This is a genomic window from Enterococcus sp. DIV0970a (assembly GCF_051711265.1).
Lineage (GTDB): Bacteria > Bacillota > Bacilli > Lactobacillales > Enterococcaceae > Enterococcus_D > Enterococcus_D casseliflavus.
This window is the reverse complement of sequence record NZ_JBIOMF010000001.1, coordinates 3,313,014-3,370,684: the sequence shown is the minus strand read 5'-3', so window position 1 is coordinate 3,370,684 and position 57,671 is coordinate 3,313,014. Positions and strand designations below refer to the sequence as shown.

Below are 57,671 nucleotides of genomic sequence, written 5' to 3'. Positions count from 1 at the left end.
TGCTAATTCCTTTGATCGTGATTTTTTTGATGACAATTTTGATACTGACTTGGCTTATCGTGTGAAACGCTTGATCGAATTGGTCAGTGAGCAAACGGAAGTGGCGTTTTATGAAGATACGAACTTGTATAAAATGCTGCTGACCCATATCTCAGGAGTGATGACGCGGGCTATTTTAGAAGAAGATCATTTGAACAACCCTATCCTAGAAAAAATCATGAACCAGTATGTCGAGATCGCCAGCGGGATTCGCAATCATCTGCCGCAGATCTTTCCGCAGCAGCAGTTCTCGGAAGAAGAAATCGCCTATATGGTCCTGCATTTTGCCAATTCGTTGGAAAAAAATCCGAAAGTGTTAGAAGTCAATATTGCAGGGATCTCTCCTAGCGGATTAGCCTCCATCAGTTTATTAGAGATGCAGCTGCGGAAGCATTTTCCCTTTATCAATCAAATCACCTTCTTTCGAGTGGGGGATGTCAAACGGGAAAATATCGAGGAGACCTATGACTTGGTGATCTCGACTTCCTTGCTACCAGGGTATCAAGGAGAGTACAAACTCGTTTCACCGATCCTGCTCGAAGAAGACATTCAAGAGTTGAAGAAGGCCTTCCAAGCCATTAGTCAGAAAAAACGTTCCGCAAAAAAAGCGCCCTCTGCTTTGGTCAAAGAGGAATCCTATGAAGCGGTCTTGGCTTTTATCGAAGCCATTAACCAGCTATTGGCGCTGTTTCAAGTGCAGGCCATTGATAACCCAGCGGGCTTGGAAGAAACGTTGCAGCTGGTACTGACGTCTTTTGATGAACATGTTGTTTTGGATCGTGAGAAAGTCGTTGATCGTCTCTTACGGCGCTACTTCCAAGCGCCAGTGGGCATTCCTGACACTCACTTTGCCTTGTTTCACGCAGCGAGCTCGGCGATCTTGCAACCAGTTTTTCGTATTTTCGACTTGAAACAACCTTTGCCCCTTTTAGCGATGGATAAAAAAGAAATCGCTGTTACCCGTTTATTAGTCATGCTTGCGCCGTATCCTATCAATGAAACAAGCTCTCAGATGTTAGGAAAAATCAGTGGTTCGATCATTATGAATGATCTAAATACGGAGATTTTTAATTCGGGCAATGATTCGATTATTTATCAGTTGCTCTCTTCGCTCTTGATTGAAGAAGTAAAACAATAGGAGGGATCAGCGATGTATATTCCACAGGAGCGGATTTTGTTGGATCAACACTTTACCGATGCCACAGAGGCTCTGACAAAAATTGGCGAGTACTTAGTCAACCAGGAGATCGTTTCCTTGCCCTATGTCAAAAGCCTTTTGCGTCGCCATCAAAAAACAGGTGTTTACATCGGTAACTTTGTGGCATTGCCCCATGCGGAAGAAGAAGCCCAGCAATGGATCAAGGAAGAAGGACTCTTTTTGATCCAAGTGCCTGATGGCGTCGACTTCGGCACGAAGGAGCAGCCTAAAATCGCTACGATCCTTTTCGTAGTCGTCCTAAAAGAGCAGCAATTAGCTGTTTTGCAAGAAATCGCCTTTTTTTGTTCTGATATGCAGAATGTTCGGGTGCTTAGTGATACCGAATCGGTTGAAGAGATCCAACAGATTTTGCTGGCAGAAGAATAAGCGATCAGCAGCAGGCTGGCTTGCAACAAGAGCAGCGAACGAAATAAATGAATGAGCTGCCTCCGTGTACTTGCTCTTTCTACCTTGTGTAGAAGGAGCGGGTACACTTTTTTTTTTGCGTTTTGGCAAAATCCAAAAAAATGCTCCACGTGAAACATAACAAAAATAAGCGAGTGCAGGGGCTGCTCGCCTTTTTTTGTTCTATCCGTTTGGCTACAAGTTTTGGCACAGTTTTTTGTGCCAAAGTACGACTTTCGAGCTTTTTGGGAAGCGCCTACAATAAGGGTGTAAGCAGACGAGAGGAGAGAAAAAAATGGAACAGACACAAAAAGCAGCCAAATCATCAGTCAAAGCAAAAGTTCAAAAATTAGGCAGTACGTTGTCGAGTATGGTGATGCCGAATATCGGCGCATTGATTGCATGGGGTGTATTAACGGCATTATTTATTCCAGATGGGTATTTACCAAATGAAGCCTTTGCAACGATGGTCGGTCCAATGCTAACGTATTTGATCCCAATCTTGATCGGGTATACTGGCGGGAAAGTGATTGCTGGTGACCGCGGAGCCGTGGTTGGGGCGATCGCAACGATGGGGGTCATCGTCGGAACGGATATCCCAATGCTATTGGGTGCAATGATCATGGGTCCTTTAGGCGGTTGGGTCATCAAGAAATTTGACGAGATCTTCCAAGACAAAGTTCGCGCTGGCTTTGAAATGTTGGTCAACAACTTTTCATCAGGTTTGATCGGTTTTGCTTTAGCATTACTGGGCTTTGTAGCAATCGGGCCAGTTGTTAACACCTTGACAGAAGCAATGGCAGCAGGGGTCGAAGTAATCGTCAATGCCCACTTGATTCCATTAGCCAATATCTTTATTGAACCAGCAAAAATCTTATTCTTAAATAATGCTATCAACCATGGAATTTTGACACCACTAGGCACTGAGCAAGTCAGCGAATTTGGGAAATCGATTCTTTACTTGTTAGAAGCCAATCCTGGACCTGGTTTAGGAGTCTTGCTAGCCTTCACTTTCTTCGGAAAAGGAGCAGCGAAATCTTCGGCACCTGGAGCGATCATCATTCACTTTATCGGTGGGATCCATGAGATCTACTTCCCATACGTCATGATGAAACCATTGATGTTCTTAGCCGTGATTGCCGGCGGTGTATCAGGAAGCTTTACCTTCCAATTGCTAGGTGCAGGCTTACGGGCACCTGCTTCACCAGGTTCGATCATTGCGATCTTAGCAATGACGCCATTCAACTCAGTGATGAGTGTCGTTTCTGTCTTAGCGGGAATTGCCGTAGGAGCAGGCGTATCCTTTATCGTCGCTGCCGCGATCTTGAAAGCAGATGCGAAGGATACGGTGGATAATTTTGAAGAAAAAGTACAACAAACGCAAGCAGCAAAACTCAGCTCAAAAGGCTTGGCGGCTCAACCAATGACTGGCATCAATCGTATTATCTTCGCATGTGATGCAGGCATGGGCTCCAGTGCTATGGGGGCATCGATCTTACGGAAAAAAGTCAAAGAAGCGGGTCTTCCACAAAATGTTTCTAATTCCGCCATCAACAATTTAACGGACGATGCCAATACGCTGATCGTCACTCAAGAAGAATTGCAAGAACGTGCCAAACAAAAAGCGCCAAATGCGACCTTCGTCGCGGTTGAAAATTTCCTGAACTCTCCACGGTACGATGAAATCGTAGCCACATTGTCAGGGACTAAGACAACGGGGGAGTCAGCAAAAAAGTCTGAAGCAGGCAACCAGGTAGATGTTCCTTCCGCCAATGACCTTAAGCAAGTCAGCGAAATCATTTTGGCCCACGATGATCGCAAAGGTTCGGCAACGATGGCTCAGAAAGTCTTCCAAGATCTTTTAGCCAAAGAAGCTCTGACGATGCCGATCAGAAAAAGCCATATCAATGATCTCCATGCCAACGCCTCTTCACTGGTGATCACAAAAGAAGCCCTAACGCCGCAAGCGCAAACGTCAGCGCCAGAAGCGATCCACCTATCTGTCAATAATTTGATGGGAACGACGAACTATCAACGGATCGTAGCATCGATCAAAGCAGCAAATTAAGAAAGGATGAGCCGAATGCAAGTATTAGAAAAAGACATGATTGAATTGAACAAACAATTTGCGACCAAAGAAGAAGCCATTCGTTACTGCGGCGAAAAATTGCTGGCGGCAGGCTGTGTGGAAAAAGAATACGTCGAAGCCATGCTTGAGCGTGACGAGATGCTCTCAGTCTATATGGGGAACTTTATTGCGATTCCTCACGGCACGGATGAAGCCAAAAAATACGTCAAAAAATCTGGTATCTGTATCGTGCAAGTACCTGATGGCGTGAATTTCGGTACCGCGGACGAAGAAAAAATTGTCACCGTCCTTTTCGGCATCGCGGGCAAAGGGGAAGATCACCTGCAATTGGTCCAACAAATCGCCCTCTTTTGCAGCGATATCGATAACGTTGTCGAATTGGCGGATGCCTTAGATAAAGAAGAAATCGCCCAAAGTTTGACCGTAGCATAAGGATTTAAGGAGGAGACAAGACATGAAGGCAGTTCACTTTGGTGCAGGTAATATTGGTCGCGGCTTTATCGGCGAGATATTGGCTGCCAACAACTTTGAAATCACATTTATTGATGTCAATGAAACGATCATTGACGCCTTAAAAGCAAGACAAGGGTATACGATCGAATTAGCCGATGAGACCCAAGAACAGATCCACATCGAGCATGTGACGGGATTGAACAATGCCAAAGAACCAGAAGCGGTGATCCAAGCGATCGCCGAGGCAGACATCCTTACGACCGCCATTGGTCCCAACATTTTGCCGCATATCGCTGAGCTGATCGCCAAAGGCTTAGAAGCACGTCAGCAACACCCAGACAAGCCAGCCATTGATGTGATCGCCTGTGAGAACATGATCGGCGGATCGACCTTTTTAAAAAGCGAAGTGCAAAAATACGTTGCGGATTGGTCCGCGTTAGAAGCGACGGTTGGTTTTCCAGATGCAGCGGTGGACCGCATCGTACCGCTGCAGCACCATGAAGATCCTTTATTCGTTCAAGTAGAACCTTTTTGCGAATGGGTGATCCAAGAGTCAGGGATGAAATCCTCGATCCATCTGCAAGGGGTCCATTATGTGGCGGACCTGGAACCGTATATTGAACGGAAATTATTCAGTGTCAATACGGGTCATGCTACGGTAGCGTACACAGGCGCCCTCCAAGGCTATCAGACGATCGATGAAGCGATGCAGGACCATTTAGTGGTGATCCAATTAAAATCCGTTCTCGAAGAAACTGGGCGGCTTTTAATTGAGAAGTGGGCCTTTGATCCCGAAGAACATGAACGGTATATCGAAAAAATCATCCAACGCTTTAAAAACAAACACATTTCCGATGCTATCACTCGGGTGGCACGGACACCTGTCCGCAAATTAGGGACCGAAGAACGCTTTATCCGACCAGTCCTTGAGTTAGAAAAACGCAACATGCAGCCAGACCATCTCTATGAAACGATCGGCATGATCTTCAACTACAAAGATCCGGAAGATGAGCAAAGCCAACAGTTACAAGCACTTTTGGATGAAAAATCACTACCGGAAGTCATTGCAGAAATCACTGGCTTACAAGATGAAGACATGATTGAAACGATCCGACAAAACATTGAAAAATATGCGTATGTTGCCGCATAAAAACGAGTAACACACAGAACAAGCAGATAAATTGCCGCATCCGTAAAAGCTAGCCCAACAAGCGAGCTTTTGCGGATGTGTTAATTTCTTTCAACGCTTGTTTTGTGTTTTTTTGCTCACGGATTGACCTTTGCTGCTAACTTGACGATAATAAGAAAAGAAATGAGGGAGAGCGATGGAACGATGGTTTGAAGAAGCCCAGCTTCAAGTAATTGAGTTGCCGATCGAATGGCAGGAAAACCGCCCCGTCTATCGGGCCTTTATCCGTGAATTGCCGACGATCCAAGGGGAAGGAACTTCGCGGCAAGCTGTTTATCGGCAGTTGGCAGAAGCCTATGCGGCTTACCTTGCCCAACTTCGAGAGGCCAATGAGACACAGGAAGAAATGACGTCTTCCTTATTATCGACGGAAGAATTATTGCGCTACTATGATGGCGAGACTTTCGATGGTTTTGAGCTGCCCTCTGACGAGTAACGGGGAAAGAGCCATTCACTGAAAACTGAAAAGCTACGCAAGAAAAAACCGCTCAGCTGCAGCTCGATCGATACGAAGGATCGAACGCTGCAACTGGCGGCTTTTTTTCTCTAAGAAACCAAGTCTTATTCGTGGTTAATTCAATGCCTCGGTAATGGCTTGATTGAAGGCATCTAGATCATCTGGGTTTCGGCTGGTGATCAACCGATAGGTTTCGTCGATCACGACGGGCTCATCTTTGACGGTGGCACCTGCGTAGGCTAAATCTGGTCGCACAGAATCATAAGCCGTCAAGGTCAAATCTTTTGTCAGTCCTGTTTGGATAAACAGTTGTGGGCCGTGGCAAATGGCAAAGACGGGACGATCAGATGTCAAAAAGTCTTTCGTCAATGACACATAGCGCTCATCGGTCCGTAATTGGTCAGGGGAGAAACCGCCTGGGATCAACAAAGCATCAAAACTTGCAGGATCGATCGTATCGATGGTCGCATCGACGGTAAATGTTCCACCTTGTTTGCCTTCGACGGTCTCGGCGCCTTCATTACTAATAACGACTACTTCGTGTCCAGCCGCTTCCAGTGCTTCTTTTGGTGACGTCAACTCAACATCTTCAACTAGATCAGTGACAATAACAGCAACTTTACTCATTCGATCTCCTCCTTATTACTTGATGAACAATTTGTTCACCTGCTATTATTTATGCTAACGAAGATTTTCGCTGTTGACAAATCATCTGTTTGTCCGCAGCTTGAAAAAGAAAGAAGGCAACGCCATGGCAACGATCCAACTATTTATCTCTGATACCCCCCTTTGCTTTGAAAAAGCGGAATTCACTTTTATGGAAGAAACATTTGTCATCGAGAAACAGCAATTATTTGAAAAAGTTGATGCGGTGATGCATCAGGAGGTATCCTCGGCCTTGGTTTCATTGGTAGAAAAAGCCCTTTTGACGCTAGAAGCGATCGGGGAAGAAGAGGATTATTTCGACCTGCTTTATTTGACCTATGAGAATACCCGCCATTCCCTCAGCGGACAGCAATTACTCGCGCAGCCGTTTCCAGCTGTAGAAGCAGCCTTGCAGCCAGTCTTTGATGAGTTGGCAGAACCGATCGTAGAAAAGTTTTATGAGGAGCTGACCAATCAGCTAGAAGAAGTCGCTGATGATGAACTGTTTAGTTCTTATTATCTGGATGAGGAGGAAGCGGTGATCCAAATCGATGCCCCGATCCCACATGAAGAAGTGATCGCCTTGCCCGCCCTTTTACGGGATTACCATGGCACGTTGCGATTGACCTTTGAAAAGTTTTATGAATACCTTGTGTAGCGGCGGCAACTGCCGTCGTTGTTTTTTTGTGAAAACAGTTACATGTTTAGTTTTTTTTAAATCCTGCGACAGAAGCCTCTGGAATCTTGACCCTTTTGTCAGAAACGATTATAAAGGTAAGAAGAGGCTGAAGGAACCGAGGCTGCCAATGGGCAACATCGGGTAAGAAAAGGATGAGAATCATGCGAAAAGTCCCGCCTATTTTAAAACCAATTGCACTTTTAACGATATCAACGATTATTGCCACTGCCACCGGCGTGGTGAATTCAGGCAGCTACCGCCAACCAAGTCGTGCGACGGAAACGACAGAGACGACCGAACAAGCACCAAGTGAAAGCACACCCTCTTCGATGACAGAAGACAGTCAAAATCAGACACCTGCTAGCACGGACTCACAACCGACGAACGATGACCAGCAGACAACACCGTCATCCAGCAGTGAACCAGCATCGTCGGGAACGACACCGTCTTCTTCGACACCGGCCAGCACAACACCTTCAAGTGGAGCGACAGTTCCGTCAACGCCGGCAAACAATCAGGAAATACCTTCTTCAAGTGAAGAGACCACGCCAGATCCACAAGGGATCATGGATGAGAATCAAGGAAATGAGTAGGTGAGAAAATGACGCTTATTTTAGATTTAATCAACGGCATCCATAAATTTTTGGGCTATCTCGATATCAGTCCTAAATATTTGAACCGTGCCTATACCATCCTCAGTATCATTCCAACGGCGTATATTTTGCGGATCGTCTACGGGATGTTTGCGAACCAAAACTATTTTCAAGCGATCCTTTATACGGTCGGCTTTTTGGTCTTAGTCTACTTCTGGGTACTGAATATCTTCTATTATTTCTTAAACAAAAATATGAAGTTCGATGTCACACAGGCCTTTGTCAAAGTTTTACCAGACGAAGTCTTCAATATTGAAGGAGAAACCATCAGCACCACCGACATTGATCGTTTGACGACTGAAAAAGCGGTGATCCATTTTGAAGAAGACTATCAGCTGGTATTGGCGAATCATTTGCAGACCTTGATCGCTCAAGAAGAATTGGCGATCAAACCGTCATCCAACGGCTTTACGATCCCGAAAAACACCTTGTATCCTTACTATTTTGTTAAACAGCAAGGGGAAAATGAGTACGCATTGCAGATCGGTACTAGCTACACGGAGATGACGAAAGTCGGCACGATCCAATGGACAGGCAAACAACCTTTAGAGCCAGTGGGTTTATTTATCACTGGCGGTGATTTTATCAAAAATGATGTGAAATACCATGAACCATACAGTTTGAAATTGTACGTCAAAAAAGAGATTTCTGAAGAAGAACCACAGACCTCAAGACAGGCGTATCGACGACAAGCACGCAAATAAGAAAAGCAGTCCTCTCAGAGCGTTCTCTGAAGGGACTGCCTTTTTGGTATCTCGGTTATTCGATCGGGATGTTTTTTGCGGGTGCATCTTTGTAGCTGGCTTTTGGTAACGTCAGGGTCAAAACGCCGTCTTCAAACACTGCTTTAATGGACTCGTCATCAATGTCTGTGATGGTGAAGGTCCGTTGATAGGCACTGCTAGAGCGTTCTTTGCGCAAATAATGTCCGAAATCATCCTCGGTTTCCGTGGTCTCTGTTTGAGCCGCTGAAATCGTCAGGGTGTTGTTGACGTAACTGACGCGGATGTTTTCTTTCTTGATGCCGGGTAAATCTGCTTGAACGAGATACTTGTCTTCGTACTCTTTAATGTCCGTATTCATTTGCCGTTCTTGCCAAAAACTGTTCATTAATTTGCCTAATAGTTCTTCGCCGCCTGCGAAATCTCTTGGAATCAAATTTGCCATGTGGTTCCCCCGCTTTCTTTTATCTATTGAGTTGGTACTTCTATTTTACGAGGAACCAAGCCAAAGGGCAACCAAAATGGCAACAATCATAAAAACAAGAGAAATCACTCAACTATCTTATAAGAATCTGCTATGATAGAACTAAATAACTATCAGATGATTGGATGAATGAAGATGGAGATTATTGAAAAAGCGCCAGCTAAGATCAACCTCGGTCTCGATGTGTTAGAGAAAAGAACAGACGGCTACCATGAGTTGGAAATGGTGATGTCTAGTGTTGATCTAGCCGACCGTCTGATAATGGAAGAGATAGCAGAAGATAAGATCATTATAGAAACCAACAAAGCCTTTTTGCCGATCGACAAACGCAATAATGTCTATCAAGCCGCCAGTATCTTAAAAAAACGCTACGGCATAAAAAAAGGCATCCGTATCCGCATCACCAAGAATATCCCGGTGGCAGCTGGGTTAGGTGGTGGCAGTACGGATTGTGCGGCAGCGCTGCGGGGGATGGTTCGCCTTTGGGACTTGGATCTTTCCATGGCAGAGCTGATCGATATTGGTATGGAAGTTGGCACTGATGTTCCCTATTGTCTGTATGGGACCACTTCCCATATTGCAGGAAAAGGGGAGCTGGTGACGCCGCTGCGGCCGATGCCGCAATGTTGGGTCATCTTAGTCAAACCTCGTCTGAGTGTTTCAACGGGGAAAATCTTTCAAGAAGTTGAGCTGGATCAACTGCACCATCCAGATATCGCAGCATTGTCTGCCGCCGTCTTAGCCGAAGATTACCCAGCAATGATCGCTGCCATGGGCAATAGCCTAGAAGCCATCACGATCCCGAAGTATCCGATCGTCCAACAGATCAAAGATCGCATGATGAAATACGGCGCAGATGTTGCCTTGATGACCGGCAGCGGACCGACTGTCTTTGCTCTTTGTCAAAAATATTCGCGGGCACAGCGGGTTTATAATGCCTTAAAAGGATTCTGCGATGAGGTTTATCTTGTACGTACATTGAAATGAATGAGTCAAGGACACAGGCTGGATTCGCCTGTGTTTTTTTGCATTCCTTCTATAAAATCCAGTTCAATAGTAAAGAATAAGGCAGCTGAGGTAGGGAGGAAGCATCTAGAAGCTGCCTTACAGAAAAGACCCCGACGAAAAAAAGGCGTCAGGGTCTGATTCTTTACGTAAAGCAAAGGCTATTCTTTTTGGTGCTGCTTCTTTGCGGATTTTTTCTTTTTGTCTTCTTCGTACAATGGTTTGTCGATCGTTTTGCGGATTTCTTCGGTTTGCTGCGATGCAGGATCTTCCGGTAAATCGATTCGATTCAGCAGTTCGCTGTTGTTTACAGTTGGCGGCACAGTTACAAATTCGTTCATCTTCGTTTCCTCCAAGTGCTTTTAGATGATTATCCTACTTACTCTCTAATTTTTCAAGTTATCACAAAGGAATCGCATGGCCAACGGTGTAAAATAAGACGATGTTCCCGAGAGAAGAATCCGCTTCAAATGAACGTTTTCTCCTATGTTTTCCGATTTATCTCGAAATAAAAGTTTTAAATCGTAAAATGTACGATTTGTCTTGACGAACCGGAAATCATTTGATAGAGTAACTTTTGCTAACAAAACGGAGTTGTTCCGTTTTAAAATAAAAAGAAGAGCCAGCAAATGGAAGGGGAAATCCCGATGAAAAAAATCTTACTTACTACAGCACTCCTTTTAGGGGGCGTGCTTCTTGGCGCTTGTGGGCAGCAAGAAGCGACAAGTCAATCGAGTGACACAGAGAAGCTGTCGATCGTCACGACGTTTTATCCAATGTACGAATTTACGAAAGAAGTCGTAGGTGATGCAGCAGAGGTCTCCTTGTTGATCCCTGCAGGAACCGAACCCCATGACTATGAGCCAAGTGCCAAAGATATGACCAAAATCATGGATGCAGATGCCTTTGTCTACAATAGTCCTGAGCTAGAAACTTGGGTCGCTAGTTTGACGGATTCCGTCGATCCTGAGCAAACAGCCGTGATCGAAGCGGCCAAAAACATTCAGTTGGTGGAAGGCACAGAGGAGGAAGATCATGACGCGCATGATCACGAAAGCGAAGACAGCCATGAAGGCCATGATCATACGTACGATCCTCATGTTTGGACCGACCCAGTCTTAGCGATCCAAGAAGTAGAAACGATCCGCGATGACTTGATTGCGAAGTTTCCTGAGCAAAAGGCAACTTTCACGGAAAATGCAGCTGCCTATATCGAAAAGCTTTCTGCTTTAGATGAAGCCTACCAAGCGGCGTTAAAGGATGCGACCCAACGAACCTTCGTTACGCAGCACGCAGCCTTTGGCTATTTGGCACGGCAGTATGATTTAGTCGAAGAATCGATTTCGGGCATTTCACCCGATCAAGAACCAACGCCAAGTCGGTTGGCTGAGCTGAAAGAATATGTAGAAGAAAAACAAGTCAAAGTTATCTATTTTGAAGAAAACGCGTCATCGAAGGTGGCTGAGACCTTAGCGTCTGAAACAGGAGTGGAGCTGGCGGTCTTGAATCCATTAGAAAGCTTGACGCAAGAGCAGATGGATAACGGCGAAACATACCTGTCTGTAATGGAAGACAATTTGGCAGCATTACAAAAAAGTATTCACTAAGGAGGCGCCTGCGTGCGTTATATCGATGTAAAAGATTTGACCTTTTATTATGATGATGAGCCCGTCTTGGAAGACATTTCCTACTTTGTCGAAGACGGCGAATTCGTGATTTTGACTGGCGAAAATGGGGCGGCAAAATCTACTTTGATCAAAGCAACCCTTGGTTTGTTGAAACCTTCTAAAGGAGCAGTCACCTTGGCGACCAAAAATGCTGCTGGTGAAAAATTAAGCATCGGCTACATTCCTCAGCAGATTGCTTCCTTTAACGTCGGGTTCCCCAGCACCGTTTTGGAATTGGTCCAATCGGGCCGCTACCCAAGAGATCGCTGGTTCAAGCGCTTGACGAAACGAGACCATGAACATGTCCGCCGTGCATTAGATGCCGTCGGTATGTGGGACGTGCGTCATAAACGGATCGGCGAGTTGTCCGGTGGCCAAAAACAGCGGATCAGCTTGGCACGGGTCTTTGCCACGGACCCTGATTTATTTATTTTAGATGAACCGACTACGGGGATGGATGAACAATCCCGCAATCTGTTTTATGAACTGCTACGGCACAATGCTCATGACCACGGCAAGTCGATTTTGATGATCACCCATGATCACGAAGATATCAAAGAATATGCGGACCGTCAGATCCGTTTAGTGCGGAAGGAGGATTCACCATGGCGTTGCTTTCATATGAATTCATGAGAAGAGCTTTTCTTGCGGCGATTTTTATTGCTGGTATCGCACCGATGCTGGGGGTCTTTCTAGTGATTCGGCGACAGTCATTGATGGCTGATACGCTGTCCCATGTCTCTTTAGCAGGGGTGGCACTGGGCTTCTTTCTAAATCTAAATCCGAGTTTGACGACGCTATTGATCGTAGTCATTGCCGCAATCATTTTGGAATACTTGCGAACACTGTACCGCAGTTATTCAGAGATCTCGATCGCCATTTTGATGTCTGGCGGCTTAGCGTTAGCCCTCGTCTTGATGAACCTTAGCGGGGGGAACTCCGCAACGAGTATCCAATCGTATTTGTTTGGGTCGATCGTTACGATCACACAAGAACAAGTCTGGATCTTAGGCTTTTTGTTTTTAGTCGTTTTTGCTTTATTCTTCTTATTCAAACGGCCCATGTACATTTTGACCTTTGATGAAGATACCGCTCATGTCGATGGCTTGCCTGTGCGAGTGATGTCCATGCTCTTTAATGTCTTGACGGGGGTGGCAATCGCCATGATGATCCCGATTGCGGGTGCATTGTTGATCTCTGCGATCATGGTTTTACCAGCTGCCATCAGTATGCGTTTAGGCAAGAGCTTCAATGCCGTGATTTTGATCAGTGTCGTGATCGGCATGATTGGGATGATGTCTGGTTTGACCAGTTCCTTTTATTTGGACACACCACCGGGAGCGACGATCACGCTGGTTTTTATCGCTCTTTTCTTAGTGATCAATTTGATCAAACGCATCGTGATCCTCGTCCAACGAAAACAACGCCTAAAATAAAGGGCTTTATGAAAAAGAAACGAAGAATTTTCGTTTCTTTTTTTTAAACTCTAATCAAAACCGAACAATATAAGCAATATTTTAGATAATGCTCGCATTTATCCCGAAAAAGCCTTATAATAAGGCGAATAAACTAAAGGAGTTGTCCGGTGTGAAAATACGTCGAAGTGAACGACTGATCGATATGACACATTACTTGTTGAATCATCCCCATGAATTGATTTCATTGTCCTTCTTTTCTAAACGATATGCCTCTGCAAAATCATCGATTAGCGAAGATTTATCTATTATCAAAAAGACCTTTAAAGAACGAGGAACAGGCATTCTTGATACCGTGCCAGGCGCTGCTGGCGGTGTTTTTTTTGTGCCTGAAATTTCTGAAGAAGAAGCGTATGCGTACGTCGAAGGGCTGGCAGAACGCTTGTCTGAGCAAGACCGTTTGTTGCCTGGCGGCTACGTCTATCTATCTGACTTATTAGGCGAACCGGAATTGCTGCGCCAAGTCGGCCGCATCATCGCTTCCAAATATTTAGGCGAACAAATCGATGCGGTGATGACCGTTGCTACTAAAGGAGTGCCGATCGCTCAAGCAGTCTCTTACTACTTGAATGTTCCCTTCGTGATCGTGCGTCGTGATTCCAAGATCACTGAAGGCTCGACCGTGAGTGTCAATTATGTCTCTGGTTCTTCAGAGCGCATCGAAAAAATGGAATTATCCAAACGCAGCTTAAAGCGCGGCTCTAGAGTATTGGTGGTCGATGACTTTATGAAAGGCGGCGGCACGGTCAATGGGATGAAGAGCTTGATTGAAGAATTTGAAGCCGAATTAGTCGGTATTACGGTTTTTGCCGAAACGAAATTCAAAGGCAAGCGGGCCATCAGCGATTACAGTTCTCTGCTGTATGTTGAAGATGTCGATACCCAGACCAAAACGATCTCGGTAGTACCGGGAAATTACTTTGAGAAAAAAGCCTGATTTTTTGTGGCTCTTAGACTGGCGCAAGCAGCTGTTTTTTAAACGGCGGCCGCCAGTCTTTTTTTTGATTGGTCTAGGTGGGGATTCCTTAAATCGTTGAAATTTACAAGTACTTGGGCTAAACTGTTTATAGGAAATTCAATGAACAAAAATCGTTCAGATTGATAGGAGTGGAATACGTGGACGCACGTTTTGCAATAATTTTAGCGGCTGGAAAAGGCACGCGCATGAAATCGAAGTTATATAAAGTGTTACATCCCGTTTGTGGCAAACCAATGGTGGAGCACATCATGAATCGAGTGGTGGAAACAAATCCTGAAGAGATCGTGACGATCGTCGGTCACGGGGCAGAAATGGTCAAAGAGCAGCTGGGGGATCGCACCAACTATGCCTTACAAGCCGAACAATTGGGTACTGGCCATGCTGTCGTTCAAGCCGAATCATTTTTAAAAGGCAAAAAAGGGACGACCTTAGTGATCAGTGGGGATACACCGTTATTGACGACGGAAACCTTGAATAACTTGTTCGATTACCACCAAGGGAAAAATGCGTCGGCGACGATCTTAACGGCGCAAGCGGCAGACCCAACAGGCTATGGCCGAATCGTGCGGGATCGTGTCGGTATCGTGGAGAAAATCGTTGAGCAAAAAGATGCGTCGATCGAAGAAGCGTTGATTCAAGAAATCAATACAGGGACGTATTGCTTCGACAATGAATTGTTATTTGACGCCTTGGCAAAATTAGATACGGACAATGCCCAAGGGGAGTACTACTTGACTGATATCATCGAGATCTTAAAGGAAGACGGCAAAATCATCGCTGCTTATCAAACCGAAGATTTTCATGAATCATTAGGAGTCAATGACCGCATCGCCTTAGCCGAAGCCAATCGCTTGATGCGTCAGCGGATCAATCGTCAGCACATGCAAAATGGCGTGACCTTGATCGATCCTGCAACGACTTATATCGACGAAGGTGTTGTGATCGGCTCAGATACCTTGATCGAAGCCTGTGTCACCATCAAAGGGAAGACGACGATCGGAGAAGATTGTGTCATTACGGCAGCTTCTGAAATTGAAGACAGCAAGATCGGCAACCAAGTGACGATCAAGGCATCGACGATCGAGGAGAGCATCATTCATGATGGCGCCGATGTCGGTCCCAATGCCCATCTTCGTCCTAATGCGGAAATTTTGGCCCATGCCCATATCGGGAACTTTGTGGAGGTCAAAAATGCGACGATTGGTGAAGGCACCAAAGTCGGACACTTGTCTTATGTTGGCGATGCGACCTTAGGCAAAAACATCAATGTCGGTTGCGGCGTAGTCTTTGTTAATTATGACGGCAAGAGTAAATTCAAAACGACTGTCGGCGACAATTGCTTTATCGGCTCTGGCTCCAATCTAGTTGCGCCATTGACCATCGAAGAGGAAACGATGATCGCTGCTGGCTCAACGATCACCAAAGATATTCCTAAACACAGTATGGCGATTGCCCGCGCCCGTCAGGAAAATAAAGCGGATTACGCGAAAAAGTTGCCTTATCTAAATTAGAAATAGCGAAATGACTTGATTTCTTAAGGAAAAATGACTACTATTTATTAGGAAGAAGATTCTAGTAAAAGGAGTCATTTTTTTCTAGATGAACGCAAAGAAAGTGGAGGTTCTCATGTCAAATCATTATTTTGATCCAAGATTGAAGATTTTTTCTCTGAACTCAAATCGTCCTTTGGCGGAAAAAATCGCAGCTGCAGTAGGTGTTGAATTAGGTAAGTGTTCAGTCAAACAATTTAGCGATGGTGAAATCCAAGTGAATATTGAAGAAAGTATTCGTGGTGCCCACGTCTACGTGATTCAATCAACCAGCAGCCCTGTAAACGATAACTTAATGGAATTGCTGATCATGATCGATGCTTTGAAGCGCGCCAGTGCGAAGACGATCAATGTAGTAATGCCTTATTATGGTTATGCAAGACAAGACCGCAAAGCGCGATCAAGAGAACCAATCACCGCAAAACTTGTAGCAAACATGATCGAAAAAGCCGGTGCGAACCGCATGGTTACACTGGATTTGCATGCCTCACAGATTCAAGGGTTCTTTGATATCCCAGTTGACCACTTGATGGGTGCACCATTGATCGCCAACTACTTCTTGGAAAGAGGCATTCAAGGCGATGACGTCGTCGTCGTTTCACCAGACCACGGGGGCGTGACTCGTGCCCGTAAATTAGCTGAGTTTCTTAAATCACCAATCGCGATCATCGACAAACGTCGTCCGAAAGCCAACGTAGCAGAAGTCATGAATATCATTGGTCATGTTGAAGGCAAAACTTGTGTCTTGATCGACGATATGATCGATACTGCGGGTACCATCACATTGGCTGCGAATGCGTTGAAACAAGCAGGTGCTAAAAGTGTCTACGCCTCATGTACCCACCCTGTCTTGTCAGGACCTGCCTTGGAACGGATCGAAGATTCTGCCATTGAGCATCTAGTTGTGACAGATTCGATTCACTTGCCAGAAGACCGCAAGTCGAAAAAAATCGATGAGATCAGTGTCGGTGCCTTGATGGGCGAAGCGATCAAACGAATCCATGAGAACAAACCAGTCAGTCCACTGTTTGAATCAAAATTATCAATTTAATCGTGTCTCATAAGCATGAGAACAACAGCCAATGGTCGGTCTTTAGCCCCTCATTGGCTGTTTTTTTCTGAGGAGTTTCAGGATGTTTTTAGAAAAAACGATCGCAGTCATGTTTCTTTTCACCAATTTATGGTATTCTTGAAAGTGACTTGCGAAATGCAAGCAAAAAATAAAATAGAATCTAATCACAAAGGGGAGTCTGCAAAGGCTGAGAATGAGAGTACTCTAAACCCTTCGTACCTGTTTCGATCATGCGAACGTAGGAATTGTGACGAGTTGAAGTGTCCAACACTTCTCCTTTGTGAATTGTGATGATTCTAAAGGAGGAGTTTTTTTTTGAAACGAAAAATGTCGCTGCAGGTGTGGACGGAAGGAACGATGATCGCTGCGATTGGGGTCGTCTTGTCGTATATCCCGATCCAGACAGCCAATTCCAGTATCGACTTGTCTCTAGGTCTCGGGCCCTTGGTCTTGTATTCGTATCGTCGCGGAGTGCTGCCGGGAATGACGGCTGGATTTATGTGGGGCTTGCTGAATATTTTGATTGGTAGTGCGATGCGTAACTTTATCACCGTTCCACAGATCATCTTTGAATACCCCTTTGCCTTTGCTTTTGGCGGGATGGGCGGCTTGTTTGCTAATAAAATCCAGCAAGCGATCCGTCAAAACAGCAAAACCGTTACGTGGTATGTCGTCTTAGGGGGCATCGTGGCGGTGATCAGCCGTTGGTTTTGGCATTATTGGGCTGGGGTCTTTGTCTGGGGAATGTACGCACCGCCAGGACAAAGTCCGTATCTGTATTCCTTGATCTTTAATGGATCATCGGTCATTATCAATATCGTTTATGTAGGGGTCGTCCTAGGTCTCTTAGTCAAGGCAGCCCCGAAATTATTTGTCCCGAAAGTTTAGTTTTAGAAATGGAACCATCAAAAAATGTCTTGATGCTCTTTGAGAAAGAGAAGCATCAAGACATTTTTTTGTCGATAAAGCCAAACGCTAGATCTTCTTGGTCGATTTCCAACGACCAGCTTTTTTTGCTGGCTGAATAGCGTAAAACAGCGATTTGATCCAGCTCTTTTTGATTGACCAGCGTGTTTTTTAAGCCAGCATCTTCTGACAGATAGATCGGGATCGTATAGGTTCTGTCGATCAATTGTTCTTGTGTCAGACAAAAGACGATGCCTTCTTGCATGATTCCCCGCAATTCTTTCAGCAAATTAAAATCGAGCTTTTCCACCGGTGTTGCTTTTTTAAAAAAGGAGAGGCGATCATTGATTTTTTCTAAGACGATGCGGGTGATCCGATCCGCCAAGATCCGATAATATTCATCTAAATAGCGATAATAAACGCGGGAACGTGCATCTTTTAAGTCAAAGAAAACAAAGTTATTTTGCAGTTTGTAAAAGAAAGGGGAGTGGAGGTGTGTCTTCATGTGGCCAAAATATAACAACTCGGAGATCTCTAAAGGCGTCAATTCTTTGACCATCTCGTAATCATTAAAATCGATCCACTTCATTTCTTCGGCAACACGACCTTTGTTGACCTGCTGAAAAAACAGTTGGACGTCTTCCATTCCGCGTATCACTTTTAAGCCCGTATGACCGTCGAATTCGCCGAAATCACTGGAAGGATCAAGCAAGAGCAAATTCTTGGGCTGATGGACGATGCTCTTGTTAAAATCTTGGGGGGCAAGCCCGCGGGTCAAGACGGCATTGCTGGTTGTATCAATATGTACGTAAATCGTGTTAGACATGCCGATCGATCCCTCCTATATACTAAGTTCATTCTACAACAAAGCGCTGAAAATTGCTTGTATCTTTTCGTTTAAAGTTATATTACAAAATAACAGAAAAAACAATTTTTAAGTTCCCTTTTTCGACAAAAAAAGGCAAATCTTGTCTTTTCGTAAAAAAACTGGCCAAAATTGGCGTCTTTATGAGGATTTTGGTATGATAAAAGAAGAAACTAATGGAGACGAAAACCTATGAGAAAAAAGAAACGCAGACTTTCGAATTGGCTGAGCAATCTCTTTTTGCTTTTGCTGTTATTGATTGGTTTAGCATTGATTTTTAATAATCAAATCAAAAATTATTTTATTAAACAAACAGGTGAAGCATACGCAGTCGGCACCATTGATCGCAGTGATGTGGAAAAAAATATGGAAGCGGAAGCGACCTTTGATTTTGATGCCGTGGAGCCGGCAAGTTCAGAAGCAGTCTTACGGGCGCAACTGAGCAACAAAGCCTTGCCAGTGATCGGCGGCGTGGCGGTTCCTAGCGTGGGGATCAATCTGCCGATTTTTAAAGGCTTGGCCAACGAGGCCTTGCTGTATGGTGCTGGTACGTTAAGTCCCACCCAAAAAATGGGGGAAGGCAATTACGCACTAGCCAGCCATCGCGCTCAATCGCCAGAGCTTTTGTTTACACCATTGGATGATGTCGCCATCGGGGCGGCTATCTATGTGACCGATCTGGAAAATATTTACACGTATACCGCGACTTCTTCTGTGCGGGTCGATCCGACCGATGTCTATTTGCTTGACGAAGTAGAAGGCCGCAAGATGATCACGCTGATCACTTGTGGCGAAATGGGCGGTGTCACCCGTCGTGTGATCCAAGGTGATCTGGAATCTGTAACGCCTGTCGACGAAGCAACGGATGAGATGCTGGCGGCATTCAACATGGCACAACGAACATTTTAATCAAAAGAATAGCTCGAGTGGTACGGCAGCTGGCGTGTCATTCGTCTATTCTTTTTTGCTTGAGGAGGCGTCTTGATGAAAGTGAAAAAACTGACTTCGATCGATTTTCTTGCACAAAGGGCAGCGTTTCAAGAAAGCCGACTCGTCTTTTCCTTTTTTGAGTCGCATTCAAAAGCGCGACGAGCCTTTCTAGCCGATATAGCGCAGCAGGGCTGGCAGATCGACAGCCGTTACGGACGTTTTTACCTTGCTGGGCAGTTTGATTTTGACCAAAAGACACTGACTATCACCAATCTGCTGGTGGAAGCGGCCGCCGATTTTACTTGGAAACAACTGCTAGCCGTGACAGAAAGCTTTGCTCGCAGTCGTTTTGTAGCAGCTGTCTCGTGGCAACTTCCTCATCGAACCCCCTTGGCTGAGTGGTTTATCCAGCAAGGGTATCAGGTGGTCCCTCAAGGGTATCAAAGAGCGCTAGCTTATCAGACGGCGCTGGTTTTAGGCGGTGGCGGTGCTCACGGGGCGTATCAAATTGGTGTTTGGCAAGCGCTGCAAGAACGGGGCACCACCTTTGAATGGATCACGGGAACTTCCGTCGGTGCCTTGAATGGCGCCTTGATTTTAATGAACGATGTGGAAGCGGCCGTCGATTTATGGGCAAATATCTCTAACGAGCAAGTATTGCACTATCCGCTTGCTTCGGTACGTGCCCAAACACTGCGGGATTTGATGAATCAAGCCAATTCGCTGGTCCGCGAAGCGGTCAAAAGCAACGGTGCCAGTACCGAACCCTTGGCAAAGCTTTTGCAAAAGACCTTTGATCAAGAAAAATTCAGCCAAACCGCTTGTCGTTTGCTGATCTGTACGACTCGTCTGCCCGATTTCAAGGAGACGGTTTATGCCTTTGATCCATCCGCAGTAGAGGAAAATCTGCATTGGTTGTTGGCATCCGCTTCATTTTATCCAGCGATGCAGGCGCAAAAAATTAACGACGCTTATTACATCGATGGCGGCTATCGCAACAACCTGCCCATCGATGTCGCTGTCCAGCAAGGGGCAACGGAATGTATCACCGTGGATGTCCAAGGACCTGGCATCAATAAAAGGACGGTTGTGACGGAAGAAACTGCGCAGCTTTCGTTGGGGTCTCCTTGGTCCTTAGGCAGCTTTTTGGTTTTTGATGCCCAGCGTTCGCTGGATAATATGACTTTAGGCTATTTGGAAACCTTGAAAGTGTTCGGCAAATACCAAGGCCATTGGTATACCTTTGAAAGGACGGTTGATTTTCAGCCGTTATGGCGGGGCTTTTTGAAAGAGCTGCGCCAGACAGACCCGCTGCTTTATCAGGAACTAAAGAAAAAAGAATTTTGGAAAAAAATGCGTAAATTCTATCAACAGGATGTGCCATTTGAGCAGTGGGGGCGTATACTGATAGAGTGTACCGCGAAAGTATTGTATCTAGCGCCTACAGTGATTTATGAGCAGGAAACGATTCTAACGGCTTTAGCTGAAAAAATTGCGCTAAAGGCAGTGGAAGAAGCCGATGCCTGGTCGATCACCGAGTGGCTGAGCTATTATCGCGACCGTTTTTTTGTCTTGTCCGAGCAAAACCGCTTTTTCTTTTTTTATCGGACGCAGCAATTGAATCTGCCCGCCCTTCAGCAGATTCGTCGGCGTTACCCACTGACTGCTTTAATGGCAGCGTATAGTCACTATCTTTTGAAAGGAGCAGAAAATGGATAAATTTTCGTATGAAATCGTTGAAGAGATCGCCGTGCTTTCGGAAAATCAAAGAGGCTGGCGCAAAGAATTGAATTTGGTGAGCTGGAATGGGCGCCCGCCAAAATTTGATCTGAGAGATTGGGGCCCAGAGCACGAGAAGATGGGCAAAGGCGTGACCTTATCCAATGAAGAATTTGCAGAACTTAAAAAAGCCCTGCTTTCCATGTAAGAAAGCAAAACGGTGAGGAGTGATCAAATGAAAAGTATGACTGGTTTTGGCAAAGGCAGTGCAGAAACGCCAGATGTGCAGATCGAAATTGAGATCAAAAGTGTCAATCAGCGCTTTTTGGACCTGCAGCTGCGAATGCCCAAACAATTGAATCCTCTAGAAGGTGCTTTACGGCAGTCGATCAAGCAGACCCTCCAGCGAGGACGAATCGAATTGTATGTGACGTTAAAAGAAAAAACCACAAATACGAAACAGATCGAGATCCAATGGGACTTGCTGGAACGTTTCATGCAGGAGATCGATACCGAAGCCAAAGACCGTTTTGACCTAGCAGAGCTGCCAAAAGCAGCATTGCTGGAACAATTCCTGCTCCATGAGGCCTTTCTAACGATCTCTGATCAAGAGCCAGAAGAAAGCACCTTGGCCGATGGCGTGATGGAAGCATTAGATCAAGCGCTGGCAGCGATCGATCAAAGCCGCTGGGTGGAAGGGCAAGGTATTCTGCAGATCTTGCAAGAAAACCAGCGACAGCTGCAGGAAAAGCTGACAGAACTCAAACAATTCGTGGCCCTCTATGAGGCGGACTACCAAGAACGCTTTGAAAAGAAACTGACTGCTTATTTAGGGGAAGAAGTCGATCGCGATCGTTTACTGACAGAGTTGGCGATTTTATTAGAACGCGGCGATATCCACGAAGAACTGGATCGTTTAAGTATCCATTTAACGACGATGACGGAGCTGCTGGCAGCTGAGACACCGATAGGTCGAGAGCTGGATTTCTTGATCCAAGAGATGAACCGAGAAGTCAATACGATTGGCTCAAAATCAAGTCCGATCCAAATCAAAAACAGTGTCGTCCAAATGAAGACGATCATTGAAAAAATCAGAGAACAAGTTCAAAACATCGAGTAGGAGGAATGAACCAATGAAATATTACGATATCACCTTTCACGAACTAAGCGGAAAAAATGTCATTAAGCGCAGTATTCCTTCTGACAAAGAGAATTTCTCTGCGTGGGAAGATGCTTGCGTAGCCATCGAGCCAGATTTTCTCCATCTATTAGTTGATGGCGTAGCTGTTTCTTTAAATCGTCGGTACATCGTACGTATCGATTGCCAAGAAGTGACGGATCCTACTGAAAAAGCGATCACCGCTAAAGACGAATTGGCAGGGGTCATCAATACCTTAAGCAACATGGGCTTTTAAGAAAGCGGCCGAAGTGTAGACTAGCAATTTCATGAAATTCCCATTATAATAAAGTAGTTCTTGAAAGTTGCTGAAAAAAAGTGCAAAATAGACGTTAAGCAAATGTCAGTGAAAGGACGTCATTATGTCAGAGCGAGGATTACTTATAGTTTTATCAGGACCTTCCGGAGTAGGGAAAGGGACCGTGCGCAAAGCAATTTTTGAGAGTGACGACAACGATTTTCAATATTCCGTTTCAATGACCACTCGTCAAAAACGCGAGGGGGAAGTGGAAGGGGTCGATTACTATTTCCGCACGCGTGAAGAATTTGAAGCCTTGATCGAAGCCGGTGAAATGCTGGAATACGCCGAATATGTCGGCAATTATTATGGAACCCCATTATCTTATGTCCAACAGACACTGGATCAAGGAAAAGATGTGTTTTTAGAGATCGAAGTGCAAGGGGCAAAACAAGTAAAAGACAAAGTTCCCGATGGTGTGTTTATTTTTCTGACGCCACCTGATCTGGCAGAATTACGCTCTCGTATTACAGGAAGAGGAACCGACTCTGCCGAAGTGATCGATGAACGGATGCGTGTCGCCCGTGAAGAAATCGAAATGATGGCTTTGTATGATTATGCCGTTGTCAATGATGAAGTACCTAAGGCAGTCCAACGAATTCGCGAAATTATTTCGAGTGAACATTTTCGCGTTGACCGAGTGATCGGAACCTATATCAAAATGTTAGAGGAGCTGTAAGAAATATGATGTTAAAACCTTCAATCGATTCTTTGTTGGATCGTGTCAATTCAAAATATTCATTAGTGATCTTAGCAAGCAAACGGGCGCATGAACTTGACGCCGGTGCGCAAGCAACACTAGAAAACTTTGATTCAGTGAAAAGCGTGGGTCAAGCACTTGAAGAAATCGAAGCGGAATTAGTCGTTAATGATCCGCATCCAGAAATCAAGCGCGCCCGCTTGAAAATGGAACAAGAAGAGCGCAAAGCGCAAAAAGACCAAGAACAAAAAGAATTAGAAGCGCGTATCCGCGACGAACAAAAGCTATAGACAAAAGCAAGCTAGAGCACGCCTGTGTTCTGGCTTTTTCTTTTGAATGATGATGGTTAAATTTTTGTAAGGGGTACAGACAAACCCCCACCCATTTAGTAAAATAGAACCTAAAAGGAGGAGAAGAAATGGCGTACATAGCAGAAGTGATCGTGGATGTTCCCACGATGCAGACCGATCAGCCTTTTACCTATCTGATCCCATCAGAATTACAAGCCGCCATTGAGACAGGGATGCGGGTCGAAGTGCCATTTGGCAAGGGCGACCGCCATATTCAAGGGTTCGTCGTCGGCCTTTCAGAAATTGCCGAACCGCAGCAGACCTTAAAACCAATCGTTCGTTTGTTGGATTTGTCGCCTGTCGTCAATGAAGAACTTCTCCAATTAGCCGACTACATGAAGGAAACGACCTTTGCCTTTAAGATCACTTGCTTGCAGACGATGCTGCCTAGTGTGATGAAAGCCGAGTACCAAAAGCAGATCGTTTTGCTGGAAGGAAATCATCCCATCAAAGAATATTTTCCCGAAAACGGCATCCTCAGCTGGCAAGACGCCGAAAGTGCTGGGCTGCTGCCGCAGTTGAAGCCTTTGCGAGAAGCCGCAGTAGTTGAACTGCAGTATCTCGTGAAAAATAAAAACAAAGCGAAAATGACCCGTTACATTGAACGCAAGATCGATCCAGCAGAAATCCCCGCCGTCCAGCAACAGCTGCGCAAAGGGGCCAAACGCAAGCTGGAAATCTTACAGATTTTGACAGAGGAAGCCCGCTTGCCGGTTTCCTTTTTTACCGAACAAGGGATTTCCACCGCGGCTTTGAACCAAGCGCAAGAAGCTGGTTGGCTGACCTTTACGGAAGTTGAAGCCTACCGCGATCCTTACAAAGACCGTCAATTTCAAAAAACGGTCCCGCTTGAATTAAATGAAGAACAGGCAGCTGCAGTAGCGCAAATCACTGCTTGTGCGGATAACCAAGAGGCACAGACTTTTTTACTGGAAGGGATCACCGGCAGTGGAAAAACAGAAGTCTACCTGCAAGCGATCGCCCAATTGCTGAAACAAGGCAAAACCGCGATCATGCTCGTGCCAGAGATCGCGTTGACTCCGCAAATGGTCGAACGCTTTAAAAGTCGTCTCGGCGACGCAGTGGCTGTTTTACACAGCGGCTTGTCCCAAGGTGAAAAATACGATGAATGGCGTAAGATCGAACGTGGGGAGGCGCAGGTGGTGGTTGGCGCCCGCTCGGCGATTTTTGCTCCGTTGAAAAACATCGGGGTCATCATCGTCGATGAGGAGCACGAAGCCTCCTACAAGCAAGATGAAGCCCCTCGTTACCATGCGAGAGATTTAGCGATTTGGCGCAGCCAGTACCATCACTGTCCAGTGGTGTTAGGCAGTGCGACGCCGTCATTGGAATCTCGTGCTCGGGCGCAAAAAGAAGTCTACCGCTTATTGAAATTGAATCAGCGGGCAAAAACCAGTGCGCAATTACCGCAGATCGAAGTCGTGGATATGCGTACCGAATTTGCCAACAAAAAGTATCAAACCTTTTCTCGTCCGTTACAGGAAAAAATCACAGACCGCTTGGCCCGCAAAGAACAGATCGTCTTGCTGCTGAATCGGCGCGGCTACTCTTCCTTCGTGATGTGCCGCGATTGCGGGTATGTTTTGCCTTGCCCAAATTGCGACATCTCCTTGACGCTGCATATGGATACCAAAACGATGCGTTGTCATTATTGCGGACATGAAGAACACATCCCCCATCGTTGCCCCAACTGCAATGCAGACAAGATTCGGTATTACGGAACGGGTACGCAAAAAGTGGAAGAAGAGTTGAAGGAACTGTTTCCCGAAGCGCGGGTCTTACGGATGGATGTCGATACCACCCGCAAAAAAGGCGCCCATGAAAAAATCTTGACCTTGTTTGGGGAGAAAAAAGCGGATATTTTGTTAGGGACTCAAATGATCGCCAAAGGCTTGGATTTCCCTGATATCACACTGGTAGGGGTCTTGAATGCCGATACCGCCTTGAATTTGCCAGATTTTCGTTCGAGTGAACGGACGTTCCAGCTGTTGACTCAGGTCAGTGGTCGGGCAGGTCGGGCAGAAAAAACCGGCGAAGTGGTGATCCAAACATTCAACCCTGAGCACTACGCCATCCAATTGGCGCAGTCGCAAGATTACGAAGATTTCTATCAAAAAGAAATGTGGATGCGGCACCAAAGCGGCTATCCACCGTATTATTTCACCGTCAAAATCACCTGCAGTCATCCCGAAGAGCAAGTCGCAGCTCAGAAGATGTTTGCGATCGCGCGGGATCTGCAGCAGGAGCTGTCACCGCAAAGTATTTTGTTGGGTCCGGCACCCAGTGCGATTTTGCGGGTGAAAAACCGTTATTACTACCAATTGATCATTAAATACAAAAATGAACCGCAGCTACCTGCTTTGTTGACCCGTCTGTTGGATCAAAGTCAAATCGATCAGCGCAAAGGATTGTACGTGTCGATTGACCAAGAGCCGTTGAATTTTATTTAGAGGAGAAAATATGCGTTATCCTATTATTATCACCCCCGATGAACGTCTTCGTCGGCAAGCAAAACCCGTCAAAGTTATTACCGATGAGCTCGTTCAGCTACTAGACGACCTTTATGAAACGATGGTCGCCCACGACGGGATCGGTATTGCCGCACCGCAAGTCGGCAAAAACCTGCAAGTGGCGATCGTTGAAGTCGAAGAAGACGACCGCTTTGAAATGATCAACCCTGAGATCATCGCTTCTTCTGGTGAATCCCTCGATGTGGAAGGCTGCTTGAGTATTCCCCACACCTTTGGGACCGTCAAACGAGCAGACGAGATCACTGTCCGCTATTTCGACCGAGAAGGAGAGGAAATGGAAGTGGAAGCATTCGGCTACTTGGCGCGTGCGATGCAGCATGAGATCGATCATTTAAATGGCGTGCTGTTTGTCGACAAGCTCGTCGAACGCATTCCTGAAGAAGACTTAGAAAAGTATATGGAGGAACATGAAAATGACTAAAATCGTCTTTATGGGTACCCCGGCGTTTTCCGTCCCAATTTTAGAAGGCTTGCTTGAAGCCGGCTATGAAGTGGCAGCAGTCGTGACCCAGCCGGATCGTCCCGTCGGTCGCAAAAAAACCATCACTCCGACCCCCGTCAAAGAAGCGGCGATGAAGCATGGCTTGTTGGTTTTACAACCAGAAAAAATCAGTGGGTCACCAGAAATGGAGCAGATCCAAGCTTTGGCACCTGATCTGCTGATCACGGCAGCTTTCGGCCAATTTTTACCTAGTGCTTTACTAGAAGTACCAAAGCATGGCGCTATCAACGTTCATGCGTCCCTACTGCCGAAATACCGTGGCGGAGCACCTGTGCATTATGCCATCATGGAAGGTGAGCAAGAAACGGGTGTAACCATCATGGAAATGATCAAAAAAATGGATGCTGGCGGTATTTTTGCTCAAGCTCGTTTGCCGATCACGGCCCAAGATGATGTGGGGACGATGTTTGATAAGTTGAGCCTATTAGGCAAAGACTTGCTGCTGGAAACTGTGCCGAAAATCTTGTCGGGAGAGCTGCAGCCTGTCCCGCAAGAAGAAGCAAAAGTCACCTTTTCACCAAATATCAGCCGTGAACAAGAAGCCATCGACTGGCAGAAAACGGCGGTGCAAATCGATGCCCAAGTCCGAGGCATGCGACCATGGCCGATCGCCTTTACGACACAAAATGGCAACCGCTGGAAACTTTGGCAAGTAACACCGCTGGAGCAAACGACGACAGCCCAGCCAGGAACGATCATTGAACGGACGAAAAAAACGTTGCTGATCGCTTGTGGGGAAGGCACGGTATTGGCTATCGATGAATTGCAGCCAGCTGGAAAAGGCCGACAAGACATTGCTGCATTCTTAAACGGCAGTGGACAACAGATTCAAAAAGGGGATCAGGTAGGTACCTATGAAGCGTAATCTTGGAGACATACAATATACAGTGCGCTTTGTGGCACTAGAAGCGTTGTTGCGAATCGAAAAAGGCGGCGCTTATTCCAATCTACTGCTGCGGGAATTGATGAATCAAGGGCGTTTAAATGACAAAGACGGTCGCTTGCTGACTGAATTGGTGTACGGCACCATCAGTCGTCAGCTTTTATTGGATTATTATTTGGATCGGTTTATTAAAAATGCCCGCAAAGTCGACCCGTGGGTCAAAACGCTGCTGCGGCTTTCCTTGTATCAGATGCTGTATCTCGATAAAGTACCCGCCCATGCCATCATTCATGAAGCCGTGGATATTGCGAAAGCCAAAGGCAATCCGGGAACTGGAAAATTCGTCAATGGCGTCCTGCGCACGATCCAACGACAAGGAGTGCCAGACTTGGCATTGATCAAAGACCCAATGGAACGTTTAGCAACGGAAATCAGTTTGCCCCTGTGGCTAACGAAGAAACTAGTCAAACAAATTGGGATCGAAGAAACCAGTGAGCTGGGCTATGCCCTATTTGAACCCAATCATGCCAGTGGTCGTATCGATCTGCAGCGCATCTCGCAAGCAGCAGCGATCGAACGGCTACAAGAAGAAGGCATCGACGCACGACCAAGTGAGCTTTCCCCCTATGGGGTTGTGGCTGACAAAGGCTTTATGGCGGGCTCGTCCCTCTACAAAGAAGGTTTACTGACGATCCAAGATGAAAGCTCGATGCTGGTTGCCCCCGTTTTACAAGTAGCCCGAGACCATCAAGTACTGGATGCCTGCGCAGCACCAGGAGGCAAAACGACCCATATCGCTGCCTTCTTGTCTGCCGCAGAGGGCGGCAAAGTGACAGCATTGGATATCCATGCCCATAAGGTTAAGCTGATTCAGCAAAATGCCCAACGTTTAGGCGTCGAAGCAGTTGTGGAGACCCGCGTGATGGATGCGCGGGAGACGGCTCAAACCTTTGCACCCGAACAATTTGATCGCATCTTAGTGGATGCCCCTTGTTCTGGATTAGGGTTGATGCGCCGTAAACCGGACATCAAATACAGCAAGACGGAAGCCGATTTCCAACGCTTGCCGCAGATTCAGCGAGAGATTTTGGAAAGTGCCGCCCCAACCCTGAAAAAATCGGGTATAATGGTCTACAGCACATGCACGATTCTAGCGGAAGAAAATCAACAAGTCGTGGCAACGTTTCTCGCTGACCATCCTGAATTTGAGCAAATGCCTCTTGCGGTAGGACCGCTGGCAGCCGAAGCGGTTCAAGAGGATATGTTGACGATCTATCCGCAAGATTTTATGACAGATGGCTTTTTTATCAGTTGTCTACGCAAAAAGTAACGAGGTGAAAGAAATTGGAGATTCGTTTTCAAACAGATGTCGGCAAACGTCGCAACACAAACCAAGATTTTGCAGCAACCTATGTAAATAAAGCCAATGTGACATTGGCCTTGCTTGCCGATGGCATGGGGGGCCACCGGGCCGGAGATGTCGCTAGCCGTCAAGCAGTCAGTGAGATCGGCACCGCTTGGGAACAGACAGAGCTGACAGACAGTGAAAAAACTGCCCAATGGCTGATCCAAAAAATCCAAGCGGAAAGCCAAGTGATTTTCCAAAAAGGACAAGAACAAGAAGAACTTAGCGGCATGGGCACCACGATCATTGCTGTGGCCTTATTAGGCGACCAGTTTACGATCGCCAATGTCGGGGACAGCCGTGCCTATCTTTTACGCAATCAAGTGCTGACCCAAATCACAGAGGACCATTCACTGGTCAATGAATTGGTGAAGTCAGGACAAATCACAGCAGAAATGGCCTTGAATCATCCTCGCAAAAACGTTTTGACCCGCTCGATCGGTATGCCAAGCGAAGTCGAAGTCGATGTGGCGATCCACTTTATTGCAGACGGGGATTATTTGCTGCTGTGTTCAGACGGATTGACCAACATGGTCTCAGATGAAGAGATCACAGCAACGATCCAAGAAACTCCTATGCTGGAAGAAGCAGTGCAATCATTGATCGATCAAGCCAACGAACGCGGCGGTGTCGACAATATCACGGTATTATTGATTAAAGTTGGAGGAGAGCGCCCATGATCGAAATTGGGAAGAAGATAAACGGCCGATACAAAATCATCGGCAATATCGGCAGCGGCGGAATGGCAAATGTGTTTTTGGCGCATGACTTGATCTTAGACCGTGAAGTGGCAATCAAAGTGCTTCGTTTTGACTTCCAAAACGACCAAAGTGCGATTCGGCGCTTTCAACGAGAAGCCTTGGCGGCGACTGAGCTGGTTCATCCAAACATCGTAACCGTTTATGATGTCGGCGAAGAAGACGGCATGCAGTTTTTGGTGATGGAATATGTCAAAGGGATGGATCTCAAGCGCTATATCCAAACGCACTATCCCGTACCTTATTTGCAGATCGTTGATATCATCCAACAAATTTTATCAGCGGTGGCATTGGCCCATCAGCACCGCATCATTCACCGGGACCTAAAGCCCCAGAATGTGCTGATCAATGAAGACGGCGTGGTGAAAATCACCGATTTTGGGATCGCGATCGCCCTATCAGAAACATCGATCACCCAAACCAACTCGATGCTAGGCTCGGTGCATTATCTTTCACCAGAACAAGCACGAGGCAGTATGGCGACCAATCAATCAGATATTTATGCGATTGGGATTATCCTCTATGAAATATTAACAGGCAAAGTACCCTTTGATGGCGAATCAGCCGTAACGATCGCCTTGAAACATTTCCAAGATGAGATCCCTTCGATTCGGATCTATGACAAAAATGTTCCGCAATCGCTGGAAAACGTCGTATTGAAGGCGACCGCCAAAGAACCGGCGGATCGGTACAAAACTGCCGATGAAATGCGAGCGGACCTTGATACCGTGTTGTCTCCTGACCGACTCAATGAACCGAGATGGGAACCTCATGCCCTGATGGATGAAACGAGAGTGCTGACTCCTGTGGAAGCAGCCCAAGTCGAAACGCCGCCAGTAGAAGAACCTGTAGAAGATAAGGTTGCGGATCAAGCTGAAGAACCAGCGCAGCCGAAAAAGAAAAAACGCAAACGGTGGCTGCTGCTGCCCATCATTATGGTGATCGCACTGCTTGGGATAGGCAGTTACTTCCTATTCGGCGGTGGTCGAGGAGATGTGGCAATTCCTGAAGTCAGTGGTCAGACAGAAGCAGCTGCCCGTGCCGAGCTGGAAGCTGCTGGTTTGCAAGTGGCAGACGAGGTAGAAGAAATCGAAGACGATGAAGTCGAAGCAGGCAATGTCGTCAAGACCGATCCGCCAGCAGGCAATGAAGTCAAAAAGAATTCCGTCGTGACTCTTTATATCAGCAGCGGAGCCAAGAAAATCACTCTTGATGATTATGAAGGTCGCTCCTTTGATGATGTCAAAAAAGAGTTGATCGATTTAGGCTTTGATGAAGACAGGATCAAAGAAGAGCTAGAGTCGTCAGATGATGTCGATGAAGGGGATATTATCAGTCAATCACCAGCAGCAGGGCGGGAAGTTTCCCCAGCAGAAGACGAGATCACCTTTAAGGTCAGCTCCGGACCAGATAGCTTCGCAATGGACAACTATTATGGCATGACAGAGGCAGATGCACGAGCAGCATTAACTTCTCGCGGGGTAAGCCTTTCACAAATCAATGTCACTTACGAATCCAGTAGCCAACCGGAAGGTACGATCATTGGTCAAGCACCAGCGAGTGGCGAGTCCGTTGTGACTTCCAGAACCATCATTACATTAACTGTCAGCAGCGGGCAAGAAATGGTCAATGTACCAAGAATCGTTGGCAAAAGCCAAGCCGATGCAGAAGCAGATTTGAATGAAGCAGGATTGCAGTATACGATAGAACAAGAATCTGATTATAACGACTCTGTGCCTGCTGGAGAAGTAGTGCGCGTTACGCCCGGAGCAGGTACCTCTGTAGCAGTAGGAAGTTCTGTTACCGTGACGGTTTCAAGAGGTCCTCGACCACAGGATTCTTCTTCGTCAAGCAGCTCATCCTCCTCAAGCAGCAGCTCGTCAACGAGTGAAAGTAGTTCAGAAAGTACGCAATAAGACGAACGTTTATGTTAGAAGAACAAGCAGCCTTCGGGGACCAAAGAATTCTCTTTTTGTTCCCCGACGAGCTGCTTGTTTCTTTTTGTAGCTAAAAAGCTGAAGCGAGGGATAAGTGTCTTTAAAATTTCCTTTAGACCTTCCTTTTGTGCAAGCGTACATCTTTCCAAGGATTCAAAAATTGGGTATAATGAAGGTCAGAATTAGTCAAGGGAGGGAATGAATTGAGTCATCACAACACTTCCGATTTGATTGAAGCATATTTGAAGAAAATTCTTGAAGACAGTGAAACCATTGAGATTCGTCGCGCAGAAATGGCAAATTTGTTCAACTGCGTGCCCTCACAAATAAATTACGTGATCAATACCCGCTTTACCGTTCAAAGAGGCTATGCGGTTGAAAGTAAACGCGGCGGGGGCGGCTATATTCGGATCGAGAAAGTCAAAATTACTGACAGCCACCACTACTTAAAAGAAATGAATCAATTATTCGATGAAACCATCTCGGAAAAAGATGCGTATGCAATAATCCAGAAACTTTATGAGGAAGGAATCCTGTCCAAGCGAGAAGGCAATTTATTGTTGACCGTCATCGCGAAAGCAGTTCTAGGACGTTCTCCTTATGAAAATAGAACACGAGCAGATTTGCTCCATGCAATTCTAGAACGATTAAGTTACGAAGACAGGAAGTGAAAGAGATGGATGAATTATTCACCCAACGCGCGAAAGCCGTTTTGGCTATCGCCCAAGAAGAAGCAAAATACTTTAAGCACCAAGCGGTAGGTTCTGAACATATTCTATTGGCACTGGTCATTGAACAAAACGGGATCGCTGGCAAAACGTTACGGGAAATGAATATCACAGAAAACGATATTCGTGAAGAAATCGAACATTTAACAGGGTACGGCACCGTTCGTCAATACCCAGAAAACGCCTATCTCGCGTATTCACCACGAGCAAAACATACATTTGCTTATGCAGGGGATGAAGCCAAGCGTTTAGGGGCTCCACAAATCGGTACCGAACATCTATTATTAGGCTTATTAAGAGACGAAGACATTTTGGCTTCACGAATCATGCTGAATCTCGGCTTGAGTCTCGCGAAAATGCGTCAGCTTTTGAAGAAAAAAATGGGTTTCAATGAAAGCAAAACCAACGGAAGTGCTGGTCGTCGTCGTCCAGCCCAAGCCAAAGCGCAGCAAGGAACACCGACCTTGGATTCCTTAGCCCGTGATTTGACCAAATTAGCCCGTGAAAAACGACTAGATCCTGTTGTCGGTCGTGCCAAAGAAGTCAAACGGCTGATCCAGATCCTTAGCCGTCGGACTAAAAACAACCCTGTTCTCGTTGGGGAACCTGGTGTTGGGAAAACCGCGATCGCCGAAGGCTTAGCCCAAAAAATCATCAATGGGGAAGTCCCAGAAGACATGCAAAACAAACGTTTGATGATGCTGGACATGGGGGCTTTAGTTGCTGGAACGAAATACCGTGGAGAATTTGAGGACCGAATGAAAAAAATCATCGATGAGATCTATCAAGATGGTCAAATCATCTTATTCATTGATGAATTGCATACACTGATTGGGGCCGGCGGAGCCGAAGGGGCGATTGATGCCTCGAATATCCTGAAACCAGCCTTAGCCCGTGGAGAATTGCAAACTATCGGTGCCACGACATTAGATGAGTACCAAAAATACATTGAAAAAGATTCTGCGTTAGAACGCCGTTTTGCCCGAGTGCAAGTCGACGAACCAACACCAGAAGAAGCGGAAGAAATTTTGCGGGGCTTGCGTCCTCGTTATGAAGAACATCATGGGGTGGAAATTTCTGATGATGCGTTACACGCCGCTGTGCAATTGTCCGTACGTTACATCAATTCGCGCCAATTACCAGATAAAGCCATCGATTTGATGGATGAATCAGCAGCCAAAGTGCGTCTAGACAAAACCGATGAAAGTTCGGAATTGGCAGATCTACAAAACGAGATCGCTAACTTGATCGAAGAAAAAGAAGCAGCCATTCGCCAGCAAGATTTTGAAGCAGCAGCTCGTCTGCGGATCAAGGAAAAGAAATTGACCCAACAACTGACGGAAGTGGCGTTTATGGAAGTCAAAGAAGCGTCAGGCTATGCCGATAGTGTTACTGCAGAAGATGTTGCTACGGTCGTTTCCCAATGGACTGGTGTACCTTTGCAACAGATGGAGAAAAAAGAAAGCGAACGCTTGTTGGATCTTGAAAAGATCTTGCATCAACGGGTAGTTGGCCAAGAAGAAGCGGTCAAAGCAGTCGCTCGTTCGATCCGCCGCGCCCGCAGTGGGTTGAAAGACCCCAACCGCCCAATTGGTTCCTTCATGTTCTTAGGCCCGACTGGTGTCGGGAAAACCGAGCTTGCTAAAGCCTTAGCGGAAGCGATGTTTGGTAGTGAAGATGCCTTGGTTCGTGTCGATATGTCCGAATTTATGGAAAAATACAGCACGAGCCGTTTGATCGGTTCACCGCCAGGCTATGTCGGCTATGACGAAGGTGGGCAATTGACGGAAAAAATCCGTTCAAAACCTTACTCCGTCATCTTATTGGACGAGGTAGAAAAAGCCCATCCCGATGTCTTCAATATCCTCTTGCAAGTGCTAGATGATGGACATTTGACGGATGCCAAAGGTCGGAAGGTCGATTTCCGCAACACGATTTTGATCATGACTTCTAATATCGGTGCCCAACAAATCCGCGAAGAAAAAAGCGTTGGATTCAATGTCACTGATTTAACGAAAGATCACCAAGCGATGCAAAAACGGATCTTAGAAGAGCTGAAAAAAGCCTTCCGTCCAGAGTTCTTGAACCGTGTGGATGAAACAGTGGTCTTCCAATCCTTAGGTGAAGGGGAGATCCACGAGATCGTGAAGATTATGAGCAAAGCGATCATCAAACGGTTAAGCAACCAAGACATCCAATTGAAGATCACGCCATCTGCCATCGATGTGATCGGTAAAGCTGGTTTTGATCCAGAATATGGGGCACGGCCGATTCGTCGAGCATTGCAAAAAGAAGTCGAAGACCGTTTAAGTGAAGCACTCCTATCAGGACAAATTCATTTAGGTGACAAAGTGACGATTGGTGCTTCCAAAGGATCGATCACTCTCAATGTCAAAGAGGGACAAGCACGGGTCTTGCAACAAGTTTAAGTCGAGCCAATAACGGCAGCGGCGTTTCTATGGTCGAGTAATCGGTATCCATAGAAACGTCGCTTTTTTGTCTTGCTATGTCTAGTAGTGATCAAGTGATTTCTATTGATTATGATTGATGATTCACAAAAAAATATCCTTATAAATGGCTTTATGACAACGGTTGATTAACGGAAAATGCTCTATTCGTGAAAAAAAGAGTAACGAGACCTCTTGGAAAGAATCCTGCTGTGTGATACTATGAATGAGTTGAAAAAAGGAGGAGTATTATGGTTGAGATTATCGCCACGGTGGAATCGATCGAGCAAGCACAGCAGCTCATCCCTTATGTTGATACATTGTTTTTTGGAGAAGAGACATTCGGGCTGCGCCTACCGGCCTCTTTTTCTCGTGAAGAGCAAATCAGACTGATCGACATGGCCCACGAAGCTGGAAAGAAAGTGACGATCGCGGTCAATGGCATCATGCATCCAGAAAAAATGAAGCGGATTCCAGAATACCTAGCATTTCTGAAGACCAATCAAGCCGATCAAATCGCTCTCGGAGATCCTGGGATCATTTACCGCATGAAGCAAAATCCAGAATGTGCCTTGCCATTTATCTATGCAGGGGAAACCTTAGTAACGAGCGCTCGTCAAATCAATTTTTGGGGAAAAAAAGGAGCAAAGGCAGCCGTTTTAGCGCGAGAAGTTCCTTTCGAGGAAATGAAAATCATGGCACCGCAACTAAATATTCCTGTGGAAGTATTGGTTTATGGTGCGACCTGCATTCACCAATCGAAGCGTCCGCTTTTACAAAATTATTATAACTATACCCAACAATCGGAAGAAAAGAACCACGACCGTGGGTTGTTTTTATCTGAACCGAAAAAAGAAGAAACTCACTATTCCATTTATGAAGATAGCCACGGCACGCACATTTTTGCCAATAACGACATCAATCTGATGCTGCAGCTGGCGGAATTAGCCGCAACAGGCTTTCAAACCTGGAAGCTGGACGGAATCTATACACGAGGGGCAGCTTTTGTGGCAATTGCTAAGCTGTTTGCCCAAGCCAAGAGCCTTGTGGAAAGTGGGAAGTGGCAAGCAGAGCAAGCAGCTGTGCTCAGTGAACAAGTTGCCCAACTTCATCCAGCAGAACGTGGGTTAGATACTGGATTTTATGCCATCGATCCTGACGATATCAAGTAAGGAGCAAGAACAAATGACCGTTAAACAAGCATTGAAACGACCAGAAGTGTTAGCACCAGCTGGTACGTTAGAAAAATTAAAAACAGCGATCCACTATGGCGCTGACGCTGTCTATATCGGCGGCAATGCCTATGGTCTACGGAGTCGCGCGGGAAACTTTACCTATGAAGAAATGGCGGAAGGGGTGGCTTTTGCCAAAGCCCACAACGCAAAAGTCTATGTAGCAGCCAACATGGTGACCCATGAGGGCAATCAAGAAGGTGCAGGGGAATTCTTTCGGGAATTGCGAGATGTCGGTATTTCGGCAGTGATCGTTTCTGATCCCGCTTTGATCCAGATCTGCGCAACAGAAGCGCCAGGTCTACCGATCCATTTGTCCACCCAAGCCAGTGCCACGAACTATGAAACATTGGAATTTTGGAGGGAAGAAGGTCTAGAACGGGTCGTTCTCGCCCGAGAAGTGTCCATGGAGGAAGTCGCTGAGATCCGCAAAAATACTAGCGTGGAGATCGAAGCCTTTATTCATGGCGCCATGTGTATTTCTTATTCTGGCCGTTGTACTTTGTCCAATCATATGTCGATGCGAGACGCCAATCGCGGCGGCTGTTCGCAATCTTGCCGCTGGAAATATGATCTGTTTGACATGCCCTTTGCAACGGAACGAAACAGTTTGACTAAAAACGGGACAGTGGAAGAAGAGTTTTCCATGAGTGCTGTGGATATGTCGATGATCGAACATATCCCTGATTTGATTGAAAACGGCGTGGATAGTTTCAAAATCGAAGGCCGCATGAAATCGATCCACTATGTTTCAACCGTGGCGAACGTTTATAAAGCAGCCGTGGACAGTTACATGGCCGATCCAGAGAACTATGTCTGCAAACAAGAATGGATCGATGAACTGTGGAAAGTTGCGCAGCGAGAGCTTGCCTCAGGCTTTTACTACGATACCCCAAGTGAAAATGAGCAGTTGTTTGGTCCGCGTCGGAAAATTCCGCAATACAAATTTATTGGGGAAGTCATGGCGTATGATCCGGCAACGAAAACAGCTACGATTCGGCAACGGAACCACTTTTCCGTCGGTGATGAAATCGAATTTTACGGTCCCGGATTCCATCACTTTCACCAAACCGTCGAAGTCATGTATAATGAAGACGGTGAATCCATCGATCGTGCACCAAATCCTATGATGCTGTTGACGATGCCGGTCAAAGAACCGGTGGAAGTCGGAGACATGATTCGGAAGAAAAAATAAGGTCGAGAGTTTCTCTCGGCTTTTTTGTTGAATCAATCCAGCCAAAAAGGATCGATGAGAACATAGACAATCTTAAGGAGGAAACAACAAATATGGAAACATACGACTACATAGTAATTGGTGGCGGCAGCGGCGGAATTGCCTCAGCCAATCGGGCAGGGATGCACGGCGCCAAAGTATTATTGATCGAAGGCAATGAATTAGGTGGCACCTGTGTCAATGTCGGTTGTGTACCGAAAAAAGTCATGTGGCAAGCTAGTGAGATGTTAGAAATGATCAAACGGGACGCAACTAGCTACGGCATTTATCCACATGTGGATAAATTTGATTTTACCGAGCTTGTGGATAACCGTGAAAAATACATTGATTTTTTACACACAGCCTATCAAAAAGGCTTAGATAGTAACAATGTAGAAGTTATCCACGGTTATGCACAGTTTGTGGATAACCACACAGTTACCGTCAATGGGGAAAACTACCATGCAGCAAACATTTTGATTGCCACCGGTGGAAAACCTAGCGCGATGAATATTCCCGGCGGTGAGTACGCTATTGACTCGAATGGTTTTTTTGCGTTGCGAGAAGCACCAAAGCGTATGGTCGTCTTAGGGGCAGGCTACATCGCAGCCGAAATCAGCGGTGTCAGCCAACAGCTGGGCAGCCAAGTGGCTTGGGCGTACCGCAAAGAGCGGCCATTACGAACCTTTGACAAGATGCTTGCGGATAACCTCGTGGAGATGTACCAAGAATCAGGAATCGAAACTTATGCAGGCTACGTGGCCTCTCGTATCATTAAAGAAGGTGACGAGTATCTCGTTCACTTTGAAAATGGCGAAACCTTGACCGGCGATTGCGTCCTTTTTGCTGGTGGTCGCGTGCCGAATACGGATAAGTTAGGTCTGGAAAGCACCGATGTCCAATTGGATGAAAAAGGGTTTATCATTGTGGACAAATATCAAAATACCACAGCTGACTCGATTTTTGCGGTGGGCGATGTCATTGGAAAATTGGATTTAACCCCGGTTGCGATCGCCGCCGGTCGTCGCTTGTCTGAACGCTTGTTCAACGGTCAAAGCGATGCGTACTTGGATTATCACTTAGTACCGACGGTCATCTTTACGCATCCACCGATTGCCACGATTGGTTTATCCGAAGAAGCAGCCTTGGCAAAATACGGCCAAGAGCAGATAAAGGTGTATCGTTCGCGCTTTACACCGATGTACTTTGCTTTAAATGAGTATCGCCAAAAATGTGAGATGAAACTGGTGTGCTTAGGAGAAGAAGAAAAAATCATCGGTCTGCACGGCATCGGGATCGGTGTCGATGAAATGCTGCAAGGCTTCGCTGTAGCCATCAAAATGGGTGCTACAAAAGCAGACTTTGATCAAACCGTTGCCATTCATCCGACGGGGTCAGAAGAATTTGTGACGATGCGTTAAAAGAAAAAAACCTCAACTGACAGATGATTTGTCAGTTGAGGCTTTTTTTGCGTATAAAATTCTATCTATCAACTAAAAAGCCCCCAAAGGTAGATCAAAAATCTAATCTTGGGGACTTATTTCAGTATGATTCCAGCTGCTAGGCTTTTGCTAGATCCTTGATCAGTTCTGACGCCCAAGGATCTGAGCAGTGATCTGATAAAGATATGTTTTGGTTTCATCTTTGGTCTCAGGCAATTTCTGGATCGCCTGCAAAGCTTTTTTCGTATAGTCGGCTGCGAGTTTCTTGGCTTCCTCGATCCCAGCACTTTCTTGGACGATCCGATAGACTTCGTGGGTGTCGGTGTCCGTCATGGCGTCTTGTTTTTCCAGCAATGGGAGCAGCTGTTGGCGGTCACTTTTCAGTGCCATTAACAGCGGCAGGGAATAGACGCCTTGCCGAACATCTTCCAATACTGGTTTTCCTAAAGCAGCCGCATCTTGGCTGTAATCCAAGACGTCATCCATGATTTGAAAGGCAAGTCCAATGGCTTCACCGATCTCACGGGCTTGATTGGCAAAGCGCAAGGAGGTGCCGCTTTCGTAAGCTCCGATGAAGCAGCTTAAAGCAAACAATTCAGCGGTTTTGCCGCGAATGTTTTCTAAGTAATCTTCGACAGTGACGGACAAATCGTATCGTTTGCTCATTTGTCCTAATTCGCCGGCCAGGATTTTTTCCATACTACGGGAATTCATCTGCAAGCTTTTCATGGAGCTGGCATAATCCGCCATCAATTTAAAGCAACAGACGAAGAGGTAATCACCAGCATAGACAGCGACATCATTGCCAAATTCGGAACGAATGGTTGGCAGCTTGCGGCGGGTGTCCGCATGATCGACGATATCGTCGTGGATCAACGAGGCAGTGTGGAGCATTTCGATCGAGGCCGCCAATGCGACGGCTTTTTCGCGATCTTTGTCGCTGCCATAAGCAGAAAAGAGCAGCTGATAAGCAGGACGCAGCAGTTTCCCACCTGAATGGATCATGGACAGGATCGCTTGTTCGACCTCTTTGTTTTTTAGTTTTAATGATTTTTCCATCAATTGCAAGGAGGCAGATAAGTCAGCTTGCAGTGCTGGATACTCTTGCCACATGGAATGAAGTTTCATAATTAACTCCTTTATTCTGAATCCGAGCGCCATTTGACTTTGGTCTGGCGTTCATAATCAATTTGAAAACGGCGCAGTGTTTCGACACGGCGCAGCAAGTAGTTGGCGGCGATCCCGATAGCGATCCCGGACAAGATCCCAAAGAAAGACAGGACCGGCAAGTAGAGCATGACGCTCCAGGATTGAGCGATCCATGAGGCAGTGATCAACTGTCCGACGTTGTGTAAGAACCCGCCGGCCGCACTAATGCCGATGATACTGACACGCTTAGGCCCCAACTGTTTCACCAAAGACATCCCAAAGTAGCTCAATAAGGAACCGCTCATACTATATAAGAAGGTCGAAACCGTTCCTCCTAGTAACGTCGTTAAGATCAGTCTTAGCCAAATCAAGAGAAAGCTGTCTTTTTTTGGCATGGTGAACAAAGCAATAATGGTAATTAAATTTGCCAAACCTAGTTTCGCACCAGGCGCAAAGGCAAATGGATAAGGGATCATATTTTCAACTAAACCAATCACGACCCCTTGGGCGACCAGCAGTGAGATGAAAATTATTCGTTGTAATCGACTCATAAGCAAACGATCAATAGATTAGATCGTCGGTCTCACTCCCATCTGCGGCTTGGATTTCGATCACCAATTTATGAGGCAGACAGACAATGGTTTCCCCATTTTTACTGGCCCAGCCACGGCGGACACAAATCTGGTCGCCGCAATCGGCTTCCTTGATTCGGATCCGATCCCCTTCGATCTCCAGTAAATTGGTATCGCCATCTTCATCTTCATAAAGATAGGTGTACGTTTTTTGACCTTCAACTAAGTCAAAACGCTTGATTTCTGTCCCATCGACCCGCAAGACGGCTTCTTTGTCCGCTGTTTGCGTCTGGCCAAAAATAAAAATCGGTAAAAAAGAGCTGAGGATCAAAACTAGTATGATGACGCCATCCCATGGTTTTAAATGGGCATCGCGGATAAATTCTTTTAATTTCATCAAAAAAGACTCCTGTTCTTTCATGTGATGTGTCTCATTCTAGCATAAGAAGACAAGATTCTACTAGCTGAATCCTCAATAATCCACCGATTTCTGTGCAAGGACGATCAAGAAAAAGTTCTGTACTTGGAAAGAGACCAAGACACTGATTGAAAATCAGAATGTCTTAGTCTCATGAAGTCGTACAGGTATTCTATTTTGCTGGCTTATTTATTGCCGTATAAGGAGCGAGGGGTACCGTACCACCATTTTCCAAGGGTACGTTGCAACCATGGGATTACCCAACGGTCTAAACCGACTGCGCGTCCTGAACCGTTCATCAAGGCAAATGCAACTGGAATGAACCAGATGTTTACCCAGTAGAACATACCAGACATACAGAAAGTCAACACTAAAACGATAGTCGTTGCGTTTACTAACCAAGTGAAGAGACCAGCCATCAATGCAAGAGCTAAAGCAATTTCAAAGAAGACCATGAATTTTTGGAAGAACATTGCAACGTCGTTGTTTGGCATGATAAATTGCATAACTTTTGTGAACCAGTCAGGTGATTTTTCAATCACGATCATTGGTTGCTCACCGTAGGCATAGCTCAAACCGAAGTGTGCGGCTTGTGTCGCTGCATCGGCTGCTTCACCGGCACCACTAGCGGCACTTGCTGCATCGGCTGCTTCACTAGCACCACTTGCTGCATCAGCGACTGTTTGGTATTCCCAGGTCCAAGGGAAAACGCTGTTGCCTTGGAACCAAGAACCTTCACCGAACCAAGTACCAGGTTTGAAGACTTCCCCATTCGTACCCAAAATTTTCTTGAAGGCTTCAACGAACCAGACAAGACCATAGAAAATACGAAGCGGAACACTCCACAAGACGTTTCCGTAACGAGACGTATGACCACGAGCGACTGTCCGGTCATCTTTGATGTGGAAGATTTCATGCATCAAGTATTGGAACATGTAGTAACCAGAACGAATATCAAAGAAGTATTTCAAGTTAACGATATGTTTCATAATGATCGCTAAGAAACCGCTCAGGTGAATCTTATTGAATAAGTTCGCCACGCCCCATTTGGCACCGATGGAAACCATAAATCCTTGGTAGTTTCCTTTGAATTTATGTTTTTCGCCGCCTTTGATGGCTGAAACGATATTCGTTGCTGCAGTGTGCCCAGTTTGTTCAGCTGCTTGCACGATTTGTGGTGTTGGTGTGTTCGGGAATTCTTCGAAGTAAACCAAGTCACCAATAATATAGATGTTTTTGTCTTCGTAGCCTTTTGCTTCCATGTACTCATTGGCAACTAGACGGAAACCACGAGCGGTTTCTAAACCGAAATCAGCAGCATCGCTAGTTCCTTTGACGCCGGCAGTCCAGATTAATGTGTGGGTTGGGATCGTTGAACCATCTTTTAGTTTGATGTGGTCAGGTGCCACTTCAACGATTGGTGCATTCAAGACAAGATCAACATTGTTTTTCTTCAAGTAACGTTCTGCTTTGGCTGCATCGTTACGATCAAGCATGTTTAAGATCGTTGGCATTGCTTCAACGACTTTCAAGCTGATTTCACTTGGGTCCAATTTATAATCGGAAGCTAAACGATCTTTCCAATCGATCAGTTCACCGATCATTTCGATCCCAGTAAATCCAGAACCACAAACGACAAACGTCAACATTGCTTTACGTAATGCTGCATCTGGTTCGATCGCTGCTTTTGCGACAGTTTTTTCAATGTGTTCGCGAATGCGGACAGCATCGTCAAATGACCATAGAGTAAAGCCATTTTCTTTGACACCAGGTGTACCGAAGTCATTCGGTTCGCCACCCATCCCTAAGATCAAGTAGTCAAATGAATAGCTGCCTAATTTTGTTTGGACGGTTTTATTTTCTTTATCGATCCCAGTTACTGTATCGGTTACTAAACGAACATTTTTCTTGCGTGAGAACAAGCGCTGCAAGTCATATTGAATTGCGGTAGGTTCTACACGTCCTCCAGCGACTTCATGCAGTTCAGTCATCATCGTATGATAAGAGTGACGGTCGATCAATGTTATCTCAACATCATTGTCTTTTTTCAATTTCTTTGCCATGTACTTCGTAGCAGAAACGCCTGCATAACCGGCACCGACAACGACAATGTTTTTCTTTGCCATTGCAAATCTCTCCTTAATAAAAATAATCTATGATAATAATTACACAATCGTTCCTATTATATAGACAAATGGTTCATTTGTCTAACGATTCTGATGAAAAAAACGCATATTTCCTGAAATTCGTGAAAACTTGCGAAAATCAAAAAATAAGTCATTTTTTATTGAAAAAGCGGAAAGGAAGCGGTTGACATATCGTAAATTTACTTTACAATGTTAGATGTATCACAAACTTTTTGTGGGGAAAATAAACAAGTAAAAGGTGGATAATTATGAAAGCAAAGAAATTGATTGTAGGTATGGCGGTATTTTTATTCTCAGCAATGTTGTTAGGGGGTTGCGGAGCAGATGACAATAACACAGATTCTTCGTCAACTAGTGAAAGTACATCACAAACTTCTGCAAGCGATTCAGCATCAACAGAAAGCACGGAAGCAACCGTTGTTGCGGGCGAGCCAATGCAAGATGGGACGTATCGTTTAGAAGAAAAGAACTACAAAAACGACTACCGTGTCACATTTGAGATCACAGTCAAAGACGGCAAAATCGTTGAATCAAAATATGACAACGTGAATGCTGATGGCGAATCAAAAACAGAAAACACTGAATACAATGAAACGATGAAAGAAAAAGCAGGCATCAGCCCAGAAGAATTTATTCCTAAATTCAATGAAGAATTAGTTGCCGCACAAAGCCCTTCTTCAATCGAAGTAGTTTCTGGCGCGACTCATTCCTTTGATTCCTTCCAAAACTATGCACAACAATTGATCCAAGCGGCGCAAGCAGGCAACACGGAAACCATTGAAATCGACAATGGTGCAGACTTGCAAGACGGAACCTATACATTAGAAGAAAAGAACTACTCAAACGGTTACCGCGTGGTCTTCTCAATGACTGTGGCTGACGGCAAAATCGCTGAATCAAACTACGACTACCTAAACGAAGCCGGCGAGTCGAAAAAAGATGATGCAGAATACAATGAAAACATGGAAGCAAAATCTGGTACTGGTCCAGAAGAATTCATTCCAAACTTCAATGAAGCTTTTGTTTCTGCAGTCAATGCTGAAGATGGTTCTGTGGCAGACATGGACGTCGTTTCTGGTGCAACCCACAGCTTCCACAGCTTTGTTATCTATGCACAACAATTGTTGAATGCAGCTGAAAAAGGTGACCAAACAACCATTGAAGTCGATAACTTCGTTACTGAATAATCACAACTTCTTTCCATGAAGAGGACAGCATTCGCTTTGAGTGCTGTCTTTTTTTCGTGGGCAACAAGGTCACAAAAGCAAGTTCGTGCAAAAGGAAGCAATCTGGTGGGAAGGTTTTTTAAAAAAGAATGGTTTTTTACAAAGAAGAAAAGGTTCGATTAAGGATTCCTAAAATACGTTGAGGAATCACGGAATGCCCCTTTTCATTCTGCCAAAAAAAGGCTATTATATGAAGGTTGAAGACAATAGAAAAGAGGAAAATCATGAAAAAGAAAGTAACGTTTTTTCTGATGTTTGTTTTTTTAGGCACAATGTTGGCAGCCTGCGGCAGTGATCAGGAAGCAACGACGCTGCGAGAAGAACCATATTTTCAAGAAGAATTTTTATTAGGTACGTATACTCGGATTCGCATTTATGATGAAGGCAAAGAGGACGCTATGAAGCCTGCTTTTGACCGCATCAGAGAGTTAGGCGATAAAATCACCATCAACCAAGCTGGGTCAGAGATCGATGAAATCAATGCGCAAGCTGGCATCAAGCCAGTGAAGGTCTCAGATGATATCTATTATTTGTTGAAAGAAGCCTATGATTATAGTGTGAAATCAGAAGGCGGCTTTAATATGGCCATCGGTGCCATCACCCAATTATGGCGAATCGGCTTTGATGATGCCCGCAAGCCAGAGCAATCTGAGATCGATGAAGCGTTGAAACATATCAATTATGAACAAGTCGAGTTTAACGACGAAGACCACACGGTGTATTTAAAAGACAAGGACATGATCCTTGACCTTGGGGCGATCGCCAAAGGCTACATCACGGATGAAGTCGTCAAAGTGCTGAAGGACAATGGCGTGACTTCCGCGATCGTCGATTTGGGCGGGAATGTCTATGTGTTAGGTCATAGCAACCGCGGTGCAGATGAGCCATGGAATGTCGGAATCCAAGATCCAAACAAATCTCGCGGCTCGATTATCGGCAGTATCAAAGAAACCAATAAAACAGTAGTTACTTCAGGGATCTACGAACGCTACTTAGAAGTAGACGGCAAAACGTATCACCATATTTTTGATTCTGAGACTGGCTATCCTTACGATAGCGATGTAGCAAGTGTGACTGTGATCACTGACAAATCCATCGATGGTGACGGGTTGACTACGGTGGCGTTTGATAAAGGAGTCAAAGAAGGCTTGGCTTATATCGAACAGCATACCGAAAAGGGAACCGATGCGATCTTTATCACAAAAGAAGATAAAGTGTACGTAACAGACGGCATCAAAGATACCTTTGAGCTTTCAGAGGAATCAGGCTACACGATGGGTGATCGTGCTGATTTAGAATAGGAGGAGTGAAAGATGTCTCTTTCAGTGTTTTTAGAAGTGGTGGAGATCCGCACCAAGGTGGCGAGTGTCTTCCCCTTCATTATGGGTGTGTTGTTCTCGTTGGTGTATTTTCATGAATTTCATCCGTTGAATACTGTAATTTTTTTTCTGGGGATGCTGCTGTTTGATTTGACGACGACGTCCATCAACAATTATATGGATTTCAAAAAAGCCAAATCAGAGACCTACAAATACCAGCACAATGTGATCGGGCGCGAAAACATCTCAGAAGCTACTGTTCGCAATCTGATTTTTGCGATGCTGGCAGGAACCTTACTGATCGGTCTTTACTTGACCTTTGTTACCGGCTGGCTGCTGCTAGTGATGGGGCTGGTGGTTTGTTTTATCGGGGTCTTTTATACCTTTGGCCCCATTCCGTTATCGCGGATGCCTTTAGGCGAGGTATTCAGCGGTGTAACGATGGGATTAGGGATTTTTGCCATCACGATCTATATCAATACCATTGATCAAAAAGTTTTTTATCTGGCACTGGATTTTGCGAACGGAACCTTTGGCTTAGTGGGGAATCTCTGGGCTGTGTGTGCCATCGTGTTGGCATCCTTGCCATTGATTTTCACGATTGCTGACATCATGTTAGCCAATAACTTACGGGATCTGGAAGCCGACATCGAAAACCATCGCTACACGCTGGTGTACTACATCGGTCGCGAAGCAGGTATCCGTCTGTTTCATGGCATGATGTTGGCGTCTTATGCCGCTATTTTATTGGGCCTCTTGTTTGGACTCTTTCAATGGCCGATTTTGCTCGTGTTTCTAACACTGCCAAAAATCCGCCAAAACTTGAAAGAACATCAAGCCAGCCTGCCCCACCCACATAGCTTCGGCTATTCGATTAAAAACATGATTTTATTCAACAGCAGCTATGCCTTGGGCTTACTTTTGTGCCTGCTGTGGCAATTGCTGTAAAAGAAAAGATCGACCCGCTCTTGAAAGAGCAGGTCGATCTTTTTTATGTGGGGAATGAAATAGCGTGTAAAAACTGTAGAAAAGGCATGATAAAAGAACGAGCATCCTACTTAGTATGAAAAGATGAGGCTCGCTTTCTTTGCGATCCTGATTGCAACAGTAAAGTTTTAGTGACAGTAGCTAATCCCGATAGAAAGGGGAGCTGCCTAGGTTGTTCTTTTGTATAAACCTTCGGAATAAGCAGGTCTGCTTATGGAGCATTTATGCTTGACTGATTCCTTACGAAAGCAGCGAATCAGCAAGCGGATTTGCGACTTTTTGCAGCATCAATACCGGTCCAAACTGATTTCTCCAGAAGAAAGCACCTTGCGCTCCGTTGCTGTTTCCACCACTAATTCACCTGTGTTAGTAATGTCTTTGGCGATTCCTTCATAGGTCACACCTTGTTGTGTAAACTGAACGGGGCGGCCCAAAACGAAGGACTTCTGCCGATAGCGGGCCATATAATCCATGTCAGGCAGTTGCGCCAATAATTGGAAGAACCGACGCCAAATTTCTTGAATCAACGCGGCTCGAGAAAAGGTTGGATACTCTTCACCAGGAAAGAGTGAGGTCGCTTTTTCCCGAATCTCTGCTGGAAACTGCTGTTGCGGAATCGAAAAACTGATGCCGATACCGATTACAACCGAGGTAATGCGGCCTGTTTCAAAGTCACTGGTTGCTTCAGACAAAATACCGCAGATTTTTTTTCCATCTAAGTACAGATCGTTGACCCACTTAATGGCCGTTTCCTTCATTAGAAGGGCATCGATGGCTTCTGCGACTGCCACCGCTGCCAAAACGGTATATTGCGGCAATTCTTGAAACGCTTGGTTTGGTTTTAAGAGCAAGCTCATGTAGATCCCTTGTTTTTTCGGTGAGAAAAATGGTCGTTCGAAGCGGCCATGACCGCCTGTTTGCGTTTCGGTCAAAAAAAGGGCGGGGGTTGCCAGTCCACTGTCCAAAGCGGCGATCTTGGCTTCTTTCATGGTGGACTCAACAGCATCCTTGATTTGAATCGTGGGGATCATCGGCAAGGCGGCTGCAAGTGCTGCTTGATCGTAGCGGTCAGCGGAGACAAAGCGATAGCCGTTGGCCAAGTGTTCGAAATGATAGCCTTCTTTCTCAAGTTCTTTAATGGCTTTCCAGACTGCTGTACGAGAGATCGACAAGGCTTGAGCTAGTTTTTCTCCGGACAGTACAGTATCTTCTTTTTGTAATAAGGTCAGTATTTTTTCTTTTGTCGTCATAAGGATATCCTTCCTAATGTTTCACGTGTAACGTTTTCGTTAGCATAGCAAGAAATCGGCAAAAAGCAAAGTAGTTTCTTACGAAAAACAGTCCTCACCAGCCTTGTTTTTTTCTTTAGAAAATCTTAGGAAATGGGTGCGTCAGAAAAGCATTGTAACTTCCAATGAGAGCTTGACAGAAAACTACTTCATCTGTATAATAAGGAGTTGCAAAAACTATCTGAACGAAAAAAGCAGAAACGAAATATTGTCCGTTTCGGCTTAGGAATAAGGAAACAAAAGTAGAAAATGCCCAATGCATCCGTTCTATTTTTGGTTTTTTTTTGCCTAAAAGCCGCAAAAAATGCTTTCTGTAACCTATGTTTAATATTTGTTACAGTTTTGTAAATAATCGGATAGCCTTTTTGAAAGACTTTATGAAGAGGTGAAGAGCTTGGCTGGACACGTAGTAAAATACGGAAAGCATCGCGAACGTAGAAGTTTCGCACGGATCAGTGAAGTATTAGAATTACCGAATTTGATTGAAATTCAAACCGACTCTTACCAATGGTTCCTAGATGAGGGCCTAAGAGAAATGTTTGAAGATATTTTGCCAATCGAAGGATTCAACGGTAACTTGTCCCTAGAATTTGTGGATTATGAATTGAAAGAACCAAAGTATACAGTAGAAGAAGCCCGTGCCCATGATGCAAACTATTCTGCACCATTACATGTTACTTTGCGTTTGACGAACCGTGAAACTGGGGAAATCAAATCCCAAGAAGTATTCTTTGGTGATTTCCCATTAATGACTGAACAAGGAACTTTTATCATCAACGGGGCAGAACGGGTTATCGTTTCTCAGTTGGTCCGCTCTCCAGGTGTATATTTCCATGGCAAAGTCGATAAAAACGGCAAAGAAGGCTTTGGTTCAACTGTTATCCCTAACCGCGGTGCGTGGTTAGAAATGGAAACTGATGCCAAAGATATCTCTTACGTACGGATTGACCGTACCCGTAAAATTCCTTTGACGGTCTTAGTCCGTGCCCTAGGGTTTGGTTCTGATGATACGATCTTTGAAATTTTCGGCGACAGTGAATCATTGCGCAACACGATCGAAAAAGACTTGCATAAAAACGCAAGCGATTCTCGTACCGAAGAAGGATTGAAAGATGTTTACGAACGTCTTCGTCCAGGCGAGCCAAAAACAGCAGACAGCTCACGCAGCTTGCTGAACGCACGTTTCTTCGATCCAAAACGTTACGACTTAGCAAATGTTGGTCGTTACAAAGTAAACAAAAAATTAGACTTGAAAACACGTCTATTGAACTTGACCTTAGCAGAAACCTTGGTTGACCCTGAAACAGGCGAGATCATTGTTGAAAAAGGCACTGTTTTGACTCACCAAGTCATGGAAACACTAGGCGCATTTATCGATAATGGCCTAAACAGTGTAACGTACTATCCATCAGAAGATGGGGTCGTTACCGAACCAATGACCGTCCAAGTCATCAAAGTCTTTTCACCAAAAGATCCAGAACAAGAAGTCAACGTGATCGGTAATGGCTATCCAGATACTGCTACACGTACGGTTCGTCCAGCAGACATCATTGCTTCAATGAGCTACTTCTTCAACTTGATGGAAGGCATTGGCAATGTCGATGACATCGACCACTTAGGAAACCGTCGGATTCGTTCTGTTGGTGAATTATTGCAAAACCAATTCCGGATCGGGCTTGCTCGGATGGAACGTGTCGTGCGTGAACGGATGTCGATCCAAGACACCGAAACCTTGACACCGCAACAATTGATCAATATTCGTCCGGTTGTCGCAAGTATCAAAGAATTCTTTGGTTCTTCTCAGTTGTCACAGTTCATGGACCAAACAAACCCACTGGGTGAGTTGACCCATAAACGTCGTCTATCTGCCTTAGGACCTGGTGGTTTGACCCGTGACCGTGCCGGCTATGAAGTCCGAGACGTTCACTATTCCCACTATGGCCGTATGTGTCCGATCGAAACGCCTGAGGGACCAAACATCGGGTTGATCAACAGCTTGGCCTCTTATGCCAAAGTCAACAAGTATGGCTTCATTGAAACACCATACCGTCGAGTTGACCGCGAAACAGGCCGTGTTACTGACAAGATCGATTACTTGACTGCCGATACCGAAGACCACTACGTTGTGGCCCAAGCAAACAGCTTGTTAAATGAAGACGGCTCTTTCGTAAACGACGTTGTTATGGCGCGTGCTACTTCTGAAAACTTGGAAGTTTCGATCGATAAAGTCGACTACATGGACGTATCACCAAAACAAGTAGTCGCAGTCGCAACCGCATGTATTCCTTTCTTGGAAAACGATGACTCCAACCGTGCCTTGATGGGTGCCAACATGCAGCGGCAAGCTGTACCATTGATCAATCCGAAAGCACCTTGGGTTGGTACTGGTATGGAATACAAATCAGCACATGACTCAGGAGCTGCTTTGTTATGTAAACATGATGGAATCGTAGAATACGTGGATGCAGCCGAAGTGCGCGTTCGTCGTGACAATGGCGCATTGGACGTTTATTCTGTTACCAAATTCCGTCGTTCAAACTCAGGAACCAGCTACAACCAACGTCCATTAGTAGCACTTGGTGAAAAAGTGGAAAAAGGCGACATCTTAGCAGATGGCCCATCTATGGAACAAGGCGAAATGGCACTAGGACAAAACGTCTTAGTCGCATTCATGACTTGGGAAGGGTACAACTATGAAGATGCCATCATCATGAGCCGTCGTTTGGTGAAAGATGATGTTTACACTTCTGTCCATATTGAAGAATATGAATCAGAAGCCCGCGACACAAAATTAGGACCTGAAGAAATCACTCGCGAAATCCCGAACGTTGGGGAAGACGCATTGAAAGACCTAGACGAAATGGGGATTATCCGCATTGGTGCGGAAGTCAAAGATGGCGATCTGCTTGTTGGGAAAGTCACGCCAAAAGGGGTAACGGAACTTTCAGCAGAAGAGCGTTTGTTGCACGCAATCTTTGGTGAAAAAGCCCGCGAAGTGCGTGACACTTCTCTACGTGTGCCTCACGGCGGCGGAGGAATCGTCCACGATGTCAAAATCTTTACCCGCGAAGCTGGCGATGAATTGTCACCAGGTGTGAACATGCTGGTTCGCGTTTATATCGTTCAAAAACGGAAAATCCATGAAGGGGATAAAATGGCCGGACGTCACGGAAACAAAGGGGTCGTTTCTCGCATTATGCCAGAAGAAGACATGCCTTTCTTACCAGATGGCACACCAGTCGATATCATGCTGAACCCATTAGGGGTACCTTCTCGGATGAACATTGGACAAGTATTAGAGTTACACTTAGGAATGGCTGCGCGTCAACTAGGCATTCACGTGGCGACACCAGTTTTTGATGGTGCCAGCGATGAAGATGTTTGGGCAACGGTTGCTGAAGCAGGAATGGCCAGCGATGCCAAAACAGTGCTTTACGACGGACGTACCGGCGAACCATTTGATGGCCGCATCTCCGTTGGTGTCATGTACATGATCAAATTGGCCCACATGGTCGATGATAAATTGCATGCCCGTTCCATTGGACCTTACTCATTGGTTACTCAACAACCATTGGGAGGAAAAGCCCAATTTGGTGGACAACGTTTCGGAGAGATGGAAGTTTGGGCACTGGAAGCATACGGTGCTGCTTACACCTTGCAAGAAATCTTGACCTACAAATCAGATGACGTGGTTGGTCGTGTGAAAACATACGAAGCGATCGTCAAAGGGGAACCAATTCCAAAACCAGGTGTACCAGAATCATTCCGCGTATTAGTAAAAGAATTGCAATCACTGGGTCTAGACATGCGTGTCCTAGATATCGATGATGCAGAGATCGAACTGCGTGATATGGATGATGACGATGATGATTTGATCACCGTTGATGCCTTAACAAAATTTGCGGAGCAACAAACAGCCCGTGAATTAGAACAAAAAGCACAAACAGAAGCTAAAAATGCCGCCGACGCGTTGAACCAACAAATCGAGACAGCAGAAGATCGCTTGCAATAATAGACGGCCCTCGCTATTTCCGCCACTAGCGGAAATAGCCCCCGTTCTATCGGATATGTCCATGAAATGAAATGGAGGGAACCTTTTTTGATCGATGTAAATAAATTCGAAAGTATGCAAATCGGTTTGGCTTCTCCTGAAAAAATCAGAAGCTGGTCTTATGGTGAAGTAAAAAAACCAGAAACCATTAACTACCGTACGTTAAAACCTGAACGCGAAGGGTTGTTTGACGAGCGTATTTTCGGTCCAACCAAAGACTGGGAATGTGCTTGCGGCAAATACAAACGGATCCGCTATAAAGGCATCGTTTGTGACCGTTGCGGCGTGGAAGTAACACGTTCAAAAGTGCGTCGTGAACGCATGGGACACATTGAACTAGCAGCACCAGTATCACACATTTGGTACTTCAAAGGCATTCCTTCACGGATGGGTCTTGTCTTAGACATGAGCCCACGTGCATTGGAAGAAATCATCTACTTTGCTTCATACGTAGTGATTGAACCAGGAAACACCAGCCTTGAGAAAAAACAACTATTGACTGAACGGGAATACCGTGAAAAACGTGACCAATACGGTCAAGAATTTTCAGCAGCGATGGGTGCCGAAGCCATCAAACAATTATTAGATGGCGTTGATCTTGAAGGCGAAGTTGCTGAATTAAAAGAAGAATTGAAAAACGCGACTGGTCAAAAACGGACCCGTGCGATCCGCCGTTTGGACATCTTAGAAGCATTCCGTGCTTCAGGAAACAAACCAAGCTGGATGGTCATGGACGTTATCCCAGTTATCCCGCCTGATTTGCGTCCAATGGTGCAATTAGAAGGTGGACGTTTTGCCACAAGTGACTTGAACGACTTGTATCGTCGTGTAATCAACCGTAACAACCGTTTGAAACGCTTGTTAGACTTGAATGCACCAAACATCATCGTTCAAAATGAAAAACGGATGCTGCAAGAAGCAGTCGATGCCTTGATCGATAACGGTCGTCGCGGCCGTCCAGTTGCAGGGCCAGGGAACCGCCCATTGAAATCTCTTTCTCACATGTTGAAAGGGAAACAAGGTCGTTTCCGTCAAAACTTGCTAGGAAAACGGGTCGACTACTCAGGTCGTTCAGTTATCGTCGTTGGTCCATTCCTGAAAATGTACCAATGTGGTCTGCCAAAAGAAATGGCGATCGAATTGTTCAAACCATTCGTGATGCGGGAACTTGTTTCTCGTGAAATCGCGTCAAACATCAAAAATGCCAAACGCAAAATCGAACGTCAAGAAGACGAAGTTTGGGATGTCTTAGAAGATGTTATCAGAGAACATCCAGTGCTATTGAACCGGGCACCTACGCTTCACAGATTAGGTATCCAAGCATTTGAACCAGTCTTAGTTGAAGGCCGTGCCATTCGTTTGCACCCACTTGTTTGTGAAGCCTACAATGCCGATTTCGATGGAGACCAAATGGCCGTTCACGTACCATTGAACGAAGAAGCGCAAGCAGAAGCACGTATGCTGATGTTAGCAGCCCAAAACATTTTGAATCCAAAAGACGGAAAACCAGTTGTAACACCATCTCAGGATATGGTCCTAGGGAACTACTACTTGACGATGGAAGAAGAAGGCCGTGAAGGGGAAGGCATGATCTTCCGTGACATGGACGAAGCAGTTACGGCATGGCGCAATGGCTACGTGCATTTACACACACGGATCGCCATCAATCCAAACACTTTAGGGGACAAACCATTCACGTCTGAACAAAAACAACGCTTGATGGTAACAACGGTGGGTAAAGTGATCTTTAACTCGATCATGCCACCAGAATTCCCATTCCTGAACGAACCGACAGACTACAACTTGACGGTTCAAACACCAGACAAGTACTTTATTGAAGCTGGTACAGATGTGCCTGCCTTCATCAAAGAACAAGAGCTTGTTGGCCCATTCAAGAAGAAAAACTTAGGAAACATCATTTCAGAAGTCTTCAAACGTTTCCGCATCACTGAAACGTCACGCATGCTTGACCGCATGAAAGACTTAGGATACAGCCACTCAACAATGGCGGGTATCACCGTTGGTATCGCTGATATCATGAACTTGCACGAAAAACATGAAATCATCGACAATGCCCACAAACAAGTAGAAACGATCACGAAACAATTCCGTCGTGGGTTGATTACCGATGACGAGCGTTATGAACGAGTTATTGGTGTTTGGAATGCAGCCAAAGATGAAATTCAGTTAAAACTGATGGAATCATTGGAAGCGAAAAACCCAATCTTCATGATGTCTGATTCCGGTGCCCGTGGTAACATCTCCAACTTTACTCAGCTTGCTGGGATGCGTGGATTGATGGCCGCGCCTAACGGACGAATCATGGAGTTGCCGATCATCTCAAACTTCCGTGAAGGTCTGTCTGTCTTAGAAATGTTTATCTCGACCCATGGTGCCCGTAAAGGGATGACCGATACCGCCTTGAAAACAGCCGATTCCGGTTACTTGACACGTCGTCTCGTTGACGTTGCCCAAGATGTCATCATCCGTGAAGACGATTGTGGTACTGACCGTGGTTTAGACATTCAAGCAATTCGCGAAGGAAACGAGATCATCGAATCCTTAGAAGAACGTTTGATTGGACGTTACACACGTAAATCAGTGATCCATCCTGAAACTGGCGAAGTCCTTCTAGGGGTCAATGAATTGATCACTGAAGATTTAGCTAAAGCCATCGTGGACGCTGGTATCGAAACAGTATCCATTCGCTCTGTCTTTACATGTAACACCAAACATGGTGTATGTAAACATTGTTATGGCCGCAACTTAGCCACTGGTTCTGAAGTTGAAGTTGGGGAAGCAGTCGGTACCATCGCTGCCCAATCAATCGGTGAACCTGGTACTCAGTTGACCATGCGTACCTTCCATACCGGAGGGGTTGCCGGAGACGATATCACGCAAGGTCTCCCTCGTGTCCAAGAAATCTTTGAAGCCCGTAATCCGAAAGGACAAGCGGTCATTACCGAAGTTACCGGAGAAGTCATCGATATCTCAGAAGACCCTTCAACTCGGACCAAAGAAGTGACCATCAAAGGGGAAACCGATACGCGTACGTATACCGTTCCTTATACTGCCCGGATGAAAGTAGCAGAAGGCGACTTTATCCATCGTGGTGCACCATTGACAGAAGGTTCGATCGATCCAAAACAACTGTTACAAGTTCGCGATGTCTTGTCTGTTGAAAACTACCTATTACGGGAAGTTCAACGCGTTTACCGGATGCAAGGGGTAGAAATCGGCGACAAACATATCGAAGTAATGGTTCGTCAAATGCTGCGTAAAGTCCGCGTCATGGATCCAGGTGATTCAGGCATCTTGCCAGGAACATTGTTGGATATCGCCGACTTTAAAGACCGCAACTACGACACATTGGTAGCCGGCGGCGTTCCTGCAACTAGCCGTCCAGTCCTACTAGGGATCACGAAAGCATCCTTGGAAACCAACAGCTTCTTGTCTGCTGCGTCCTTCCAAGAAACCACTCGTGTGTTGACCGATGCAGCGATCCGCGGCAAGAAAGATCCACTTCTTGGATTGAAAGAAAATGTTATCATCGGTAAGATCATCCCAGCTGGTACTGGTATGCCTCGTTACCGTGAAATGGAACCAAAAGAAGTAACAGTTGCCAGCGAAAATGTCTACAGCATCTCAGACATCGAAGCACAAATGGCTGCTGAAGACGCATTGAATAGCCAAAACTAATCAATGCCCAGCACCTGATTGACTCAGTGTGACGGAAAAGCTTGTCATTCTTCGGAATGGCAAGCTTTTTTTGTTTAGCAAAAGAAAATGTTACGAAAAAGAATGCGTCCTTCTTTTATCCTAGAAAAAGGGCATTTGGAACGATTAATGAAAGCGTTATTTTTGAAATGTCCAAATCAGTGGACATCGATTAAGAAATACTTGAGCCAAAGAAGGCTATAGTAAAGATACGGAGGGAGACAGTATGAAGCTGAGCAAGAGAGAAACACGTTTGATTGAGCAGTTTATGATACAGGGGATGAATTTGACCGCTAATGAACTAGCCACAGCTGCTAAGGTTTCAACGAAAACCATTTACCGGACGATCAAGCGGATCAATGAGGCTGCTGGTTCAGAAATCATTCGGTCTGAAATCGGCAAAGGATTTTGTTTGGATTATGAAGCATATCTCAGAGGCACGATTGAAAATCAAGAAACGGATCAACATGATGAGCCGCTTGAGCGACGTCATGCGATTGCCCTGCATTTATTGTTTAAATCACCAAAGCGTTTAATGATCAAAGAGTTGTTCGCTCATTACTATTTGAGTGAAGCAGTGATAAGTAGTGATATCAATCGTCTTTCGGAATATTTTCAGTACTTTGAACTCCAGTTGATCCGATCCGATAAGAGAATTGCAGTGATTGGTACCGAAAAAAATATCCGTCGCTGTGTCAATGATCTCTTTACGAAAACCCATGTGTGGAATGAAGAAATGGTCACGCAAAAATATCCCATCAATGCCTTTGATATCAACTTTATTACCTCAATTCTTGAATTCATTGAGCGAAAACTCGCGAACAGTATTGCGTATCCTTACAACATGAATATTTTCTCGCATCTGTATATTCTGATTTTACGAATGAGGGAAGGAGAAATTGACCGCGAAGAGATAATTGAGGGTTTAGATGAGGAAGAACAACATTTGATTGAACAGCACCAAGAGTTTTATCAAATTGCCCAACAAGTGATTGAAAGAATCAATGCCTATCTCGTGACGGAGCTGCCAGAAAGTGAGGTATTTTATCTCTACCAGTATCTAGTGTCTTCCAGAGTGGAAAACAAACCCTTGGCAATGACCAATCTGACAAAAGAAGCCAGCGAAATCACGGAGTTTTTTACTAAGCAGATGGAAAAAGCACTGGGTATTCAATTGAACCAGCAAACAGACAAGACCGATCTACTTTGCCATATTCAGCCGATGCTCTATCGGCTAAAGAATAAAATTATCGTGAAAAACGGTCTGCTAAATGACATTCAACTAGAGTACCCAAGGATTTTTGAGCAAGTGGCACAAGTCAGCAAGGAAGTAGAGAAAACCTATGGAACGAATCCCATATCGGAAGACGAGATTGGTTTCTTGGTGCTGTATTTTGTGAAATTTAAAGTCATTCGTCGGCGCAGACAGCGAGTCTTAATCATGTGCAGCAGCGGCGTAGGGACTTCTGAGCTGCTAAAAGTCAAAGTCCAACGAGCATTTCCTGAACTGGATATCGTGGATGTGCTTTCCGCTCGTATGTACCGAAAGCATGCGCAAGACTACCAGAATTTCGATTTGATCTTAACCACCATTAATTTGCCAGTAGAAACGCAGGTGCCGACGATTTTAGTCAATTCGGTATTTACCAAACAGGATGAAAAGCGAGTCAAACAACTATTAGGAGAGATGTAAAGATGAAAAACGAAAGCCAAACGATCCAAACGTTCAGCATCGCAGATGTAATCAATCCCAATCTTATCAAGATGGAAATGGGAGCGAATTCAAAAGAAGAAGCGATCACTGAACTGTCTGAACTTTTATATGAAAACCAAATAATTACCGATTTAGCAGGGTTCACCCAAGATGTCTTTGCCCGAGAAACGGAAGGAATGACCGGTATCGGACATGGCTTAGCAATCCCACATGGAAAGTCAGACAGTGTGAAAAAGACTTCCTTAGTGATCGGAAAAACCAAGCGTCCGCTTGAGTG

The 57,671-nt window shown here is 45.5% G+C and carries 51 protein-coding genes and 1 riboswitch (2 of these 52 cut by a window edge); of the genes, 42 read left to right on the top strand and 9 right to left on the bottom strand.

Annotated features, from left to right (window positions below; translation table 11 throughout):
• The 6 genes from IGK14_RS16295 to IGK14_RS16270 all read left to right on the top strand — a co-directional run.
• Positions 1-1,177, top strand: partial view of a BglG family transcription antiterminator gene (locus tag IGK14_RS16295; protein WP_438712632.1) — the 3' portion only. 854 nt of this gene lie to the left of the window's left edge; the window shows 1,177 of its 2,031 coding nt (coding positions 855-2,031); its start codon lies off the left edge, out of view; it ends in the stop codon at positions 1,175-1,177.
• A 12-nt stretch (positions 1,178-1,189) separates the two neighbouring features.
• On the top strand, positions 1,190-1,624 hold the full coding sequence (locus IGK14_RS16290; protein ID WP_010748849.1) for a PTS sugar transporter subunit IIA: 435 nt from the start codon (positions 1,190-1,192) through the stop codon (positions 1,622-1,624).
• Between the two features lie 313 nt (positions 1,625-1,937).
• Positions 1,938-3,710: a PTS mannitol transporter subunit IICBA gene (locus IGK14_RS16285; RefSeq protein WP_010748850.1), complete on the top strand. Its 1,773-nt coding sequence runs from the start codon at positions 1,938-1,940 to the stop codon at positions 3,708-3,710.
• A gap of 15 nt (positions 3,711-3,725) precedes the next feature.
• Positions 3,726-4,163 (top strand): PTS sugar transporter subunit IIA, encoded by a 438-nt coding sequence (locus IGK14_RS16280; RefSeq protein WP_005230254.1) that lies wholly within the window; start codon positions 3,726-3,728, stop codon positions 4,161-4,163.
• A 22-nt stretch (positions 4,164-4,185) separates the two neighbouring features.
• Positions 4,186-5,334: a mannitol-1-phosphate 5-dehydrogenase gene (locus tag IGK14_RS16275; RefSeq protein ID WP_010748851.1), complete on the top strand. Its 1,149-nt coding sequence runs from the start codon at positions 4,186-4,188 to the stop codon at positions 5,332-5,334.
• A gap of 175 nt (positions 5,335-5,509) precedes the next feature.
• Positions 5,510-5,809 (top strand): hypothetical protein, encoded by a 300-nt coding sequence (locus IGK14_RS16270; protein ID WP_010748852.1) that lies wholly within the window; start codon positions 5,510-5,512, stop codon positions 5,807-5,809.
• Positions 5,810-5,944: 135 nt separating this feature from the next.
• On the opposite strand, the gene IGK14_RS16265 is transcribed toward IGK14_RS16270, so the two are convergent.
• Complete coding sequence (locus IGK14_RS16265; protein WP_010748853.1) at positions 5,945-6,457, bottom strand: type 1 glutamine amidotransferase domain-containing protein; 513 nt, start codon at positions 6,455-6,457, stop codon at positions 5,945-5,947.
• A gap of 124 nt (positions 6,458-6,581) precedes the next feature.
• Here IGK14_RS16265 and IGK14_RS16260 point away from each other — a divergent pair, with 124 nt between their 5' ends.
• The 3 genes from IGK14_RS16260 (at position 6,582) to IGK14_RS16250 (ending at position 8,511) form a co-directional block, all read left to right on the top strand.
• A complete protein-coding gene (locus tag IGK14_RS16260; protein ID WP_010748854.1) occupies positions 6,582-7,133 on the top strand; it encodes a hypothetical protein in 552 nt (183 codons plus the stop codon).
• Between the two features lie 182 nt (positions 7,134-7,315).
• The gene (locus IGK14_RS16255; RefSeq protein ID WP_010748855.1) at positions 7,316-7,747 is read left to right on the top strand and encodes a hypothetical protein; all 432 of its coding nucleotides are present in this window, start codon (positions 7,316-7,318) and stop codon (positions 7,745-7,747) included.
• A gap of 8 nt (positions 7,748-7,755) precedes the next feature.
• The gene (locus IGK14_RS16250) at positions 7,756-8,511 is read left to right on the top strand and encodes a DUF6681 family protein (protein ID WP_005230266.1); all 756 of its coding nucleotides are present in this window, start codon (positions 7,756-7,758) and stop codon (positions 8,509-8,511) included.
• A gap of 55 nt (positions 8,512-8,566) precedes the next feature.
• Here IGK14_RS16250 and IGK14_RS16245 read toward each other — a convergent pair whose 3' ends face one another.
• Positions 8,567-8,974 carry an Hsp20/alpha crystallin family protein gene (locus IGK14_RS16245; RefSeq protein WP_010748856.1) on the bottom strand — a complete coding sequence of 136 codons (408 nt, stop codon included), beginning with the start codon at positions 8,972-8,974 and terminating at the stop codon, positions 8,567-8,569.
• Between the two features lie 174 nt (positions 8,975-9,148).
• Here IGK14_RS16245 and ispE point away from each other — a divergent pair, with 174 nt between their 5' ends.
• Positions 9,149-10,000 carry a 4-(cytidine 5'-diphospho)-2-C-methyl-D-erythritol kinase gene (gene ispE / locus IGK14_RS16240; protein ID WP_005230268.1) on the top strand — a complete coding sequence of 284 codons (852 nt, stop codon included), beginning with the start codon at positions 9,149-9,151 and terminating at the stop codon, positions 9,998-10,000.
• A 179-nt stretch (positions 10,001-10,179) separates the two neighbouring features.
• Here ispE and IGK14_RS16235 read toward each other — a convergent pair whose 3' ends face one another.
• Positions 10,180-10,359 (bottom strand): hypothetical protein, encoded by a 180-nt coding sequence (locus tag IGK14_RS16235; protein ID WP_005232965.1) that lies wholly within the window; start codon positions 10,357-10,359, stop codon positions 10,180-10,182.
• A gap of 306 nt (positions 10,360-10,665) precedes the next feature.
• On the opposite strand from IGK14_RS16235, the gene IGK14_RS16230 reads away from it, so the two are divergent.
• From IGK14_RS16230 to thiT, 7 genes are all read left to right on the top strand, one after another.
• Complete coding sequence (locus IGK14_RS16230; RefSeq protein WP_034696266.1) at positions 10,666-11,625, top strand: metal ABC transporter substrate-binding protein; 960 nt, start codon at positions 10,666-10,668, stop codon at positions 11,623-11,625.
• 12 nt (positions 11,626-11,637) lie between these two features.
• A complete protein-coding gene (locus tag IGK14_RS16225) occupies positions 11,638-12,318 on the top strand; it encodes a metal ABC transporter ATP-binding protein (protein ID WP_005232967.1) in 681 nt (226 codons plus the stop codon).
• The gene (locus IGK14_RS16220) at positions 12,291-13,121 is read left to right on the top strand and encodes a metal ABC transporter permease (RefSeq protein ID WP_005230272.1); all 831 of its coding nucleotides are present in this window, start codon (positions 12,291-12,293) and stop codon (positions 13,119-13,121) included. The genes IGK14_RS16225 and IGK14_RS16220 overlap by 28 nt, the downstream gene beginning before the upstream one ends.
• Positions 13,122-13,272: 151 nt before the next feature.
• Entirely contained in the window at positions 13,273-14,097 is an 825-nt protein-coding gene (purR, locus tag IGK14_RS16215; RefSeq protein WP_005230273.1) for a pur operon repressor, read from the top strand.
• A gap of 179 nt (positions 14,098-14,276) precedes the next feature.
• Entirely contained in the window at positions 14,277-15,650 is a 1,374-nt protein-coding gene (gene glmU / locus IGK14_RS16210; RefSeq protein WP_010748857.1) for a bifunctional UDP-N-acetylglucosamine diphosphorylase/glucosamine-1-phosphate N-acetyltransferase GlmU, read from the top strand.
• Between the two features lie 115 nt (positions 15,651-15,765).
• Positions 15,766-16,740, top strand: coding sequence for a ribose-phosphate diphosphokinase (locus IGK14_RS16205; protein WP_005230276.1), 975 nt, complete (start codon positions 15,766-15,768; stop codon positions 16,738-16,740).
• Between the two features lie 181 nt (positions 16,741-16,921).
• A riboswitch (TPP riboswitch) is annotated at positions 16,922-17,023 on the top strand.
• A gap of 53 nt (positions 17,024-17,076) precedes the next feature.
• Entirely contained in the window at positions 17,077-17,649 is a 573-nt protein-coding gene (gene thiT, locus IGK14_RS16200) for an energy-coupled thiamine transporter ThiT (RefSeq protein WP_010748858.1), read from the top strand.
• A gap of 55 nt (positions 17,650-17,704) precedes the next feature.
• Here thiT and IGK14_RS16195 read toward each other — a convergent pair whose 3' ends face one another.
• Positions 17,705-18,493, bottom strand: a complete 789-nt coding sequence (locus tag IGK14_RS16195; RefSeq protein ID WP_010748859.1) for a hypothetical protein — start codon at positions 18,491-18,493, stop codon at positions 17,705-17,707.
• Between the two features lie 231 nt (positions 18,494-18,724).
• Here IGK14_RS16195 and IGK14_RS16190 point away from each other — a divergent pair, with 231 nt between their 5' ends.
• The 18 genes from IGK14_RS16190 to gor all read left to right on the top strand — a co-directional run bounded on the left by IGK14_RS16190 (position 18,725) and on the right by gor (position 38,784).
• Positions 18,725-19,441, top strand: a complete 717-nt coding sequence (locus IGK14_RS16190; RefSeq protein WP_005230283.1) for a class A sortase — start codon at positions 18,725-18,727, stop codon at positions 19,439-19,441.
• Between the two features lie 75 nt (positions 19,442-19,516).
• Positions 19,517-21,181: a patatin-like phospholipase family protein gene (locus tag IGK14_RS16185; protein ID WP_010748860.1), complete on the top strand. Its 1,665-nt coding sequence runs from the start codon at positions 19,517-19,519 to the stop codon at positions 21,179-21,181.
• Complete coding sequence (locus IGK14_RS16180; RefSeq protein ID WP_005230288.1) at positions 21,174-21,389, top strand: YdbC family protein; 216 nt, start codon at positions 21,174-21,176, stop codon at positions 21,387-21,389. Before IGK14_RS16185 ends, IGK14_RS16180 begins: the two co-directional genes overlap by 8 nt.
• A 27-nt stretch (positions 21,390-21,416) precedes the next feature.
• Positions 21,417-22,301, top strand: coding sequence for a YicC/YloC family endoribonuclease (locus IGK14_RS16175; protein ID WP_010748861.1), 885 nt, complete (start codon positions 21,417-21,419; stop codon positions 22,299-22,301).
• A 13-nt stretch (positions 22,302-22,314) separates the two neighbouring features.
• Positions 22,315-22,596, top strand: a complete 282-nt coding sequence (locus IGK14_RS16170; protein ID WP_005230307.1) for a hypothetical protein — start codon at positions 22,315-22,317, stop codon at positions 22,594-22,596.
• Between the two features lie 124 nt (positions 22,597-22,720).
• Entirely contained in the window at positions 22,721-23,335 is a 615-nt protein-coding gene (gene gmk, locus IGK14_RS16165) for a guanylate kinase (RefSeq protein WP_005230308.1), read from the top strand.
• 5 nt (positions 23,336-23,340) lie between these two features.
• Complete coding sequence (rpoZ, locus tag IGK14_RS16160; protein ID WP_005232977.1) at positions 23,341-23,646, top strand: DNA-directed RNA polymerase subunit omega; 306 nt, start codon at positions 23,341-23,343, stop codon at positions 23,644-23,646.
• 128 nt (positions 23,647-23,774) lie between these two features.
• Entirely contained in the window at positions 23,775-26,177 is a 2,403-nt protein-coding gene (priA, locus tag IGK14_RS16155) for a primosomal protein N' (protein WP_010748862.1), read from the top strand.
• Between the two features lie 10 nt (positions 26,178-26,187).
• Positions 26,188-26,679: a peptide deformylase gene (gene def, locus IGK14_RS16150; RefSeq protein WP_005230314.1), complete on the top strand. Its 492-nt coding sequence runs from the start codon at positions 26,188-26,190 to the stop codon at positions 26,677-26,679.
• Positions 26,672-27,625, top strand: coding sequence for a methionyl-tRNA formyltransferase (gene fmt / locus IGK14_RS16145; protein ID WP_010748863.1), 954 nt, complete (start codon positions 26,672-26,674; stop codon positions 27,623-27,625). Before def ends, fmt begins: the two co-directional genes overlap by 8 nt.
• A complete protein-coding gene (gene rsmB, locus IGK14_RS16140) occupies positions 27,615-28,973 on the top strand; it encodes a 16S rRNA (cytosine(967)-C(5))-methyltransferase RsmB (protein ID WP_010748864.1) in 1,359 nt (452 codons plus the stop codon). The genes fmt and rsmB overlap by 11 nt, the downstream gene beginning before the upstream one ends.
• Positions 28,974-28,987: 14 nt before the next feature.
• Positions 28,988-29,728: a Stp1/IreP family PP2C-type Ser/Thr phosphatase gene (locus tag IGK14_RS16135; RefSeq protein ID WP_010748865.1), complete on the top strand. Its 741-nt coding sequence runs from the start codon at positions 28,988-28,990 to the stop codon at positions 29,726-29,728.
• Positions 29,725-31,722 (top strand): Stk1 family PASTA domain-containing Ser/Thr kinase, encoded by a 1,998-nt coding sequence (gene pknB / locus IGK14_RS16130; RefSeq protein WP_010748866.1) that lies wholly within the window; start codon positions 29,725-29,727, stop codon positions 31,720-31,722. The genes IGK14_RS16135 and pknB overlap by 4 nt, the downstream gene beginning before the upstream one ends.
• A 224-nt stretch (positions 31,723-31,946) precedes the next feature.
• Positions 31,947-32,414, top strand: coding sequence for a CtsR family transcriptional regulator (locus IGK14_RS16125; protein ID WP_005230319.1), 468 nt, complete (start codon positions 31,947-31,949; stop codon positions 32,412-32,414).
• Positions 32,415-32,419: 5 nt separating this feature from the next.
• A complete protein-coding gene (locus IGK14_RS16120) occupies positions 32,420-34,900 on the top strand; it encodes an ATP-dependent Clp protease ATP-binding subunit (protein ID WP_010748867.1) in 2,481 nt (826 codons plus the stop codon).
• Positions 34,901-35,169: 269 nt separating this feature from the next.
• The gene (locus tag IGK14_RS16115; protein WP_010748868.1) at positions 35,170-36,090 is read left to right on the top strand and encodes a peptidase U32 family protein; all 921 of its coding nucleotides are present in this window, start codon (positions 35,170-35,172) and stop codon (positions 36,088-36,090) included.
• A gap of 13 nt (positions 36,091-36,103) precedes the next feature.
• Positions 36,104-37,345: a peptidase U32 family protein gene (locus IGK14_RS16110; protein WP_008381725.1), complete on the top strand. Its 1,242-nt coding sequence runs from the start codon at positions 36,104-36,106 to the stop codon at positions 37,343-37,345.
• 92 nt (positions 37,346-37,437) lie between these two features.
• On the top strand, positions 37,438-38,784 hold the full coding sequence (gene gor / locus IGK14_RS16105) for a glutathione-disulfide reductase (RefSeq protein ID WP_010748869.1): 1,347 nt from the start codon (positions 37,438-37,440) through the stop codon (positions 38,782-38,784).
• Between the two features lie 162 nt (positions 38,785-38,946).
• On the opposite strand, the gene IGK14_RS16100 is transcribed toward gor, so the two are convergent.
• The 4 genes from IGK14_RS16100 to IGK14_RS16085 all read right to left on the bottom strand — a co-directional run bounded on the left by IGK14_RS16100 (position 38,947) and on the right by IGK14_RS16085 (position 43,070).
• Positions 38,947-39,933 (bottom strand): polyprenyl synthetase family protein, encoded by a 987-nt coding sequence (locus IGK14_RS16100; protein WP_010748870.1) that lies wholly within the window; start codon positions 39,931-39,933, stop codon positions 38,947-38,949.
• 11 nt (positions 39,934-39,944) lie between these two features.
• A complete protein-coding gene (locus tag IGK14_RS16095; RefSeq protein WP_005232987.1) occupies positions 39,945-40,505 on the bottom strand; it encodes a Gx transporter family protein in 561 nt (186 codons plus the stop codon).
• Between the two features lie 10 nt (positions 40,506-40,515).
• Positions 40,516-40,923, bottom strand: coding sequence for a NusG domain II-containing protein (locus IGK14_RS16090; RefSeq protein ID WP_010748871.1), 408 nt, complete (start codon positions 40,921-40,923; stop codon positions 40,516-40,518).
• A gap of 206 nt (positions 40,924-41,129) precedes the next feature.
• Positions 41,130-43,070: an NAD(P)/FAD-dependent oxidoreductase gene (locus IGK14_RS16085; RefSeq protein ID WP_005230327.1), complete on the bottom strand. Its 1,941-nt coding sequence runs from the start codon at positions 43,068-43,070 to the stop codon at positions 41,130-41,132.
• Positions 43,071-43,339: 269 nt separating this feature from the next.
• Here IGK14_RS16085 and pplA point away from each other — a divergent pair, with 269 nt between their 5' ends.
• From pplA to menA, 3 genes are all read left to right on the top strand, one after another.
• Positions 43,340-44,278: an extracellular electron transfer flavoprotein PplA gene (pplA, locus tag IGK14_RS16080; RefSeq protein ID WP_010748872.1), complete on the top strand. Its 939-nt coding sequence runs from the start codon at positions 43,340-43,342 to the stop codon at positions 44,276-44,278.
• Between the two features lie 263 nt (positions 44,279-44,541).
• Positions 44,542-45,618 carry an FAD:protein FMN transferase gene (locus IGK14_RS16075; protein ID WP_005230331.1) on the top strand — a complete coding sequence of 359 codons (1,077 nt, stop codon included), beginning with the start codon at positions 44,542-44,544 and terminating at the stop codon, positions 45,616-45,618.
• 12 nt (positions 45,619-45,630) lie between these two features.
• The gene (gene menA / locus IGK14_RS16070) at positions 45,631-46,584 is read left to right on the top strand and encodes a 1,4-dihydroxy-2-naphthoate polyprenyltransferase (protein ID WP_438712620.1); all 954 of its coding nucleotides are present in this window, start codon (positions 45,631-45,633) and stop codon (positions 46,582-46,584) included.
• Positions 46,585-46,910: 326 nt separating this feature from the next.
• On the opposite strand, the gene IGK14_RS16065 is transcribed toward menA, so the two are convergent.
• Entirely contained in the window at positions 46,911-47,873 is a 963-nt protein-coding gene (locus tag IGK14_RS16065; protein WP_010748874.1) for a biotin--[acetyl-CoA-carboxylase] ligase, read from the bottom strand.
• 433 nt (positions 47,874-48,306) lie between these two features.
• Here IGK14_RS16065 and rpoB point away from each other — a divergent pair, with 433 nt between their 5' ends.
• From rpoB to IGK14_RS16045, 4 genes are all read left to right on the top strand, one after another.
• Positions 48,307-51,924, top strand: coding sequence for a DNA-directed RNA polymerase subunit beta (gene rpoB / locus IGK14_RS16060; protein WP_008381746.1), 3,618 nt, complete (start codon positions 48,307-48,309; stop codon positions 51,922-51,924).
• 87 nt (positions 51,925-52,011) lie between these two features.
• On the top strand, positions 52,012-55,662 hold the full coding sequence (rpoC, locus tag IGK14_RS16055) for a DNA-directed RNA polymerase subunit beta' (protein WP_034871965.1): 3,651 nt from the start codon (positions 52,012-52,014) through the stop codon (positions 55,660-55,662).
• A 244-nt stretch (positions 55,663-55,906) separates the two neighbouring features.
• Positions 55,907-57,373: a BglG family transcription antiterminator gene (locus tag IGK14_RS16050; protein WP_438712617.1), complete on the top strand. Its 1,467-nt coding sequence runs from the start codon at positions 55,907-55,909 to the stop codon at positions 57,371-57,373.
• A 2-nt stretch (positions 57,374-57,375) separates the two neighbouring features.
• Positions 57,376-57,671, top strand: the 5' portion of a protein-coding gene (locus IGK14_RS16045) for a PTS sugar transporter subunit IIA (RefSeq protein ID WP_010748877.1). 202 nt of this gene lie beyond the right edge of the window; the window shows 296 of its 498 coding nt (coding positions 1-296); it begins with the start codon at positions 57,376-57,378; its stop codon lies off the right edge, out of view.

What these genes read in the sequence shown, in the direction of transcription:
- IGK14_RS16085 (WP_005230327.1), bottom strand. Translation starts at nt 43,070, where the DNA reads ATGGCAAAGAAAAACATTGTCGTTGTCGGTGCCGGTTATGCAGGCGTT.
- IGK14_RS16065 (WP_010748874.1), bottom strand. Translation starts at nt 47,873, where the DNA reads ATGACGACAAAAGAAAAAATACTGACCTTATTACAAAAAGAAGATACT.
- IGK14_RS16235 (WP_005232965.1), bottom strand. Translation starts at nt 10,359, where the DNA reads ATGAACGAATTTGTAACTGTGCCGCCAACTGTAAACAACAGCGAACTG.
- IGK14_RS16260 (WP_010748854.1), top strand. Translation starts at nt 6,582, where the DNA reads ATGGCAACGATCCAACTATTTATCTCTGATACCCCCCTTTGCTTTGAA.
- IGK14_RS16250 (WP_005230266.1), top strand. Translation starts at nt 7,756, where the DNA reads ATGACGCTTATTTTAGATTTAATCAACGGCATCCATAAATTTTTGGGC.
- IGK14_RS16255 (WP_010748855.1), top strand. Translation starts at nt 7,316, where the DNA reads ATGCGAAAAGTCCCGCCTATTTTAAAACCAATTGCACTTTTAACGATA.
- pplA (WP_010748872.1), top strand. Translation starts at nt 43,340, where the DNA reads ATGAAAGCAAAGAAATTGATTGTAGGTATGGCGGTATTTTTATTCTCA.
- IGK14_RS16290 (WP_010748849.1), top strand. Translation starts at nt 1,190, where the DNA reads ATGTATATTCCACAGGAGCGGATTTTGTTGGATCAACACTTTACCGAT.
- menA (WP_438712620.1), top strand. Translation starts at nt 45,631, where the DNA reads ATGTCTCTTTCAGTGTTTTTAGAAGTGGTGGAGATCCGCACCAAGGTG.
- IGK14_RS16170 (WP_005230307.1), top strand. Translation starts at nt 22,315, where the DNA reads ATGAAATATTACGATATCACCTTTCACGAACTAAGCGGAAAAAATGTC.
- IGK14_RS16230 (WP_034696266.1), top strand. Translation starts at nt 10,666, where the DNA reads ATGAAAAAAATCTTACTTACTACAGCACTCCTTTTAGGGGGCGTGCTT.
- IGK14_RS16075 (WP_005230331.1), top strand. Translation starts at nt 44,542, where the DNA reads ATGAAAAAGAAAGTAACGTTTTTTCTGATGTTTGTTTTTTTAGGCACA.
- IGK14_RS16220 (WP_005230272.1), top strand. Translation starts at nt 12,291, where the DNA reads ATGGCGTTGCTTTCATATGAATTCATGAGAAGAGCTTTTCTTGCGGCG.
- IGK14_RS16275 (WP_010748851.1), top strand. Translation starts at nt 4,186, where the DNA reads ATGAAGGCAGTTCACTTTGGTGCAGGTAATATTGGTCGCGGCTTTATC.
- IGK14_RS16190 (WP_005230283.1), top strand. Translation starts at nt 18,725, where the DNA reads ATGAGAAAAAAGAAACGCAGACTTTCGAATTGGCTGAGCAATCTCTTT.
- gmk (WP_005230308.1), top strand. Translation starts at nt 22,721, where the DNA reads ATGTCAGAGCGAGGATTACTTATAGTTTTATCAGGACCTTCCGGAGTA.
- IGK14_RS16280 (WP_005230254.1), top strand. Translation starts at nt 3,726, where the DNA reads ATGCAAGTATTAGAAAAAGACATGATTGAATTGAACAAACAATTTGCG.
- def (WP_005230314.1), top strand. Translation starts at nt 26,188, where the DNA reads ATGCGTTATCCTATTATTATCACCCCCGATGAACGTCTTCGTCGGCAA.
- IGK14_RS16090 (WP_010748871.1), bottom strand. Translation starts at nt 40,923, where the DNA reads ATGAAATTAAAAGAATTTATCCGCGATGCCCATTTAAAACCATGGGAT.
- IGK14_RS16175 (WP_010748861.1), top strand. Translation starts at nt 21,417, where the DNA reads ATGAAAAGTATGACTGGTTTTGGCAAAGGCAGTGCAGAAACGCCAGAT.
- IGK14_RS16115 (WP_010748868.1), top strand. Translation starts at nt 35,170, where the DNA reads ATGGTTGAGATTATCGCCACGGTGGAATCGATCGAGCAAGCACAGCAG.
- IGK14_RS16180 (WP_005230288.1), top strand. Translation starts at nt 21,174, where the DNA reads ATGGATAAATTTTCGTATGAAATCGTTGAAGAGATCGCCGTGCTTTCG.
- IGK14_RS16100 (WP_010748870.1), bottom strand. Translation starts at nt 39,933, where the DNA reads ATGAAACTTCATTCCATGTGGCAAGAGTATCCAGCACTGCAAGCTGAC.
- priA (WP_010748862.1), top strand. Translation starts at nt 23,775, where the DNA reads ATGGCGTACATAGCAGAAGTGATCGTGGATGTTCCCACGATGCAGACC.
- gor (WP_010748869.1), top strand. Translation starts at nt 37,438, where the DNA reads ATGGAAACATACGACTACATAGTAATTGGTGGCGGCAGCGGCGGAATT.
- IGK14_RS16185 (WP_010748860.1), top strand. Translation starts at nt 19,517, where the DNA reads ATGAAAGTGAAAAAACTGACTTCGATCGATTTTCTTGCACAAAGGGCA.
- IGK14_RS16120 (WP_010748867.1), top strand. Translation starts at nt 32,420, where the DNA reads ATGGATGAATTATTCACCCAACGCGCGAAAGCCGTTTTGGCTATCGCC.
- rsmB (WP_010748864.1), top strand. Translation starts at nt 27,615, where the DNA reads ATGAAGCGTAATCTTGGAGACATACAATATACAGTGCGCTTTGTGGCA.
- IGK14_RS16110 (WP_008381725.1), top strand. Translation starts at nt 36,104, where the DNA reads ATGACCGTTAAACAAGCATTGAAACGACCAGAAGTGTTAGCACCAGCT.
- IGK14_RS16285 (WP_010748850.1), top strand. Translation starts at nt 1,938, where the DNA reads ATGGAACAGACACAAAAAGCAGCCAAATCATCAGTCAAAGCAAAAGTT.
- IGK14_RS16195 (WP_010748859.1), bottom strand. Translation starts at nt 18,493, where the DNA reads ATGTCTAACACGATTTACGTACATATTGATACAACCAGCAATGCCGTC.
- IGK14_RS16270 (WP_010748852.1), top strand. Translation starts at nt 5,510, where the DNA reads ATGGAACGATGGTTTGAAGAAGCCCAGCTTCAAGTAATTGAGTTGCCG.
- ispE (WP_005230268.1), top strand. Translation starts at nt 9,149, where the DNA reads ATGGAGATTATTGAAAAAGCGCCAGCTAAGATCAACCTCGGTCTCGAT.
- IGK14_RS16095 (WP_005232987.1), bottom strand. Translation starts at nt 40,505, where the DNA reads ATGAGTCGATTACAACGAATAATTTTCATCTCACTGCTGGTCGCCCAA.
- fmt (WP_010748863.1), top strand. Translation starts at nt 26,672, where the DNA reads ATGACTAAAATCGTCTTTATGGGTACCCCGGCGTTTTCCGTCCCAATT.
- rpoZ (WP_005232977.1), top strand. Translation starts at nt 23,341, where the DNA reads ATGATGTTAAAACCTTCAATCGATTCTTTGTTGGATCGTGTCAATTCA.
- IGK14_RS16205 (WP_005230276.1), top strand. Translation starts at nt 15,766, where the DNA reads ATGTCAAATCATTATTTTGATCCAAGATTGAAGATTTTTTCTCTGAAC.
- IGK14_RS16245 (WP_010748856.1), bottom strand. Translation starts at nt 8,974, where the DNA reads ATGGCAAATTTGATTCCAAGAGATTTCGCAGGCGGCGAAGAACTATTA.
- pknB (WP_010748866.1), top strand. Translation starts at nt 29,725, where the DNA reads ATGATCGAAATTGGGAAGAAGATAAACGGCCGATACAAAATCATCGGC.
- IGK14_RS16050 (WP_438712617.1), top strand. Translation starts at nt 55,907, where the DNA reads ATGAAGCTGAGCAAGAGAGAAACACGTTTGATTGAGCAGTTTATGATA.
- IGK14_RS16265 (WP_010748853.1), bottom strand. Translation starts at nt 6,457, where the DNA reads ATGAGTAAAGTTGCTGTTATTGTCACTGATCTAGTTGAAGATGTTGAG.